At 73.1% G+C, this 55886-nt stretch carries 51 protein-coding genes and 4 pseudogenes; 18 read left to right on the top strand and 37 right to left on the bottom strand.

Features of this window, described 5'->3' with window-relative positions:
- Positions 1 to 10 precede the first annotated feature (10 nt).
- Entirely contained in the window at positions 11 to 613 is a 603-nt protein-coding gene (locus BIV25_RS32545; RefSeq protein ID WP_071376078.1) for a hypothetical protein, read from the top strand.
- Positions 614 to 917: 304 nt separating this feature from the next.
- Positions 918 to 1658 carry a family 16 glycosylhydrolase gene (locus BIV25_RS32540; protein WP_071376077.1) on the top strand — a complete coding sequence of 247 codons (741 nt, stop codon included), beginning with the start codon at positions 918 to 920 and terminating at the stop codon, positions 1656 to 1658.
- A gap of 35 nt (positions 1659 to 1693) precedes the next feature.
- Here BIV25_RS32540 and BIV25_RS32535 read toward each other — a convergent pair whose 3' ends face one another.
- The 3 genes from BIV25_RS32535 to BIV25_RS32525 form a co-directional block, all read right to left on the bottom strand.
- Positions 1694 to 2626, bottom strand: a complete 933-nt coding sequence (locus BIV25_RS32535; protein ID WP_071376076.1) for a M56 family metallopeptidase — start codon at positions 2624 to 2626, stop codon at positions 1694 to 1696.
- Positions 2627 to 2666: 40 nt separating this feature from the next.
- Positions 2667 to 3050, bottom strand: coding sequence for a BlaI/MecI/CopY family transcriptional regulator (locus BIV25_RS32530; protein WP_071376075.1), 384 nt, complete (start codon positions 3048 to 3050; stop codon positions 2667 to 2669).
- A 170-nt stretch (positions 3051 to 3220) separates the two neighbouring features.
- The gene (locus BIV25_RS32525; protein ID WP_071376074.1) at positions 3221 to 3487 is read right to left on the bottom strand and encodes a GlsB/YeaQ/YmgE family stress response membrane protein; all 267 of its coding nucleotides are present in this window, start codon (positions 3485 to 3487) and stop codon (positions 3221 to 3223) included.
- A 201-nt stretch (positions 3488 to 3688) separates the two neighbouring features.
- Here BIV25_RS32525 and BIV25_RS54110 point away from each other — a divergent pair, with 201 nt between their 5' ends.
- The 4 genes from BIV25_RS54110 (at position 3689) to tatA (ending at position 7677) form a co-directional block, all read left to right on the top strand.
- The gene (locus BIV25_RS54110; protein ID WP_071376073.1) at positions 3689 to 4843 is read left to right on the top strand and encodes a TerD family protein; all 1155 of its coding nucleotides are present in this window, start codon (positions 3689 to 3691) and stop codon (positions 4841 to 4843) included.
- Between the two features lie 92 nt (positions 4844 to 4935).
- On the top strand, positions 4936 to 5328 hold the full coding sequence (locus tag BIV25_RS32515; protein WP_071376072.1) for a metalloregulator ArsR/SmtB family transcription factor: 393 nt from the start codon (positions 4936 to 4938) through the stop codon (positions 5326 to 5328).
- A gap of 358 nt (positions 5329 to 5686) precedes the next feature.
- On the top strand, positions 5687 to 7393 hold the full coding sequence (locus BIV25_RS32510; RefSeq protein WP_177235492.1) for an LCP family protein: 1707 nt from the start codon (positions 5687 to 5689) through the stop codon (positions 7391 to 7393).
- A gap of 83 nt (positions 7394 to 7476) precedes the next feature.
- Positions 7477 to 7677, top strand: coding sequence for a Sec-independent protein translocase subunit TatA (tatA, locus tag BIV25_RS32505; RefSeq protein ID WP_071376071.1), 201 nt, complete (start codon positions 7477 to 7479; stop codon positions 7675 to 7677).
- 19 nt (positions 7678 to 7696) lie between these two features.
- On the opposite strand, the gene BIV25_RS32500 is transcribed toward tatA, so the two are convergent.
- The gene (locus BIV25_RS32500; RefSeq protein WP_256256408.1) at positions 7697 to 7930 is read right to left on the bottom strand and encodes a hypothetical protein; all 234 of its coding nucleotides are present in this window, start codon (positions 7928 to 7930) and stop codon (positions 7697 to 7699) included.
- Between the two features lie 60 nt (positions 7931 to 7990).
- On the bottom strand, positions 7991 to 8158 hold the full coding sequence (locus tag BIV25_RS32495) for a twin-arginine translocase TatA/TatE family subunit (RefSeq protein WP_071376069.1): 168 nt from the start codon (positions 8156 to 8158) through the stop codon (positions 7991 to 7993).
- 215 nt (positions 8159 to 8373) lie between these two features.
- Between BIV25_RS32495 and BIV25_RS32490 the strand changes: the two genes are divergently transcribed.
- Entirely contained in the window at positions 8374 to 8739 is a 366-nt protein-coding gene (locus tag BIV25_RS32490; RefSeq protein ID WP_071376068.1) for a hypothetical protein, read from the top strand.
- 26 nt (positions 8740 to 8765) lie between these two features.
- On the opposite strand, the gene BIV25_RS32485 is transcribed toward BIV25_RS32490, so the two are convergent.
- The 4 genes from BIV25_RS32485 to BIV25_RS32470 form a co-directional block, all read right to left on the bottom strand.
- Positions 8766 to 9371, bottom strand: coding sequence for a GNAT family N-acetyltransferase (locus BIV25_RS32485; protein ID WP_071376067.1), 606 nt, complete (start codon positions 9369 to 9371; stop codon positions 8766 to 8768).
- A gap of 45 nt (positions 9372 to 9416) precedes the next feature.
- The gene (locus tag BIV25_RS32480) at positions 9417 to 10286 is read right to left on the bottom strand and encodes a class II glutamine amidotransferase (protein WP_071376166.1); all 870 of its coding nucleotides are present in this window, start codon (positions 10284 to 10286) and stop codon (positions 9417 to 9419) included.
- Between the two features lie 164 nt (positions 10287 to 10450).
- Complete coding sequence (locus BIV25_RS32475; protein WP_071376066.1) at positions 10451 to 11365, bottom strand: TIGR01777 family oxidoreductase; 915 nt, start codon at positions 11363 to 11365, stop codon at positions 10451 to 10453.
- Between the two features lie 110 nt (positions 11366 to 11475).
- Positions 11476 to 12423: a TIGR01777 family oxidoreductase gene (locus tag BIV25_RS32470; protein ID WP_071376065.1), complete on the bottom strand. Its 948-nt coding sequence runs from the start codon at positions 12421 to 12423 to the stop codon at positions 11476 to 11478.
- Positions 12424 to 12581: 158 nt separating this feature from the next.
- Between BIV25_RS32470 and BIV25_RS32465 the strand changes: the two are divergent.
- Positions 12582 to 13136 (top strand): annotated as a pseudogene (locus BIV25_RS32465) (XRE family transcriptional regulator).
- Between the two features lie 250 nt (positions 13137 to 13386).
- Here BIV25_RS32465 and BIV25_RS32460 read toward each other — a convergent pair.
- A complete protein-coding gene (locus BIV25_RS32460) occupies positions 13387 to 13737 on the bottom strand; it encodes a hypothetical protein (protein WP_071376064.1) in 351 nt (116 codons plus the stop codon).
- A gap of 229 nt (positions 13738 to 13966) precedes the next feature.
- Positions 13967 to 16501 (bottom strand): beta-L-arabinofuranosidase domain-containing protein, encoded by a 2535-nt coding sequence (locus BIV25_RS32455; RefSeq protein WP_071376063.1) that lies wholly within the window; start codon positions 16499 to 16501, stop codon positions 13967 to 13969.
- Positions 16502 to 16682: 181 nt separating this feature from the next.
- Here BIV25_RS32455 and BIV25_RS32450 point away from each other — a divergent pair, with 181 nt between their 5' ends.
- Positions 16683 to 17426 carry a bifunctional 2-polyprenyl-6-hydroxyphenol methylase/3-demethylubiquinol 3-O-methyltransferase UbiG gene (locus BIV25_RS32450; RefSeq protein WP_071376062.1) on the top strand — a complete coding sequence of 248 codons (744 nt, stop codon included), beginning with the start codon at positions 16683 to 16685 and terminating at the stop codon, positions 17424 to 17426.
- Positions 17427 to 17501: 75 nt separating this feature from the next.
- Here the strand turns inward: BIV25_RS32450 and BIV25_RS32445 are convergent, their stop codons facing one another.
- Complete coding sequence (locus tag BIV25_RS32445) at positions 17502 to 18668, bottom strand: CdaR family transcriptional regulator (RefSeq protein ID WP_256256406.1); 1167 nt, start codon at positions 18666 to 18668, stop codon at positions 17502 to 17504.
- Positions 18669 to 18826: 158 nt separating this feature from the next.
- On the opposite strand from BIV25_RS32445, the gene BIV25_RS32440 reads away from it, so the two are divergent.
- Entirely contained in the window at positions 18827 to 20314 is a 1488-nt protein-coding gene (locus tag BIV25_RS32440) for a long-chain fatty acid--CoA ligase (protein ID WP_071376060.1), read from the top strand.
- Positions 20315 to 20405: 91 nt separating this feature from the next.
- Positions 20406 to 20849 (top strand): DNA-binding protein, encoded by a 444-nt coding sequence (locus tag BIV25_RS32435; protein ID WP_071376059.1) that lies wholly within the window; start codon positions 20406 to 20408, stop codon positions 20847 to 20849.
- A gap of 40 nt (positions 20850 to 20889) precedes the next feature.
- On the opposite strand, the gene BIV25_RS32430 is transcribed toward BIV25_RS32435, so the two are convergent.
- Positions 20890 to 24045 carry an amidohydrolase family protein gene (locus BIV25_RS32430; protein WP_071376058.1) on the bottom strand — a complete coding sequence of 1052 codons (3156 nt, stop codon included), beginning with the start codon at positions 24043 to 24045 and terminating at the stop codon, positions 20890 to 20892.
- Between the two features lie 167 nt (positions 24046 to 24212).
- On the bottom strand, positions 24213 to 25604 hold the full coding sequence (locus tag BIV25_RS32425) for a hypothetical protein (RefSeq protein ID WP_371273091.1): 1392 nt from the start codon (positions 25602 to 25604) through the stop codon (positions 24213 to 24215).
- Positions 25605 to 25720: 116 nt separating this feature from the next.
- On the opposite strand from BIV25_RS32425, the pseudogene BIV25_RS32420 reads away from it, so the two are divergent.
- Both BIV25_RS32420 and BIV25_RS32415 read left to right on the top strand, forming a co-directional pair.
- Positions 25721 to 26953, top strand: a pseudogene (locus BIV25_RS32420) (molybdopterin-dependent oxidoreductase).
- Positions 26953 to 27261, top strand: coding sequence for a hypothetical protein (locus BIV25_RS32415; RefSeq protein WP_071376057.1), 309 nt, complete (start codon positions 26953 to 26955; stop codon positions 27259 to 27261). The pseudogene BIV25_RS32420 and the gene BIV25_RS32415 overlap by 1 nt, the downstream one beginning before the upstream one ends.
- 22 nt (positions 27262 to 27283) lie before the next feature.
- Here the strand turns inward: BIV25_RS32415 and BIV25_RS32410 are convergent, their stop codons facing one another.
- From BIV25_RS32410 to BIV25_RS32400, 3 genes are all read right to left on the bottom strand, one after another.
- Positions 27284 to 28048 carry a bifunctional 2-polyprenyl-6-hydroxyphenol methylase/3-demethylubiquinol 3-O-methyltransferase UbiG gene (locus tag BIV25_RS32410; protein WP_071376056.1) on the bottom strand — a complete coding sequence of 255 codons (765 nt, stop codon included), beginning with the start codon at positions 28046 to 28048 and terminating at the stop codon, positions 27284 to 27286.
- A 232-nt stretch (positions 28049 to 28280) separates the two neighbouring features.
- Entirely contained in the window at positions 28281 to 28898 is a 618-nt protein-coding gene (locus BIV25_RS32405; RefSeq protein WP_071376055.1) for a DUF2064 domain-containing protein, read from the bottom strand.
- A complete protein-coding gene (locus tag BIV25_RS32400; RefSeq protein ID WP_071376054.1) occupies positions 28895 to 29596 on the bottom strand; it encodes a glycosyltransferase family 2 protein in 702 nt (233 codons plus the stop codon). The genes BIV25_RS32405 and BIV25_RS32400 overlap by 4 nt, the downstream gene beginning before the upstream one ends.
- A gap of 104 nt (positions 29597 to 29700) precedes the next feature.
- Between BIV25_RS32400 and BIV25_RS32395 the strand changes: the two genes are divergently transcribed.
- The 3 genes from BIV25_RS32395 to BIV25_RS32385 all read left to right on the top strand — a co-directional run bounded on the left by BIV25_RS32395 (position 29701) and on the right by BIV25_RS32385 (position 32910).
- Positions 29701 to 30432: a response regulator transcription factor gene (locus BIV25_RS32395; RefSeq protein WP_071376053.1), complete on the top strand. Its 732-nt coding sequence runs from the start codon at positions 29701 to 29703 to the stop codon at positions 30430 to 30432.
- A 2-nt stretch (positions 30433 to 30434) separates the two neighbouring features.
- The gene (locus BIV25_RS32390; RefSeq protein ID WP_071376052.1) at positions 30435 to 31547 is read left to right on the top strand and encodes a sensor histidine kinase KdpD; all 1113 of its coding nucleotides are present in this window, start codon (positions 30435 to 30437) and stop codon (positions 31545 to 31547) included.
- Between the two features lie 112 nt (positions 31548 to 31659).
- Positions 31660 to 32910: an MFS transporter gene (locus BIV25_RS32385; protein ID WP_071376051.1), complete on the top strand. Its 1251-nt coding sequence runs from the start codon at positions 31660 to 31662 to the stop codon at positions 32908 to 32910.
- A gap of 58 nt (positions 32911 to 32968) precedes the next feature.
- Here BIV25_RS32385 and BIV25_RS32380 read toward each other — a convergent pair whose 3' ends face one another.
- Positions 32969 to 33970, bottom strand: coding sequence for an NAD(P)-dependent oxidoreductase (locus BIV25_RS32380; RefSeq protein ID WP_071376050.1), 1002 nt, complete (start codon positions 33968 to 33970; stop codon positions 32969 to 32971).
- 94 nt (positions 33971 to 34064) lie between these two features.
- On the bottom strand, positions 34065 to 35897 hold the full coding sequence (locus BIV25_RS32375; RefSeq protein ID WP_071376049.1) for a hypothetical protein: 1833 nt from the start codon (positions 35895 to 35897) through the stop codon (positions 34065 to 34067).
- Between the two features lie 307 nt (positions 35898 to 36204).
- Here BIV25_RS32375 and BIV25_RS32370 point away from each other — a divergent pair, with 307 nt between their 5' ends.
- Positions 36205 to 37077 carry an SGNH/GDSL hydrolase family protein gene (locus BIV25_RS32370; protein ID WP_071376048.1) on the top strand — a complete coding sequence of 291 codons (873 nt, stop codon included), beginning with the start codon at positions 36205 to 36207 and terminating at the stop codon, positions 37075 to 37077.
- Between the two features lie 18 nt (positions 37078 to 37095).
- Here the strand turns inward: BIV25_RS32370 and BIV25_RS32365 are convergent, their stop codons facing one another.
- A complete protein-coding gene (locus BIV25_RS32365) occupies positions 37096 to 37899 on the bottom strand; it encodes an SDR family NAD(P)-dependent oxidoreductase (RefSeq protein ID WP_071376047.1) in 804 nt (267 codons plus the stop codon).
- 87 nt (positions 37900 to 37986) lie between these two features.
- Here BIV25_RS32365 and BIV25_RS32360 point away from each other — a divergent pair, with 87 nt between their 5' ends.
- Positions 37987 to 38838 carry a helix-turn-helix transcriptional regulator gene (locus tag BIV25_RS32360; protein WP_071376046.1) on the top strand — a complete coding sequence of 284 codons (852 nt, stop codon included), beginning with the start codon at positions 37987 to 37989 and terminating at the stop codon, positions 38836 to 38838.
- Positions 38839 to 38866: 28 nt separating this feature from the next.
- Here BIV25_RS32360 and BIV25_RS32355 read toward each other — a convergent pair whose 3' ends face one another.
- The 17 genes and pseudogenes from BIV25_RS32355 to BIV25_RS32280 all read right to left on the bottom strand — a co-directional run.
- Positions 38867 to 39631 (bottom strand): zinc-ribbon domain-containing protein, encoded by a 765-nt coding sequence (locus BIV25_RS32355; RefSeq protein WP_071376045.1) that lies wholly within the window; start codon positions 39629 to 39631, stop codon positions 38867 to 38869.
- A gap of 621 nt (positions 39632 to 40252) precedes the next feature.
- Positions 40253 to 40378: pseudogene (locus BIV25_RS54645) on the bottom strand (zinc-ribbon domain-containing protein); the annotation flags it as partial.
- The gene (locus BIV25_RS32345) at positions 40323 to 40886 is read right to left on the bottom strand and encodes a phage tail protein (RefSeq protein WP_071376043.1); all 564 of its coding nucleotides are present in this window, start codon (positions 40884 to 40886) and stop codon (positions 40323 to 40325) included. The gene BIV25_RS32345 and the pseudogene BIV25_RS54645, both read right to left, overlap by 56 nt.
- Positions 40883 to 42844, bottom strand: a complete 1962-nt coding sequence (locus BIV25_RS32340) for a putative baseplate assembly protein (protein ID WP_071376042.1) — start codon at positions 42842 to 42844, stop codon at positions 40883 to 40885. The genes BIV25_RS32345 and BIV25_RS32340 overlap by 4 nt, the downstream gene beginning before the upstream one ends.
- On the bottom strand, positions 42844 to 43266 hold the full coding sequence (locus BIV25_RS32335; protein ID WP_071376041.1) for a GPW/gp25 family protein: 423 nt from the start codon (positions 43264 to 43266) through the stop codon (positions 42844 to 42846). Before BIV25_RS32335 ends, BIV25_RS32340 begins: the two co-directional genes overlap by 1 nt.
- A complete protein-coding gene (locus tag BIV25_RS32330; RefSeq protein WP_071376164.1) occupies positions 43266 to 43583 on the bottom strand; it encodes a PAAR domain-containing protein in 318 nt (105 codons plus the stop codon). Before BIV25_RS32330 ends, BIV25_RS32335 begins: the two co-directional genes overlap by 1 nt.
- Positions 43584 to 43663: 80 nt before the next feature.
- Entirely contained in the window at positions 43664 to 45487 is a 1824-nt protein-coding gene (locus BIV25_RS32325; RefSeq protein ID WP_071376040.1) for a VgrG-related protein, read from the bottom strand.
- A complete protein-coding gene (locus tag BIV25_RS32320) occupies positions 45484 to 46206 on the bottom strand; it encodes a LysM peptidoglycan-binding domain-containing protein (protein ID WP_107486438.1) in 723 nt (240 codons plus the stop codon). The genes BIV25_RS32325 and BIV25_RS32320 overlap by 4 nt, the downstream gene beginning before the upstream one ends.
- Positions 46203 to 46628 carry a phage tail protein gene (locus tag BIV25_RS32315; protein WP_071376038.1) on the bottom strand — a complete coding sequence of 142 codons (426 nt, stop codon included), beginning with the start codon at positions 46626 to 46628 and terminating at the stop codon, positions 46203 to 46205. Before BIV25_RS32315 ends, BIV25_RS32320 begins: the two co-directional genes overlap by 4 nt.
- Positions 46629 to 46652: 24 nt before the next feature.
- Positions 46653 to 49508, bottom strand: coding sequence for a hypothetical protein (locus tag BIV25_RS49705; protein WP_143076733.1), 2856 nt, complete (start codon positions 49506 to 49508; stop codon positions 46653 to 46655).
- A gap of 118 nt (positions 49509 to 49626) precedes the next feature.
- On the bottom strand, positions 49627 to 49785 hold the full coding sequence (locus BIV25_RS51490; RefSeq protein WP_177235491.1) for a DUF6760 family protein: 159 nt from the start codon (positions 49783 to 49785) through the stop codon (positions 49627 to 49629).
- Complete coding sequence (locus BIV25_RS32305; RefSeq protein ID WP_071376036.1) at positions 49782 to 50285, bottom strand: hypothetical protein; 504 nt, start codon at positions 50283 to 50285, stop codon at positions 49782 to 49784. Before BIV25_RS32305 ends, BIV25_RS51490 begins: the two co-directional genes overlap by 4 nt.
- Complete coding sequence (locus BIV25_RS32300; protein WP_071376035.1) at positions 50282 to 50722, bottom strand: phage tail protein; 441 nt, start codon at positions 50720 to 50722, stop codon at positions 50282 to 50284. The genes BIV25_RS32305 and BIV25_RS32300 overlap by 4 nt, the downstream gene beginning before the upstream one ends.
- A gap of 35 nt (positions 50723 to 50757) precedes the next feature.
- A complete protein-coding gene (locus BIV25_RS32295; protein ID WP_071376034.1) occupies positions 50758 to 52317 on the bottom strand; it encodes a phage tail sheath family protein in 1560 nt (519 codons plus the stop codon).
- A 116-nt stretch (positions 52318 to 52433) separates the two neighbouring features.
- Positions 52434 to 54512 (bottom strand): ATP-binding protein, encoded by a 2079-nt coding sequence (locus BIV25_RS32290; RefSeq protein ID WP_071376033.1) that lies wholly within the window; start codon positions 54510 to 54512, stop codon positions 52434 to 52436.
- Positions 54509 to 55216 (bottom strand): DUF4255 domain-containing protein, encoded by a 708-nt coding sequence (locus BIV25_RS32285; RefSeq protein ID WP_071376032.1) that lies wholly within the window; start codon positions 55214 to 55216, stop codon positions 54509 to 54511. The genes BIV25_RS32290 and BIV25_RS32285 overlap by 4 nt, the downstream gene beginning before the upstream one ends.
- Positions 55213 to 55886: pseudogene (locus tag BIV25_RS32280) on the bottom strand (hypothetical protein); the annotation flags it as partial. The pseudogene BIV25_RS32280 and the gene BIV25_RS32285, both read right to left, overlap by 4 nt.

Raw genomic sequence — 55886 nt, 5'->3', positions numbered from 1 at the left:
GGCGGTGACGATGGCCCGGACACCTCCCACGACGGTCACACCGGTACGGCTGTGGCGGTGGCGGAGCAACCCGCTGCGGCGGCACAGTGACGTCATCGAGGCCTGGATCATCCTCGCCACCTGGGTGTTCGCCCTCCTCTGCGGGGCCGTCGCCGGCCTCGCGGCGGCGCACAACGCCGACGCGGCGTTCTCCGCCCGGCGGGCCCACGTGCACGCGGTGCACGCCGTGATCACCGATGACGCGGCACGGACCACCGCCTCCGGTACCGGCTACGACGACGGACGGGTCTGGGCCACCGTGCGCTGGACGGACGCGCACGGCGCGGTGCACACCGACCGCGCGAAGGTCGACCCCGGCGCCCCCGCCGGCTCCCGGATCACGGTCTGGACGAACAGTGCGAACCGGGTCGCCTCCCCACCGGTGACCGGCGCCGCGGCCGACCTCCAGTCGGCTCTCACCGGCGCCCTCGTCGCCCCGACGGTCGGCGCGGCGGTCTGGGTCGTGGGGTGGGGCGTTCGCACCCGGCTCATCCGGCGCCGCATGGCCGAGTGGGACGAGGAGTGGAAGCAGATAGGGCCGCGGTGGGGCAACTTCAGCGGCGGCCGGGGCTGACGGTACGCCCCGTACGCCCGTCGGTGCGGCCTCGCCGGTGTTCCGGCAGCCAGGCACGACAGGGCGGGAAGGGCCACCCGCTTCTCGTGGGTCCGGATTGCGCGGTGCACGGTTCCCGACCGCTTCTCCGCGTCTGTCTCGGTCCTTCCCGCCACTACCAGCACACCACGGAAACCGCTCGCCCACCAGGGGTGCCCTGCTCCGTCCGACGGCCCGACCCGACCCGTGTCACCCACACGGGTCGTTCCACCGTCTCCCGGTCGCCCCGGCGCATGACCGGAGCGGGGCCGGTGAGACCTCTGGCATGGAGAATCCGGCTCCGGGAGACCCGTTCCCGGCCCAGCGCACCCCGTACGGCCCCGACACCGTGTTCACGGCCGACTTCACCTCCGAACGCCAGTGGGTGGCGGGCCGCACCTGGGCGTATCCGGGCGGGGGCCCGGGGAACCCGGGCGACGACAAACTGGACCACCTGGTCTCCGACCCCGCTTACTCCCGCTCCGGCCTCTTCAAGGCCACCCGGCGCCCGGACGGCGACTGGGACACGGGCCTGCTGACGACCGAGGGCAGCGCGGAGGCCTTCATGCTCCGCGCGGGAGACGTCCTGGAAGCCCGGGTACGGCTGCCCCGCGCGGTCGGCGCCTGGCCGGCGATCTGGACCTGGCGCGACGGCGACCAGGAGATCGACGTGTTCGAGTACCACCCGGACCATCCCGACCTCCTGGAGTTCGGCAACCACGTCCGCGGCACCGGCCACCACGTCCGCGATCCCGGCGTCGGCCCCGGCGCCTGGGTCGACCTGCGTACCGAGTTCGGCGCCCGCTCCGTCGTCTGGTCGGTGAACGGCATCCGGGCCTGCGCCGACGGCCGGGGGGTGGGCCACGACTGGCGGGCGTACCTCATCGTCAACCTCTCGGTGTGCGCCGGGCGTTACCACCCCGCCCCCGCCCCGGACAGCACGGAGCTGGCCTTCGAGGTGAGCGGTCTCGTCGTGCACCGCCCGCAGCCGGCCGGCCCCGGGCCCGCCCCGATGATCATCGGCTGATCACCGGCCGAAGAACACCGGCAGTCGGTCCGTGCTCACAGGGGCGTCGCCGCGCGCAGCAGGAGCAGGAGCGTCACCGCCGAGTTGGCCGAGAACATCGCGGAGAGTGCGGCTCCGGCCGCCGCTGTCCACAGGGCGAGGCCCACCGCCGTGAAGAGGGACGGCCAGGCACGGCCGCTCGGTGCCGGAGCGAGCAGCGCGGCGACCCGGCGGGGGAGCGGGCCGGGGGCGGCCAGCGCGGCGAGGGCCGGTGCGGGGGCCGGGCGGGACACGAGCGCGGCGGTGCCGATCGCGCGGGCCACGGCCTTGCGGCTGCCGACCGCCCGAGCCGCCTCCTCGTCCGCCCAGCGCTCGGCCGTGTAGGCGACCGCCGTCCGCAGCGGGCGCAGGAACGGATTGGCGCAGGCGGCGAGTTGGACGAGCAGCAGATGCCGGTGGTGCCGGGCGAGCAGATGACTGCGCTCATGGGCGAACAGGGCGCGGCGTTCACGCGAGGAGAGACAGCCGAGCATCGCCGTGGACACCACGATCCGGTCGCGCGGGCCGCCGGGCAGCGCGTAGGCGTACGGCCGGGCGTCCGGCAGCACGGCGACCTGGGTGGGCGGCAGCCCCCGGAGCGCCGCGTGGGCCCGTCGCCGTACCCGGCGATGGCGCAGCAGGGCGCGGCCACAGCCGGTGACGACCGCGAGCAGCGCGGGGATCGCGGCCTTGCCCGCGACCTCGTGCCGGGGCACGCTCTCGCGCACCTCGGGGTCCGACCAGCCGTCGGGCAGGGGATTGCCGGGCAGCTGGGCCGTGCCGACCACCATCAGCAGCGCCAGGCACACCGTGCTGCACAGCACCATGACGGTGGACACCCAGGTCAGCAGCACGGTCGCGGTGCGCGGATGGAGGCGCTGCTCGGCCAGGCGCGCGATCGGCCAGGCCGTGAGGGGTAGCACCAGGGGGAGGAAGACGAAGATTCCCATCGTCGCTCGACTCTTGACTCTTGACTCTCGGCTTTCGTCCTCAGTCCTCGTCGGTGGCCTGGTCCAGCAGCTCGCGCAGCACCTGTTCGTCACCCTCGGGCAGCGCGGTGATGAAACTGGCCAGCACCGCACGCCGGTCCTGCTCGCCGTCGAGGACCTTGCGCATCTTCAGCGCGGCCAGCCCGGCCTCGTCCGCGGTGGGCAGCCACACGAACGACCGGCCCTCGCGCCGGCGCGTCACCGCGTGCTTGGCCAGCAGCCGGGCCAGGACCGTCATCACGGTCGTGTAGGCGAGGTCGGCGGCCAGCCGGTCCTGCACCCAGCCGGCGGTCACCGGGCCCCCGGCCTCGTGCAGTGCCGCGAGCACCTGTGTCTCCAGCGCGCCCTGCGCCCTGCGCGGCCGGCGCGGATCCGGGTGCGTCACCCGCTGTCTCCCTTCTGCCGGAGGTCTGCCGGAGGAACGTCACATCGTACCGAGCCGCCGGTCATGGCCGGTTTCCGCTCCTGATGGCAGTGTCCCTCGCGCCGCGCCCACCCGTTGCTTCTACAGTGTTGTAGATTCAGGCGGGCAGGCGGCGGTGTGCAACGGCCGGGTCAGTCGCGGGAGTTGCCGAACAGGAGGCGGTAGCCGATGAGCAGCACCAGAGAACCGCCGATCGCCGCACCCCAGGTGTAGAGGTCGAAGAAGTGCTTCTCCACCGGGCGGTGGAGGAAGCGGGCGGAGAGCCAGCCGCCGATGAACGAGCCGGCGATGCCGATGAGGGTGGTGCCGATGAAGCCGCCCGGGTCGCGGCCCGGCAGCAGCAGTTTGGCGATGGCTCCGGCGGCCAGGCCCAGGATGATCCAGCCGATGATGCCCACGGTGTTGCCTTCCGGTCGATTGCGTGTTCGGGCAAGCCTAGGGGCGGTTGACGTGGGCACACAGTCGTCGTAGGCCTCTGGTGATGTCCCGTCGAGGTTCTGCTACATGATTAAGACATTGCGCAACTGGGGAACCGGAAGACTCCCGGTTGCGTTGATCGTGATGGACGCGAGAAGCGTGAGCGGCTGCGGAGGGTGTGGATGAGTGTCTCCCTGACCAAGGGCGGCAATGTGTCGCTGGGCAAACAGGCGCCCGGTCTGACTGCTGTGACGGTCGGGCTGGGCTGGCAGGCGAACACGGAGTACGAGCTGGATGCCGGCGCGTTGCTCTGTGACGCCTCGGGCCGGGTGCTGTCCGACGAGCACTTCGTCTTCTTCAACAACCTGACCAGCCCCGACGGTTCGGTCCGCCACGGCGGCGGAGGCGGTCCGGCCGTCGGCGACGACCAGCGGATCCGGATCGATCTGACCCGGGTCCCGGCGCAGGCCGAGAAGATCGTCTTCCTCGTGTCCCTCTACGACGCCGCGAGCCGGGGCCAGGCCTTCGGGCAGGTGCTCCGCGCGCACATCCGCGTCCTGGACGAGGACGGCGGCGCCGAACTCGTCCGCTACGACCTCGCGTCCGGCAGCCTGTCGGCCGAGACCGCCCTGGTCTTCGGCGAGTTGTACCGGCACGGCGCGGACTGGAAGTTCCGCGCGGTCGGCCAGGGGTACGCCTCGGGCCTCGCCGGTATCGCGTCCGACTACGGCGTGACGGTGCTCCAGGAGACATCACCGGGCCCCGCGCCGACGCCGCGTCCCGCACCGGCGCCGAGCCCGGCACCGGTCGCCGTGCAACAGCCGGGTGCTGCCGCGCCCGTGCCGTCCGCCCCCTCCAAGCCCCCGGTCGCCGCTGCGTCGGCCCCGGCGTTCACCGCATCCCCGCAACCCATCGGGAGTTCCACCGTGACCTGCTTCTTCGACCCCAACCACGGCCCGGGTACGACGACCGTGACCTGGTCCCCGCAGTGGGGTGTGCCCCGCCCTGTCCAGACTTGCGGCGGCTGCGCACAGCGCGTGCAGACCACGGTCCCGCCGTTCTACACCCCGCCCCAGCAGGGCTACCCGCAGCCGGTGCCGCAGGGCTATCCGCAGCAGGGCTACCCGCAGGGGGGCTATCCCCAGCAGGGTTACCCGCAGCAGGGATACGCGGAGCCGTACGACCGCCATGACCACCAGCAGGGCGGCGGCCGCCGCTTCGGCACCGGTGCGCTGATCGGCGCCGGTGCGGCCGGCCTCATCGGCGGCGCGCTGCTCAACGAGGCGTTCGACGACGACGAACCGGACGTCGAGGTCAACAACTACTACGAGGACTGATCCCGAGGGCCGGGCCCCGTTCCGTTCTCCGGTGGCGCACGGCCGCCGGAGCCGGACGCCTACACTGGGTGGGCGCATGTGCATCGGCTGTGATGAGCCAGGGACGGGGACGGGAGAGGACAGTGACGGAGAACGCCGCCGGCTTCGAGGACCCGCCCGCAGAGGTGCTGGCCGAGGCCGCCGCGGCGTTCGGGCTGCTCGCCTCCTCGGCCCGGCTGCATCTGATGTGGGCCCTGTCCCAGGGCGAGAGCGACGTCACGCATCTCGCCGACCGCGTGGGCGGCGCGCTGCCCGCGGTCAGTCAGCACCTGGCGAAGCTGAAGCTCGCCGGCCTCGTCCGCTCCCGCCGTGAGGGCAGACGGCAGGTCTACTACATCGACGATCCCGACGTGGTCACTCTGGTCCGGGTGATGGTGGGTCAGCTCACCGCGCGCACCCAGCATGCCTCCGCCCCCGTTCACCACCTGCGCGGAATCGGCGGCTGAGGCGAGATGTCCGCGAAGTCCCTCTGTAAGAAGAAGGTTTGAGTGACGCGAGCGGGTAATTCGTCCGGTTTAAGGCCACTGTGGCCCGCATGGTGGATCACAGCTGACACCTTTCTTAACCCGGGGGCGTACACTCCGGCTCCCGTACCGGCGCAGGTCCGCACGGCGATTCCAAAAGGTGCCCCACCTGTGAATTGAGTGTGTATCCGCGCTGTTCGGACCACAGATTTGTTAGATTGCGCAACCACGCAAGCAAGGTGGAGCGGCAGTCTGCCGCCCGCCTCCACACCGCCGCGCAGGTCTGGCCGTACACCCCTCGGCCGGGACTGACGGGCCCGACCGTTCATGGGAGTGGGAGATGAGCGACCCGTGGGACGGCCCCGCCGGCCAGGCCACGCGGAGCCGTGACGCACGGGTTCCCGGACAGCGCGCAGCCGAGGCCGACGGGGGAGGTCAGCAGGGCGGCAGGGCCGCGGCCCGTGCGGCCGCCCGCTCACGCTCCGGCAAGCGCGGACACCGGGCCCGTCAGGCGGGGCGCGGCAAACGGGCGCTGAAGATCATCGGCATCGGCATGTCGACCCTCATCGTGGTCACGGCCGGTGCGGGCTGGTGGTTCTACGAGCACCTGAACGGCAACATCCACAGCCTCGCGCTCGACGGCAAGGGCGGCACGGAGAAGGCCGACGCGTTCGGCCGCACCCCGATCAACATCCTGGTCATGGGCTCCGACGGCCGCACCAGCGCGACCGACTGCAAGCTGGGCGGCGGCTGTTCGCAGACCGGCGTGCAGACCGGCAGCAACGCGGACGTGGAGATGGTGCTGCACATATCCGCAGACCGCTCCAACGCCACGGTGATGAGCATCCCCCGCGACACCATGACCAAGGTGCCGGCCTGTACGGACAGTGAGACCAAGCAGTCCACCAACGGCTACTACGGCCAGATCAACAGCGCGCTGCAGTACGGCCCCGCCTGTCAGGTGGCCACCGTCCACCAGCTCACCGGCATCCCGATCGACCACTTCGTGAAGCTCGACTTCTCCGGTGTGGTGAAGATGTCGGACGCCATCGGCGGCGTCTCCGTCTGCGTGAGCGACAACGTCTACGACACGTACTCGCACCTGAAGCTGGCCAAGGGCGACCACACCCTCAAGGGCGTCGCGGCGCTGGAGTTCGTGCGTTCCCGGCACGGTTTCGGTGACGGCAGCGACCTGGGCCGCACGACGACCCAGCACCTGTTCCTCAGCGCGATGATGCGCAACTTCAAGAGCGCGGGCACGCTCACCGATCCCACGGCCGTCTACGGCCTGGCCGACGCGGCCACCAAGGCGCTGACCGTGGACGACGGTCTGGGCACGGTGAAGAAGCTGATCTCGCTCGCGTCGGACGTGAACAAGGTGCCCACGAAGCGGATGACGTTCACGACCATGCAGACCGCCCCCGACCCCAACAACAAGGACCGCCTCGTCGTGGGGCCGGGTGCGCGGACCCTGTTCTCCACGATCGCCAACGACCAGTCCCTGACGACCGGTTCGGGCAAGAAGTCGTCGGCGGCCTCGGCGACGGCGAAGCCCACCGCCTCGGCGGTGCCGGCGGCGCAGATCGCGGTCACGGTGGAGAACGGCACCCCGGTCACCGGCCGCGCCTCGGACATCGCGACCGCCCTGACCGACCAGGGCTTCAGCTCCGCCACCACCACCGCCAACGCCCCCAGCCCCGCGGCGACGACCACGCTGACCTACGGCAGCGGTCAGAAAGGGGAGGCACAGACGGTCGCCAAGGCGCTCGGCCTGTCCTCCTCGAATCTGAGGCAGGGCACCGGCACGGGCCTGACCCTGGTGATCGGATCGGACTGGCCCAGCGGCACCGCATTCCCCGGCGGCAGCTCCTCGCCCGCACCCGCGGACACCCACGCCGCCGTCTCCAACGCCCACGCCTCCACCGCCGACCAGTCCAAGACCTGTGCCCAGGTCAGCCAGTACAGGACGGTCAGCCTCAATGGCGTCTCGATGACACCGGCACAGGCGTACGCGGCGGCACGGAACGTTCCCGACTCCGACTCCTGAGCGGTGTCGGGGGGACTTGCGCACGGTCGTATAGTTGCGCAAAACGGCAATCTGGAAAAAGTATCTGGAGAGGGGCGGGCGTCATGCTGCGCAACGGACTGGAACCCTGGCACCTGCTGATCGTTGCGATCATCATCATCCTGCTGTTCGGCTCGAAGAAGCTGCCGGAGGCCGCGCGTGGGCTGGGCAAGTCCATGCGCATCCTCAAGAGCGAGGCCAAGGCCATGAAGGACGACGGCGCGACTCAGTCGACCCCCGTCTCCGAGACCCGACCGGTCGACTGAGCCGCGCCCGCCTCGCCGGTCAGGGGCTGGCGATGTCGAAGCCGTACCGCAGGGGCTCGTCGGCCACGCCGTAGTCGCGGCGGTACAGGTACACGGCTTCCGCCCGTACGCCGTCGGGGGACGCGGCCTCCAGCTTGCAGGGGAGCGTCACCTGGATCACGCGCGGCCGGTCGGAGACCTTCATCCGCAGCCCGTCCGCCGGCCCGCCTTCGAGCACGGCGGTCTCCCAACACGTCACTTCGGTAGTGTCCACGGCGCACAGTTTAGAGGTTGCGCAAGTCTTGATCTGGTGAGTCGGGTCACTCCGGTCAGGTCACCGAGGGGTGCGGGGCTCCGCTGCGTCGTCCCTCAGCGCCCTGGCCTCGCTCTTGAAGATCCGCGTCGCCTTGCCCGCCGACCGGGTCAGCTCCGGCAGCTTGCGTATCCCGACGATCACGGCCACGACCACCAGGATCACGGTCAGCTCGCTCAAGCCGAACATCAGGACTGCCTTTACGTTCGATCTACAGGTCTGTAGAAGTATCGCGTGCTGGTGATCATCCGGCAACCCCGCCGCCCGCCCGCCCCCGAGCCGCATGGTGTGACCTGGGCGAACGCGTCTATTCTTGGCGCGATGCCCCGGCGCCCGGATGCCGGGAGCCGGGGGCGGCACGCGCTCTGACGCACGTCAGAGCGCACCGGGGGAAAGGGTGACCGATGGGCTGGGTCTGGTGGGTACTGATCCTCTTCTGGACGGGCGGCTTCGCGTGGCTCGCCGACACGGCGCGCACCGCGCTGCGCAACCGGCACGAACGGAAACTGGAGCTGTTGGACGCGGCCAAGCAGGAGCGGCTCGCCGTCGAGGCGGCGCACAAGGCGCCGGAGCCCGTCTGCGGGTGCACCCATCACCTGGCCAAGCACGACAAGCAGGGCCGTTGCCATGAGCGCGTCGAGGTTCCGACCGCGTGGGACGAGAACAAGAAGCCGTTGCGCTTCGAGGCCGGCGTGTGCAACTGCCAGCAGTACGTCGGCCCGCAACCTCTGTCCCAGGTGTATGCCGAGGACCTGACGGACCGGGCCTGAGGGTATGTCCCCGGGGGTGGGCCGGGTCAGAGCCCCGGTGCCGGTCGGTCCACCCGGCGGGACATGAAGAGGGCCACCTCGCCGGCCGACTCCGTGCCGTCGTAGAGCGAGGTGTCGAGCCCGCAGAAGGTGAAGCCCATGCGCAGGTAGGCGCCGATGGCCGGCGCGTTGACGTTGCTGACCTCCAGCCACATGTGTGCCGCCCCGCACTCCCGGGCGAAGCCGAGGGCGAGCCGCATCAGGTCGCGTCCGATCCCCTTGCCCCGCCAGGCCGGTGCCACCTCGATGTCACGGATGGTCAGACGCGCGTTCCAGGGTGCGAACGAGGCCGTGACGAAGCCGCACACCTCGGCACCGGCGACGGCGACCGTCGTGCGGGTCGAACCCGTGTGGCCGTCCTCGGCGGCGGGCTCGTCGGTGTCGTCGTCCGGGAAGGTCTTGTGCAGGGGAGGGGCCACGGGGATCCGCCGGAGCCCGAACCCGGCTTCCCTGACGGTGACTTCGTACACCCAGTCCGTGGTGAAGGAGCTGTCGAAGCCCGTCAGGGCATCGCGGTCCCCGGGCCGGGCCGGCCGGTAGGCGACGGTTCCGGCCGTACCGGGAACCGTCGTGCCGTCTCCAGTCGTATGCATGGCCCGACCGTACGGGAGAGCGTGCGACGCCGGTGTGTGCCTGTGCTACGCGGGACGCTGTGAGGCGGCCGCGGTGGGCCGCAGGTCGGCCAGGGCGAGGGGGTGGGCCGGTGCGTCGGGCAGCGCGATCCGGCTCGTGGTGTGCAGGTCGGGGCCGACGTGCAGCAGTTCACCGGGATCCATCAGGCGCCACAGCGGGCTCTCGTCCATCGGCTCGCTGGCCGCGACGACGGAGGGGAGCGCGGCCAGCCGGGCCGAGCGCACCCGCAGGTGGCCGTTCCGGCCCGCGTGGTCCAGGTGTCGCGCGCCATGGTGACCGCCGGCCGGGCGGCGCAGCACGTACAGCTCGTGCGTGGCGGGATAGCGCAGGGCCCACAACTCGTCGGCGGTGGTGAGGACGACGTTGAGGGCGAACAGGGGAAGGTGCTCGGCGACCCAGCGCGCCGCGGCGGCGAGGCCCGCGGACACATCGCCGCCATGCGCCGCGGTCTCCCGGGTGACCAGGGCGAAGAAGCGCTCGGAGTCGGTGTCGCCGCGCACCAGGGACCGGTCCTCGCCCAGGTGGCGGTCGAGTTCGTCGAGTCCCTCGATCACCCCGTTGTGCGCGAACAGCCGCCCGTCCTGCTCGAAGGGGTGGGTGTTGTGCAGGTCCAGGCCGCCGGTGGAGGCGTAGCGGATGTGCGCGAGGAAGGTGGCCGACTCGATCTCCCGGGCCTCCCGGGCGAAGGCGCGGTCCTCATAGGCGGCGATCGGGGCCTTGTGCACCTCCGGCGTCCCGTCGGCTTCGAAGTAGCCCAGTCCGGTGCCGTCGGGCTCGCGGTGGCTCTGCGCGCTGAGGCTGTCGGGGGCGTCCAGCAGCCAGAACGTGGCATGTGTGCGGTGGGGGGAGCTGATCAGTCCGAACAGTCGGCACACGACGTCCTCCTTGTCGCCCTTGCCACCGGTCCTCCGCCGGGACCCGGCGCCGTACGGCGGGACGACCATGGTCCCGCGCGCCGGGCGTTCCCGCACGCGGCACCGGTGAGGACATACCCGGCCGCGGACGGTGACCAGCGTCGGGGTTCGGCCGATCCCGGGCCTCAACCGGCCGTGCGCAGCACCGAGTCGAGCGCCTCGCCGACCGTCGGGTGGGTGAAGGAGAAGCCCGCCTTCTCCAGGGCGCCGGGGACGACGCGGGCGCTGCAGGTGATGCTGCCGGCGAACTCGCCCAGCGTCGCGCGCAGGGCGACGGCGGGGACCGGCGCGAACGCCGGGCGGCGCAGGGCGCGGCTCAGGGCCCGGGTCACCTCCCGGTTCGTGGGCGGCTCGGGGGCCGTGAGGTTGACGGGGCCGGACAGCTCTTCGGTGTCGAGGGCGAAGCGGAGCGCCGCGATGTGGTCGGTCAGCGAGATGACCGGCCAGTACTGGTCGCCGGAGCCGAGCCGGCCGCCGAGGCCGAGCCGGAAGAGCGGGAGGAGCCGGCCGAACGCGCCGCCCTCGGCGGCGACCACCAGCCCGGTGCGCGGGTGCACCACGCGGACACCGGCCTGCCGCGCGAGGTCGGCGGCCGTCTCCCACTCGACGCAGACGGCGGCCAGGAAGCCGTTCCCGGCCGGTCCGCTCTCGTCGGTGACACGCTCGCCGGTGTCGCCGTAGTAGCCGGTCGCGGACGCGGACACCAGGACGCGCGGCGGGGCGGCCGCCGCGGCCACGGCGCGCGCGAGGGCCGCGGTGCCCCGGACCCGGCTGTCGAGGATCTCCCGCTTGTAGCCCGGGGTCCAGCGCCTGTCGCCGACGCCCGCGCCGGCCAGGTGCACGACGGCGTCGGCTCCGTCCAGGGCGCCGGGCTGGACGTGTTCCGCGACCGGGTCCCAGTGGGCGGACTCGCTGCCGTCCCGGGGGGTGGAGGCGGACCGGTCGCGGACGAGACGGACGACCTGGTGGCCGTCCGCGAGCAGTGAGCGGGTGAGAGCGGAGCCGATGAGTCCGGTGGACCCGGTGATCGCGACGCGCATGGCGTCCTCCCGAGCAGGCGTGGGTGGTTCGCGTGATTCAAATTTGAATCATGGGGGACGATACACGGGGTGCTTGTAAGTTCAAGTAAAGACGGCTGTGGCGCGCGGGCTCACCTGGGTCGTCCCGGCACCCGCTGGACGAGGTCCATGGCGGCCGAGTCCCAGGTGGGATGCGTGAAGGTGAAACCGGCCTCGCACAGCCGCCCCGGAGTCACGCGGCGGCTCTTGAGGAGCAGCTCGGTGTCCGAGCGGAACGCGAACGCGCCCAGCTCCGCCATCCAGCGCGTCGCGGGCAGCCCGAAGGGGACGCCCCAGGCGGCGCGCAGGGTGCGCATGAACTCCCGGTGGGGGAGCGGTCCGGGGGAGGCGAGGTTCACCGGGCCGTCGATGTCCTCCCGGTCGACCAGGAACTCCACCGCGCGGACGAAGTCCTCGTCGTGGATCCACGAGACGTACTGCGCACCGCCCGCGACCGGTCCGCCCAGCCCCAGCCGGGCCAGGCCCAGCAGGACGTCGAAGACCCCGCCGTGGTCCGGGCTCATCACCATCGCCGCACGCAGCGCCACCTTCCGGGTCGCCGGTGTCGGTGCCTCGCGCTGTGCCCGCTCCCAGTTCTCGGCGATCCGCACGCTGTAGGCCCAGTACTCCGGCACGCCCGGTTCGGAGCCGCCGGTCACCCCGGTCGCCTCGTCGTGCGCCGCCTCGAACCGGTGGGCGTAGATCGTCGCCGTGCTCATCTGCAACCACACCCGCGGTGGTCGCGCGGCTGCCGCGATCGCCTCGCCCACCACCCGCGCGGAGTCCACCCGGGAGTCCATCATGGCCCGCAGGTTCGCGGGGGTGTAGCGGCACGAGACGCTGCGCCCGGCCAGGTTGACGACGACGTCGCAGCCGTCGATCGCCTCGGCCCACGGGCCGAGCGTGACCCCGTCCCAGCCGATCTGGCGCGCCCGCCGCGGACGTCTCGTCAGTACGGTGACCTCATGGCCGGCCGCCGTCAGCGCACGGTCGAGAATCGTGCCCACCTGTCCGGTACCCCCGGGCAGAACCACCTTCATCGCGCCCCCTCCGCTCGTGTGGGGCACAGCGTAACCGTCTAATTGAACGCGTTCAAAACAGGGGTGGACGCGCATGCCCCGCAGTGTCCGCGCCGTCGCATAGGCTGACCTGCGAGACGACCGACGCCAGGTCGCTTCGAGGTGGAGAGGAGAAGCCCGTGGACACGGTCGGGGAGAGCCTGGACCGGGCGCTGGAAGGGGCGTTCACCCGCCCCGTCCCCAAGTCCGCGCAGGCTCAGATGAAGCACCTGGTCAAACAGCTCAAGGGCACACGGCCGGCGGCCGAGCTGCTGGGCGTCTCGCAGCGCACCGTCGAGCGGTACGTCGTCGGCACGCTCCGGCATCCCCGCAAGGAGCTCGCCGCGCGACTGGAGCGCGAGGTCAGGCAGCGCTGGCAGCCGCAGGTGCGGGCGCGGGCCAGGGACCGGGCCGCCACGGCGGAGGGCGTCGTCGTCTCGGCGCGCGCCCGGTTCGGGTTCACCGCGGCGCCGGGCACCACGGACGACGCCCGGCTCCGCCACATCACCCAGGCCCTGCCGCCCCGTTGGGCCGAGCGCCTGTTCGCCGCCCGCGACCGGGGCGCCACCGAGGCCCAGTTGCAGGTCATCGCGGCCCAGGGTCTGGGCGAGATGTAGTTCCGCGACGCCGGACGCCGCGCCCAGGGCCTGCTGGTGGAGTTCACCGACGTCGAGGGCATCGACATCTCCCTGTGAACCAGGGTGCGCTCGGCCGCGCGTCGGTGAGGGCCCTGAGCCGAAGCGCGACAGCTGTCACCGAGGCGGGCGTGTTGTCACCGGGTTTTGTTCCGGCGGCGGCAGGCTCGCCTCGCATGCAAACCCGGAGTACAAGCGAAAGGCGCGCACCCGGCGGGCCCTGATCCGTCAAATACGCGCCTATGTGACGCCCTGTCAATTCGGTATCGGCTTCTCAGCAGGGTGGCCGCGGGTGCTGAGAACGTTCAACTCAGTTGCCGGTGAAATGAATCAAATTCAGCGTCTCCCCCTGAGTGGCTGTGCACCAGTTTCGGCTGAAGGGGTACGTGGTTCCCGAAGTGCCCCGCACCCAGCCCGTGTAACTGTTCGAGCACACCCTGGTGGAGCCCTGGATGTTCATCCAGCCTTCGTTGGCGGGCCCGCCGTCCCAGACATAGCAGTAGGTATGGTCAGTGGGGCTGCCGTAATGGACCGTGACGACGGACGACAGGTTGCACGTGGAGTTCACGACCGTGGCGCTGGCCGGGGTCGCAGCGAGGACGCCGACGGTGGTGAGGCCGGCCGCGATGGCTCCGGCTGCCAGCTTTCGGGTGAGATTCATGTAGTTTCCCCTGAGGATGCGTGCTTGGTGAGTTGTCTCCCATGCGAGCAGTGCAAGATCGAGGCTAAGAGCTGCTGTCCTAGGTCCGTCCTGGATCCGTCCTTGCGCACTCCGTTCACATGAGCACGTGTGACAAGTCGAATGCCTTGTTGGCGACAACCAGAATGCTTCGACCGGTCCGGATCGCCAGCTCATCCCTCTCCACTGGTGACAACTACGGTGCTCTGGCTCAGGTCCGCGCGGCGGCGAGGGCCGCGACCTCCGCCGCGGTCAGCGTCCGTCCGTAGACCCGGAAGTCGTCGACCGCCGCCTTCAGGTACGGGTCCGGGTACTGCGACCTGCCGATGTACGCGGCCCGGATGTGGTTGCCGAAGTCGCGGGGCTCGACGGCGACCGCCGTGTTCCGGCCCACCTCGCGGCCGTCGGCGTAGAGCACGGCCGTGCCGGATCCGTAGGTGACGGCCACATGCACCCAGCGGTCCGTCGGCAGTGGGCCTGCGTCGATGCGCTGCTCGGCGCCGCCGCCGCTCGTGGTGATCGCGTAGCGCAGGGTGCCCGCGTCGCTCAGCGGGGTGAGGAACATGTTGGCGCCGACCCCGGTGCCGAAGTCGAAGACGCGGCTCCATGTGGCGGGCTGCCCGGCGAGGTTCACCCAGGTGGCCACCGAGTAGGCGGAGGCGCCCGCCAGCAGGTCGTCGGCGACGGCGACATGGCCGTCCGTGCCGTCGAGCGCGACGGCGCCCGCGAGATGCCCCTGGGTCCAGGCGGCGCCGCCGGTCAGGGTCGCCGCCCTCCCGTTGCCCGTGGCGTCCGCGGCCCTCGTGCCGGAGGTCTCGTCGAAGCGGTACCAGGCGGCGAACTCCGGGGGCGGGGAGGGGGGTCGGCCGGCGAGCCAGTAGACGTTGTAGTACTGGTGGTGGACGCGGGCGATGGGCAGCAGGGTCACGGTCTCCTGGTCGGCCGTCGCGGTGAACCGCAGCGGGTCGGCCGATGTCTGCCGGATCGTGCCCGTGTCCAGCCGGGGCATCGAGTGGCTCTGGGTGGTGCCGTAGGCCCCGGCGAGCACCACCGGACCGTGCAGCACGGCCTGGACGTCCGGGTCGTCTGGGGTGGCTTCGAGGGTCGTGCGCATCGGCAGGGCGACCTCGACCTGGTCGCCGGTCTTCCACGCGCGGTCGAGGCTCAGCCAACTGCCCGTGTTCAAACGGCCTTTGAGCGAACGGCCGTTCAGCTTGACGCTCGCGCCGGAGACCCAGGACGGGATGCGCACCAGCAGCTCGTGCTGTGCGCTCCCGGCGGTGACCGTGAGGACGGTGGAGCCGGTGTCGGGCAGTCGGGTGGTCTGCCGCCAGGTGATCCCCTGCTCCTGCCAGTGCACCTCGGACGGGATGAACAGGTTGACCAGCAGGCGCTGTTCGTCGTGCGTGTAGATCGTGTCCGCGAACTTCGCCTGCGTCTCCATGCCGGTGCCGTGGTCGCAGGAGAAGTTGTCGTAGTCGGTGGAGTACGCGTTCGGGTCGGTGCCCATGAAGGACGGCTGCTGCTTGAAGGAGCCGGGGCCGAGGCCCGTGTAGTAGATGTTGAAGCCGTGTGCCGAGTCCGGATCCTGCTCGCCGAGCATCTGGTTGAACAGGGTGCGCTCGTAGTGGTCGAGCAGGTCGATGCGGTCCGGGGCCTCGAAGTGCAGCAGCCGGGTCAGTTTGAGCATGTTGTAGCTGTTGCAGTTCTCGCAGGTGCCGTTGGACAACTGGGCGGCGACGGCGTCGGGTTCGTGGAAGGCTTCGCCGTTGCTGTTGCCGCCGATGACGTACGAGTGGTGGGCGGTGACGATCTGCCAGAAGTTCCGCGCGACGGTGCGGTAGCGGTCGGTGAGACCCTCCTGCCACAGTCGCATCGCGCCGACCATCTTCGGGATCTGGGTGTTGGCGTGCAGCCCGGCCAGCCGGTCCTCCCCGGCGGCCAGCGGGTCGAAGACCCGGGCGTGGGTGAAACGCTGGGCGACGTCCAGCCAGGCCGCGTCCCCGGTGATCGCGTGCAGATCGGCGAGGACGTCGTTCATCCCGCCGAACTCGGTCTCCAGTACCTGTTGCATCTGGGCGTAACTCAGCTTCCCCGTACGGGTGTCGACCCACTCGCCAAGTTGGAGCACGACATCGCGGGCCTGGGTGTTGGCGGCCAGTCGGTACTGGTCGACCAGCCCCGCCATGATCTTGTGGATCGTGTAGTACGGCGCCCAGACGCCGGTCCCGGCCTCCAGCCGGTCGAAGAAGCTCTCCGGGAACGCCGACAGGTATCCCTTGCCGTAACCGGCCGACGGTGACGTGGCCTGGCAGGCGGCCAGGGCGGCGACGAGGCTGCGGCCCTTGTCGCGCAGCGCGGTGTCGCCGGTGTTGGCGTAGGTGAGCGCGAGACCGGAGAGCAGATGCCCGGTGGAGTGCCCGCGCAGCTCCACGCCCGGTGCCTCCCAGCCGCCGCAGGGCTGGGCGGTGCTGGGCAGGCCGACGTTCAGCCGGAAGGTGTGCAGCAGTCGGTCGATGTCGACGAAGCGCAGATAGGCGGTGTTGCGGTGCTGGTTGTCCTGGAACGGTCCGGCCTGCAGGGTCACCGCGGTCAGCGGGAACGGCTGGACGCGGGTGGCCTGTCGGCGCCGGGCTTCGGTCCGGTGCGGCGCTGCCTGGACGGCACCGGCGTCGGTCACCGTCCGGGCCGCCGCGGTCGCGCCGGCCGCCGTGAGGAAGGACCGTCTGCCGAGGGGTGGGGTCACGAAGTCCTCCGCATGTCGATGGCATGAGTGATGCGTTCGAAATGTCGAAAGCTGTGCGACATGCTGTGCGGGGATCTACCGTAGAGGACTGGCTCCCGGTGTCAATGGCGTGCGAGAGGTACGTGCGCCGGGGCCGATGTCGACTCGACAACTCATAGGCGGGCGGCCAGAATTGGGTGGCATGGAACAGTGCGACCTCTGGGGCGCAGCCGCCGCACGACGCTACGACACCCCCGGTACCGGCATGTTCGCGCCGGAGGTCCTGGAGCCCACGGTGGCGCGCCTCGCCGAGCTGGCGGACGGCGGTGCGGCACTGGAGTTCGCGATCGGGACCGGTCGGGTCGCCGTCCCGCTCGCCCGGCGCGGCGTGCCCGTCACCGGCATCGAACTGTCCGAGCCGATGGTGGAGCAGCTGCGCACCAAGGCCGACGAAGCGACGATCCCCGTGGTCATGGGCGACATGGCGACGACGGTCGCCCCGGGGGCGTACCGTCTCGTCTACCTCGTCTACAACACGATCTCCAACCTGCTCACCCAGGCCGAGCAGGTCCGGTGCTTCCACAACGCCGCCCGCCATCTCGGCCCCGGCGGCCGGTTCGTGATCGAGCTGTGGGTGCCCGAGCTGCGCACGCTGCCGCCGGGCACCGCTGCCACCGTCTGGCACTCCGAGCCCGGATACCTCGGCCTGGACACCTACGACGTGCTCGACCAGCGTGTCGTGTCCCACCACTTCCACTTCGACGACACCGAACACGCGGAGCTGTACCGCAGCCCGCACCGCTACATCTGGCCCGCCGAACTCGACCTCATGGCCCGACTGGCCGGATTCGAGCGGGAGTTCCGGCATGCGGACTGGACGGGGACGCCGTTCACGGCCGAGTCCCGCTCGCATGTGTCGGTGTACCGGATCCCGGCGGAGCGCTGACCGGGCGGCGCGTCCCCGGGCTCGCGCGGCGTACGGGCAGCCGGTCCGACGGCTCCCGGCCGAGGCCCGCGGCGCTCAGGCCGGCAGCAGGCGCAGGGCGTACAGTGCGGCGCCCAGGTCGGCCAGTGCGGCCGGATCCGAGAGGGAGCGGCCCGTCAACTCCTCGATGCGGCGCAGCCGGTAGCGCACCGTGTTGGGGTGGACGAAGAGGAGGTCCGCGGCTTCCGCCGCCGCGCCGCCCGCGGTGAACCAGTGGCCCAGGGTGCGCAGGAGCCGGGCCCGCTCCACCTCGGGGAGTCGCAGTACCGGTCCGAGGGCGACCTCGACCAGCCGGCTCGCCTCCGCCGGGGCCGCGGCGACCAGCATGGCCAGCGGGCTGTCGTCGAAGCGCGTGACCCCCGGCCCGTCCCCGGGCAGTCCGGCCAGGGCCAGCCGGGCGAACCGCAGCGCCTGCGGGGTCTCGCGCAGCGAGTCGAAGCTAGGGCTGACCCCGACCCGGGCGCGCCGTCGGCGCAGTGCACGCAGACTCACCGTCTCCGTGTCCCGGTGCGCGAGCGAGACCAGCCCGATCTGCTGGTCCGGCAGCAGCCGCCAGACCGACGACACCCCGGACCGGCGCAGCGCCGCCTCGATGCCGGGCAGCGGCTCCTGGCCGGGATCCGGCACGGCGGCGGCCACGACCGCGTACGGGCCCCGCTCCGGCAGGCCGAGCTGCCGGGCCGCCTCCCACGGCGTCGTACGGTCCGTGAGCGCGCCCGTGAACAGGGCCTCCGCCAGCGCCGAGCGCCGCGCCTCGCGTTGCAGCGCCAGCTCCGCGCTGGCCTCCCGGTAGGCGGCCGCGACCGCCTCCGCGTACCGGCCGAACAAGGCCCAGATCTCCGACGAACCGGCGACCAGCTCGGCGTCCGTGACCTCTGGATGCCGACGTGCCTCGTCCACCATCTCCGACCAGAGCAGCTCGAACCCGACCCGGTAGGCGTGCAGCGTGTCCGCGAGGGGCACCCCCTGCTCCGCGCGCAGCCGCCCGGTCTGCCGCGCGGCCGCCACGTCCGGCTCGGCGCCGAAGGCGAACCGGCCGAGCAGCAGATCGGCGTTGTCCGCGCAGGACACGCGCAGCGACTCGAACGGGATGAGCGCGTCGTCCGCGTACGACTCGACGTCCGCCCGGATCCGCTCCGTCATCCGCACGCCCAGCTCCGGAAGCCGCCCGCGCAACGCCGCGCCCACATTCTCCAGCCCCATACCCGCAGCGTACGGCGGTCTCTTTGGTTCTGCGAACAACTGCGGCAGGCGTGGACTGTGGGTGCGGCCATGGACGGCCGCCACCCCCCGGGTGATCATGCCGTGAGCGTCGGCGGCGGGACCCGTGGGCGCCGGAAGCAGGGGTGCGAGGAGGCATCATGGCCAATCTGGCGGACTTTCTGGTGGACACGGCACGGCGCCTGCCCGACCGACCGGCGCTGCGTCTGGGAACGACCACCACCACCTACGCCGAGCTGGACCGGCTGAGCGCCCGGGCCGCGGCCCTGCTGCGCACCGAGGGCCTGCGCACCGGCGACCGGGTCGCGCTGATGCTCCCCAACGTGCCCGAGTTCGTGATCCTCTACTACGCCGTCCTGCGCGCCGGCGGCATCGTCGTACCGATGAATCCACTGCTCAAGGAGCGCGAGACCGCCTACCACCTGCGGGACTCCGGCGCCGTGCTGCTCTTCGAGTGGCATGCGGCGCCGGGCGAGGGCGGCGCGGGCGCGGCCGCCGCCGGAGTACGGCACCTGGCGGTCGAGCCCGCCGCGTTCGCCGCCGAACTGGCGTGCCTGGAGCCGCAGTTCGACGTCACACCCGCCGCCGGTGACGACATCGCCGTCCTGCTCTACACCTCCGGCACCACCGGACGCCCGAAGGGCGCCGCGCTCACCCACGCCGGACTGCGTCACAACACCGAGGTCAATGTCACCGAGGTCCAGCGGCTGACCTCCGAGGACGTGATCGTCGGCTGTCTGCCGCTGTTCCACATCTTCGGGCAGACCTGCACGATGAACGTCGCCGTCCGCAGCGGTGCCTCGCTCACCCTCGTGCCCCGTTTCGAGCCGGGAGCGGTCCTCGACGCCATCGCCCGCGACCGGGCCACCGTCTTCGAGGGCGTGCCCACCATGTACGCCGCGCTGCTCCAGCACCCCGCGGACGCCGACGTGTCCAGCCTGCGCATGTGCGTCTCGGGCGGCGCCTCCCTGCCGGTGGAGGTGCTGCACGGCTTCGAGCGGCGCTTCGGCTGCATGGTGCTGGAGGGCTTCGGCATGTCCGAGACCAGCCCGGTCGTCTCGTTCAACCACCCCGACCGGCCGCGCAAGCCCGGCTCCGTCGGCACCCCGATCCGCGACGTCGAGGTCCGGCTGCTCGACGCGAGCGGAGCGGACGTCGCACCGGGCGAGGTCGGTGAACTGGCCGTGCGCGGACCGAACGTGATGAAGGAGTACTGGAACCGCCCCGAGGACACGGCGGCCACCGTGCCCGACGGCTGGCTGCGCACCGGCGACCTGGCCCGGCAGGACGAGGACGGCTACCTCTTCATCGTGGACCGGAAGAAGGACCTGATCATCCGCGGTGGCTACAACGTCTACCCGCGCGAGATCGAGGAGGTCCTGCACGAGCACCCCGCCGTCGCTCTCGCCGCGGTGCTCGGCGTGCCCGATGAGCGGCTCGGCGAGGAGGTGGCGGCCGCGGTGGTGCTGCGCCCGGGCTTCCAGGCGGGCGCCGAGGAGTTGCAGCAGTTCGTTCGCGACCGCGTCGCCGCCTACAAGTACCCGCGCCGGGTGTGGCTGGCGGACGCCCTGCCGATGGGCCCGAGCGGCAAGATACTCAAGCGCGAGATCGTCGCTCCGGCGTCGTGACTCACGTGCCGGGGGGAGCCGGCAGGCGGATGAACAATGTGTTCACAATAATCAGTTGACGCATTGTCGTGCGGAAGTTGATGCTTGCTCCATGGCATCGACCACTGATCCCGTCGACCCCTTCCTCCCCCCGCACCCGGAGCAGGCACGCGCCCGACGGGTCCCCGCCTCCCTCTTCCGTATCGCCGAGCGGCACGCGGCGACGGACGAGCAACGACGGCGCCAGACACACCCGTTGGTCCTCGCACCGCACGAGGCCATGCGGCTCGTGGCGTTCCTGCTCAGCGGGGCCGCGCTGCTGGAGGACGGGGAGCCGGAGGTGGACCACGCCGACATCACGGCCGCGCTGAGCCTCGTACCCACGGTGCGGGCGGAGCTGGACGAACTGGAGGCCGGGCTCCTGGAGATGGCCCGCGGCCGGGGTCTGACCTGGCCCGAGATCGCCTTCGGACTCGGCCTCGGCACCCCGCAGGCCGCCCGGCAGCGCTACGAACGGCTGGCCAGCCGCACCGCCACCGACGACGCAGACGCCTGACCGCCGTACCCCGCCGCGTGCCGCCCTCGCCGCCCGCGTCCTATCCGTTCGCGCCGGGGTGACAGCACGACCCCTCGCGAAGCCGGTGCGCCACCTCCAGCCAGGACCTGCCCCGCGGCGGCTCGGGCACCGACGCGGCACGGTGGGCCGACGTCAACTCACCCTGGGCATACGGGACTCCCTCGCGCACCACGACCGGGATGTCGACGAGCGTGGCGAAGTCGGCGAACGGATCGCCGTCGACGATCGTCAGGTCGGCGATCTTGCCCTCCTCCACCGTCCCGAGGTCGGCGTCGAGGCCGAAGAGACGGGCCGGTTCGGCGGTCGCGGTGTGCAGGGCCTCGGCCGCCGAGAACCCGTGCGCGCGCAGGGCGCGCAGGCCGAGGTGCAGCGACAGCCCGACCGGGACCAGGGGCGCGTCGGTACCCAGGGAGATACGGGTGCCGTGCGACACGAGCCTGCGGTAGTCGGCCATCTCCCGCTCCAGGGCCCGCCGATCGTGATCCGTCGGTGCGGCGCCCGCCTCCTTGCGCACGGCAGCGACGTCCCACGGCGGCATGAGCGCGGTCACGCGCGGGTCGTCCGCCAGACCGGGGTCGTCCGCGAGCAGGATCTGGGCATGGAACGGCGTGATGATCATCGCGAAGGAGCCGTCCGCGTACAGCTGCGCCAGGTCCTTGTTCACCCGGCCGAGCGGTGTCGTGGCATGTCCGTAGTCCAGGCGCTGGGTGGCCTGGAGGTGGGTGGTCAGGTCCTGTCCCGCCGAACGGCCGGGCGAGCACAGATGGCTGCCGCTCGGCACACCCAGCGCATGTGCCGTCTCGGCCGCCATGGCCATCGTCTCGCCCGGCGCACGCACATACGTCTTGACGAAGTCGACCTCCAGGGCGGCGGCCCGCCGCAGCGAGCGCCGCACGCCGTCCCGGGTGCGGTGGGCGCGGCCCATGGCGTACGCGGTGCGCGCACCGTCGAGCAGTTCGGCGCAGGCGAGTTGGCGCGGCCCGAGCAGGGCGCCGGACCCGGCCGCCTCGCGCAGCCGGACCGCGTCGTACAGCGGACTGCCGAGACAGAACGTGGTCGTGATGCCGTAGGCGAGCGTGGTCAGGCTCTGGCGGGCGCCGTATGTGGCCGAATAGGGATGGGTGTGGCTGTCGAACAGCCCGGGGACGACGGTCCGTTCGGACGCGTCGAGGGTGCGGTGCCGCGGGCGGCGGGAGCGATGGGGCTCGATCGTGGTGATCCGCTTGCCGTCGACCAGGATGTCGACGTCGTGGCGCGGCGGCGCTCCGGTGGCGTCCCACAGCTGCCCGGCGTGGATGCGCAGCGGCTCCGGCCGCGCTCCGCCGCCCGTGGTCAGCCGGAGCGGGAGGGTGCGGGTCCGGGCGGTGCCGACGGCGAGGCTGCGCAGCCGGCCCTCGGAGAGGTACAGGATCGTGCCGGAGTCCGCCGACCAGCTGGGGTGGTCGGCCGGTTCGTCGGTGAGCCGCCGGGCGGGTCCGGACGGGGTGCCGTCGGCCGTCACCGGCAGCAGCCACAGTGCCGACTCGGCGACCAGCGCCATCCTGCGGCCGTCGGGTGACCACACCGGTCCGGAGGCGACGCGGTCGGACAAGGACTGGTGCTCCGCGGGCAGATGGCGGCGCTCCCGGCCGGTGCGGGTGTCGATCACCCGGATGAGGTTGTAGCCCTCACGGAAACGCTGGTTGAGCCGGTTGCGGTCGCAGAACGCGACGTACCGCCCGTCGGGCGACCAGGTGGGTGCACCGGGCGGACCGTCGACCGCCAGCGGCTTGGCCAGCGTCTGCTCCTCGGCCGTGGCCAGGGTGCGCAGCAGCAGGTTCCCGGTCACGTCCTGGCAGGCCAGCCGGGTGCCGTCCGGCGACAGCGCGGGGTACAGCCGTCCGCCGCCGGTCACGGCCTCGTCGGTGCCGTCGTGCAGGTGGTACCGGTGTACGGCCGTCAGCCCGTCCCGGTCGGTGCAGTACAGCAGGCTGCGCCCGTCCGGCGCCCACGCGGGCATCTGCACCCAGTGGACGTCGGCCTCCCGTACGAGTTCGCGGGGCGTGCCGTCCACCGGCATCAGCCACAGGGCGCCCAGTGCGGCGAACGCCACGCTGCGGCCGTCGGGGGACAGGACCGGCCGGTGCAGGCCCAGCGCCCGGTCCGGCTCGTCCGGGGCGAGCGGGCGCCGGCGCGCGCGCCGGGACGGGTCCGGCACCGGCATCCGTGCGGTGAACGCAACCTCCCGCACGGAGGAGTCGGCCAGGGAGCGGATACGGATGCGGCCGTCACCGACGTACAGCAGCTCGTCCTCGCTCAGCCAGCACAGCGGTGCGGCGGCCAGGTCCTCACCGGTCGTGACGACCTCGCCGTCCGCCATCAGGGCCGCCGTGTCGGCCGAATCCCCGGCGGTGGACGGCCCGTTGAGGTGCACATAGGCGATCCGGCCGGCCGGTGAGACGGACGGACACAGCAGCCGGCCGCCGGTCACCGTGCGCACCACCTGCGCCTCGCCTCCGGCGGCGGGGACGCGGACCAGCGACAGACCGCCGTCGTTGCCGCCGCCGGCGACGTGTGCGGCGCGCACGCACACGAGCGAGTGCCCGTCCGGCGACCAGGCCGGATCGTAGTCCTCGAAGTCCCCGCCGCTGAGCCGCCGGGGCTGTCCGCCGGCCGCGTCCACCACCCACAGGCCGTAGGAGCCGCCCGCGGTCGCGTCGCCGCCGCGCTCGGAGGAGAAGGCCAGCCGGGTCCCGTCGGGCGACCAGGCCGCCCCCCGGTCGTCCCACGGCCCGTCGGTCAGCTGCCGCAGTCCGCCGCCGTCCGGCCGCAGCGTCCACAGGTGGAAGCCGCCACCGCGGTAGCCGCACACGGCCAGCGTCCTGCCGTCCGGGGACAGCGCGGGGCGCGTCGCCTCCAGCGTCCAGTCCGTCACCTGCTCCGCCACGCCACCGGCGCGCGGGATCCGCCACAGGACGCCCTGCACCTCGGCGATCAGCTCACCGTCCGCCCCGGCGCCGGTGACCGAACCCCCGGTCAGCTCCGTGAAGGTGACGTGCCGCCCCGCCGGGCCCGTCGGCGCGGCGGCCGCGGCCGGCGGTTCGGCCGCCGTCGCCGTGCGCGCGGACGTGGCGGTGACCAGCCCGGCCGCCGCCGTCCCGAGGAACCCGCGCCGATTGAACCTGCCGACGTCCATCCCCTGTCCTTCCTGCCGATCTCGGTCATCGCCCAGCGAAGTCGCACCGGTGCCTCTCGCACCAGTGGGCCATTTCAGCCACTGCGGCCCCGTCCCACGCCCAGCGCAACGTCCGCTCGCGTCCGACGGTCACGCGCAGTCACCCCGGTGACGGACCTGACGTGACGTCACCACCCAGTGAACAGAAGGTGGTTGATCAGCAGGGCGAGTCCCGCTTGGGCGGCGAGCCAGGCGCGGGGCCGGGAGAGCAGGGCGCAGGCCGGGAGCAGCCACAGGGCGAAGGGCAGCCAGATCCGTTCCGTCTCCGCCTTGCTCATGCCGGACAGGTCGGCGATCAGCAGGGCGAGCAGGGCCGCCGACACGAGGAACGCGAGGCGGAGGTGTCCGGGGTCGGGCCGCGTGGTGCGGGAGCCGCGGCCGCGGAGCAGTACGGCGCTCGTGCGGCGCAGGCCCGCCGCCGTGGCCGGGCCGGTGATGATCGCGGTGCAGGCCAGGTTGGCCCACACCCAGTACCCATAGGGACGGGTGCCACCCACGCCCTGGTAGTAGCGCGTGACGAGCAGGTGGTAGCCCTCCCACCAGTCGAACCCGGCGAGCGCGAACACCGCCGGGAACACGGCCAGTCCGGCGAGCAGACACAGCAGCAGGGCGGGACGCTCACGCAGTCCGGCCCGGCCGAGCACGAGCACCGCCGCGCCGATCAGGGCGAACAGCGTGAGACCGTAGGAGAGATAGCAGGTCAGCCCGGACAACAGACCGGCGGCCGCCGCGCACCACAGGGACCGGCGGGTCAGGGCCAGGGCGAACAGGGCCAGTGTCCAGGCGGCGACGGCGGCGAAGTAGCCGTCCGCCGAGACACCCTGCCACACCGCCGCCGGAGCCAGCACCAGGAACGGCGCGGCCCGCCGCGCGAGCGTCTCGCCGGTCAGCGCGCGGAGCGCGACCAGCACGGCCACGCACCCCGTCGCCCCGACCACGATCACGAACATCCCGGCCCAGCCGCCGCCGCGCAGCCCGATCCGGTCCAGCAGGACGAAGGTCAGCGTCGCGGCCGGCGGATGACCGGCGATGTGCGCGGGCCAGGGGTGGGGGGTGCCGTCGACGATGTGGTGGGTGAAGTCGCGGAGCGTCGCCGGGATGTCCTGGAAGCGGTCGATGACCCGCAGATACTCGTTGGTCGTGGTCAGCCGGCCGGCGATGCCCCGCTGCCAGCCGTCGATCCACGCGAGGGAGAAGATCCAGGCCAGCGCGGTCGCCCAGGCCGCCGCGAGCAGTCCGCGCCAGGGCAGCCGGGCGGCGAGCGCGGGGCCGTACGCCACCGTGGCCACCGCCGCCGCGAGGGCCGCCGGGGTGCCGGGGCCGACGTGCGGGTCCCAGTCCGCGAAGACGGGCGGCCAGTGCACGAACAGGGTGTGGCGGGTGTCCTGGATGTGCCGCCCGACCAGGACGGCCACCGTGACCAGGAGCACGGCGGCGAGCACGGCGTACAGATCGCGGCGTGCGGACCGGGACACATCGTGGTGGACGGGGCGGGGCTCGGCGGGGAGGAGTTCGCGGATCACACCGGAACGCTAGGCCGGGGGAGCCGCACGTGGCCGCCTGCCAGGCCGGACGGCAGCGTTTTGTCATGGGCCGTGTCCCCTTTTCCGGGTGCTCTCCGGCCTGCGGTCGGGACATGCGCGACCGATCCCGGCTTCCCACCTCCCCAGGTTTCTGGCGCAGCCCGCTGCGCGGTACCTGGTTCACCTCCGTGCTCGGCCTCGTCCTGCTCGTCGGCGTCACCGTGCTGTTCGTGACCGGCCTGGTGTCGTACGCCGCCTACAACCCGGACCTGTCCCGGGTGAACGACATGACACCGGACAAGGGCGTCCTGGGCTTCTACCTCTTCGACTGGCCCTCCGGCCCGGTGCGGCTGTACCGCTTCACCCAGGGCCTGCACGTCACCCTGGGCGTCACCCTGATCCCGGTGCTGCTGGCCAAGCTCTGGTCGGTGGTGCCCAAGCTGTTCACCCTGCCCCCGGCCCGCTCCGTCGCCCACGCGCTGGAGCGGATCTCGCTGCTGTTGCTGGTCGGCGGCGGGCTGTTCGAGTTCACGACCGGCGTGCTCAACGCCCAGCTGGACTACGTGTTCCCCGGCTCCTTCTACCCGCTGCACTTCTACGGCGCCTGGGTCTTCTTCGCCGCCTTCCTGGCGCACACCGCGCTGAAGACCCGGCCGCGCTGCGCGCCGTACGGCACCGGGTGCGCGACGAGAGCGAGCTGGCCGCCCCGCGTCCGGACGCGCCCACCGTGTCCCGGCGCGGCGCGCTGGGGCTGGTCGGCGGCGGCTCCCTGCTGCTGTTCCTGACCACGGTCGGGCAGAGCCTCGGCGGCCCCTTCCGGCGTACGGCGCTGCTCGCGCCGCACGGCACGGCCGACCCCGGCGGCGGCCCGAACGGCTTCCAGATCAACAAGACCGCCGCCTACGCCGGTGTCACCGCGGCCGACACCCACGAGGACAACTGGCGCCGCGTCGTCACCGGCCGCACCGCAACCGTCTGCCTCAGCCGCGCCCAGGCCTCTCCAACTGCCCTTGCACAGCGCGACGTTGCCCATTGCCTGCGTCGAGGGATGGTCCACCGCAGACCAGTGGTGGCGCGGGGTACGGCTGCGCGACCTCGCGGCGCTCGTCGGGTACGACGGCGACCCGCCGGACGTGCTCGTGGAGTCCCTGCAGAGCCACGGCGCCTTCCGCCGCGCGGCCCTGCGCGCCAATCAGGTGACCGACGGCCGCTCCCTGCTCGCCCTCTACGTCAACGGCGAGGAACTGTCCCCCGACCACGGCCACCCCGCGCGGATCATCGTGCCCGCGGCCCCCGGTGTGCTCAACACCAAGTGGGTGGCCCGGCTGGCCTTCGGAGACCTGTGATGCCCCGCCTGACGCTGCCGCGCACCGTGCTGCCGCGCCGCCTTCCGCTCGGCAGCCCCTTCCAACTCCTGCTGCTCGCCTGCTCGTTCGCGCTGGCCGCCTGCGCCGGTATCCGGCTGTTCGCCGACGACTGGTTCGGGGTGGCGCTGTGGATCGTCGGCGCGGCCCTGCTGCACGACCTCGTCCCGGTGCCGCTCTACGGGCTCGCGGACCGCATGGTCGTGCGCGGGCTCGGGGCGGCCGGACCCCGTACGTACGGGTACCGGCCGCGCTGTCCCTGCTGCTTCTGCTCGTCTGGTTCCCGCTGATCAGCGGGATGACCGCCCAGCGCTACCAGCTGGCCACCGGGCTCTGTCCGGACGGCTTCCTCACCCGCTGGCTGCTGATCACGGCCGTCCTGTTCGGCGGCTCGGCGCTGCTCCTGGCGTTCCGCGTGCGCAGGGCCGCGAAGCAGCGCCCGCCCGCCTCCCACTGAGCCACCGGCCGCCAGCTGCTGCGGCGCGCGTGCCGCAGCAGGGCGGGGGTGCCGAGGCGCGCCCAGGGAAAGGCGTCGGTGTCGCCCGGAGTCGAGGTGGTCGTACCGACGACCTCGACCTGGGCGCGCTCGTCGACGTCGGCCGGCACGGTCTCGGCGATCAGCAGACCGCCCGGGCGCAGCAGTTCGGCCACCCGCGCCAGCAGGGCGGCCGGGTCGCCGCCGATGCCGAGGTTGCCGTCCATGAGCAGGACGGTGCCCCAGCGGCCCGCACCGGGCAGCGGCTCGAAGACCGAGCGGCGCAGCACGGGGCCGCCGAGCCGTTCCGCGTGCTCGACGGCGGCCGCGCTGACGTCGACGCCGAGGGCGGTACGGCCCCGGGCGGCGAGTTCCGCGACCAGCCGGCCCGGCCCGCAGCCGACGTCCAGGACGGCGCCCTCGCAGCGGTCGAGCACCGCCAGGTCGACGCGATCGGCTCGGGCACACCAGCGCTCCACCTCCAGCGGCAGCAGCCAGCCGTCGCTGCGGCGCAGGAACAACGGACCCCGGCCGGAGCGCAGCGCGGCGTCGTACGGATCGGCGACGGCCCAGGCGGCCGGGGCGGTGTGCGTGCCGGTCATCGTGGGTCTTCCGGGGTGTGGTGTGGGGTGAGTCGGCCGTGTGCGGTAGGCGTGGTGGGGGCGGGGGTGCCGGCGGCGGCCGAGGCGTGTCGGACTGTCCGGGCGGCCGGGGCGGTGTGCGTGCCGGTCATCGGGGGTCTTCCGGGGTGTGGTGGGTGTGGTGGGAGCGGGGTGCCGGCGGCGGCCGAGGTGTGCCGGACCGGCCTGGCGGCGCGGGCGCCGGACGCGCCGCTCATGGCGAGCCGACCCGGGTGCAGCGGGCCAGCCGCGCCGCGAACCGGCCGTGCGGGGCCAGCGCGGCGACGGCACGGGCGTCGGCGGCGGTGTCGACGTCCCGCAGCCGGGGCAGATCGCGCACCCGCAGCCCGGCCGCCAGCAGCCGCTCCCGCTGGACCGCCCCGGTCTGCGGAGTCGACATCGGCACGCCCCGCAGCAGCGCGGGATCGGGCGCCGCGAGCCCGAGGGCCCAGAAGCCGCCGTCCTGCGCCGGACCGAACCAGGCGTCGCACCCCGTGAAGTCCACGGTGAGCAGCTCCGGCGTGACCTGCGGCGTGTCCATGCCGATGAGCAGCGCCGGGCCCGCGCAGTGCGCGAAGGCGTCCGCCAGCCGCTCGTCCAGCCCGCCCGCGCACTGCGGCAGCACCTCGAAGCCGGACGGCAGCCAGTCGCCGGGCGTGCCGTCCAGGACCAGGATCCGCCGGGTCGCCGGGGTGGCCGCCACGGCGTGCAGGGTGTCGGCGAGCGCCGCCTCCGCGAGCCGTGCCGCCTCCTGCGGCGTGAACGGCGGGGTGAGCCGGGTCTTGACCCGCCCCGGCAGCGGTTCCTTGGCGATGACGAGGAGTGTGGTCATCGGACGGCCCCCCGGTCCGCCGGGACCTCGGCCAGCACGCGGCTCATGTCCCGCACCGCCTGCCAGGTGCCCCGCCAGGTGCCCGTCACCTTGGACTCGCCGGTGCGCGGCCGGTAGGGCACGTCGTGCTCGCGGACGCGCCAGCCGGCGTCGGCGGCGCGGACGACCATCTGGAGCGGGTAGCCGCTGCGCCGGTCCGTGAGGTCCAGCGCGAGCAGCGCTTCGCGGCGGGCGGCGCGCAGCGGGCCCAGGTCGTGCAGGCGCAGCCCGGTGCGCCGGCGCAGCATCCGGGCCAGCGCGAGGTTGCCCGCCCGGGCGTGGGCGGGCCAGGCGCCCCGGCCCTGCGGCCGGCGACGGCCGAGGACCAGGTCGGCCGCGCCGTCTCGGACCTCCCGTACGAAGGGTTCGAGCAGGGCGGGATCGAGCGAGGCGTCGCAGTCGCAGAAGCACACGATGTCGGCGGTGGCCGCGGTCAGCCCGGCGTGGCAGGCGGCGCCGAAGCCGCGCCGAGGCTCGTGCACCACCGTGGCGCCGAGAGCGCGGGCGAGGTCGGGGGAGCCGTCGGTGGAACCGTTGTCGACGACGAGAGCGCGCCAGCCGGCCGGAATCCGGCCGAGCACCCAGGGCAGGGCCTCGGCCTCGTCCAGGCAGGGCAGCACCACGTCGACGTCCGTGGAAGTGGTCGTCACGGGTTTCACCCTACGAACGCCAATCGGGCATTTGGGACTTCGGGACCTTACGAAACGCGGACGCCGGCACCTCTGCCCCGTCGGCGCCGACCCGCAGGTGGGAGGCTGGAGGCATGCACTCGCCGTACCCGCCCCTCGGGGCCGAAGCCACCGGTGCGGCGGCCCGGGTCCTCGTCGTCGACGACGACCCGACCGTCGCCGAGGTCGTCACCGGATACCTGCACCGCGCCGGCTACGTGGTCGACCGCGCCGACGACGGCCCCACGGCCCTGACCCGTGCCGCCGCCCACCGGCCCGACCTCGTGGTGCTCGACCTCATGCTGCCCGGCATGGACGGCCTGGAGGTGTGCCGGCGGATGCGGCACGACGGCCCGGTGCCGGTCATCATGCTCACCGCCCGCGGCGACGAGGACGACCGCATCCTCGGCCTGGAGGTCGGCGCCGACGACTACGTCACCAAGCCCTTCAGCCCCCGGGAACTGGTGCTGCGCGTGGAGTCCGTCCTGCGCCGCAGCCGCCCCGCCGCCACGGGGCACCGGCTCGCCGCGGCCGGACTCACCGTCGACCCGCACGCCCGCCGGGCCACCAAGAACGGCACCGAACTCGCCCTGACCCTGCGGGAGTTCGACCTGCTGGTCTTCTTCCTGCGGCACCCGGGCCGGGCCTACAGCCGCGAGGACCTGATGCGGGAGGTCTGGGGCTGGGACTTCGGCGACCTGTCGACGGTCACGGTCCATGTGCGCCGGCTGCGCGGCAAGGTGGAGGACGACCCGGCCCGTCCCCGGCTGATCCAGACGGTCTGGGGCGTCGGCTACCGCTTCGAGCCGGCCGGGGCGGTGGACTGACCATGCGCGCCACCCTCCTCATCGCCCTCTACGCCTTCGCAGGCGCCGCCGCCGCGGGCGTCGCGGGAGCGGCCGTGCTGCGCCTGATCCGGCGGCGCTCGCTGACCGCCTCCGTCGCCGTGGTCGCCGCGGTCGGCGTCGGCGCCATGCTGGCCGGCACGCTCGCCGTCGCCTGGGCGATGTTCCTCTCCTCGCACGACCTGACCGTGGTCACCACCGTCGTCGCGATGGCGGCCGTGGTCTCCCTCGCCACCGCGCTGCTCCTGGGCCGCTGGGTCGTCGCCCGCAGCCGCGAACTCGCCGACGCCGCCCGCTCGTTCGGCGACGCCGGTGCCTTCGCCGCCCCGCACGGACCGGCCACCGCCGAACTGGACGCGCTCAGCCGCGAGCTGGCCGCCACCAGCGCACGGCTCGCCGAATCCCGGGAGCGGGAGCGGGCGTTGGAGAAGTCCCGGCGCGAGCTGGTGGCGTGGATCTCCCACGACCTGCGCACCCCGCTGGCCGGACTGCGCGCCATGTCGGAGGCGCTGGAGGACGGCGTGGCCGCGGAGCCCGACCGGTACCTCAAGCAGATCCGCACCGAGGTGGAACGCCTCAACGACATGGTCGGCGACCTCTTCGAACTCTCCCGCATCCACGCGGGCACCCTCCCGCTGCACCCCTCCCGGATCTCCCTGTACGACCTCGTCGGCGACGCGCTGGCGGGAGCCGATCCGCTCGCCCGGGAACACGGCGTACGGCTCGTGGGCGACGGGGTCGCGCCCGTTCCCGTCGAGGTCGACGCCAAGGAGATGACCCGCGTCCTGGGCAACCTCCTGATCAACGCCATCCGCCGCACCCCGCCGGACGGCACGGTGGCGATCGCCACCGAACGTACGCAGGACGGTGTGGTGCTGTCCGTCAGCGACGGCTGCGGAGGCATTCCCGAGGAGGATCTGCCCCGCGTCTTCGACACCGGCTGGCGCGGCACCGACGCCCGCACGCCCCCGGCGGGCGCGGGGCTCGGCCTCGCCATCGTCCGCGGCATCGTGGAGGCCCACCAGGGCCGGGCGAGTGTCCACAACATCCCCGGCGGTTGCCGTTTCGAAGTGACTCTGCCCATTCCAACGCCATGAGCCGCCGCGATCGTTCCCGAATCCGGTGTGACTCTTCCCTTGCAGGTCAGGCCTGTTCCGAGCACCGCTGAGCGCCGCATACTCCCTCGTCGACCAAGTGATGGGGGAATCCATGTCAGTCGAGCACGGAAGCTCTTGGCTCGTCGCACGCGGCGTGCTGCTCGAACCGGGCCCACGGCGCACCCTCGCGACGGCGAGCTTCGTCAACATGCTCGGCAGCGGGGTGTTCATGCTGAGCGCCGCTGTCTTCTTCACCCGCTCCGTGGGGCTCTCCGCGGCGCACGTCGGGCTGGGCATGGGTGTGGGTGCCGTCGTGGGGCTGCTGTCCGGAGTGCCCGTCGGGCGGATCGCCGACCGGCGCGGGCCCCGCGAGGTCTACATGGCCACCCTCACCGTGCAGGCGGCGGCCATGGCGATGCTCGTCCTCGTCCACTCCTTCTGGCTGTTCACGGCGGTGGTCTGCCTCACCGAACTCGCCGGCTCCGCCGGCCAGGCGGCCCGTGGGCCCCTCGTGCGCGGCCTCGCGGGCGAGCGGCCCGCCCGGTTCCGCGCGTATCTTCGCGCCACGGCGAATCTGGCGAGCAGCATCGGTGCCCTGCTCGCCGCGCTCGTCATCCAGGCGGACTCGCGCGCCGGATACCTCTGCCTCGTCCTCGGCAACGCCCTGAGCTTCGTGGCGACCGCCGTCGTCGTCAGCCGGCTGCCGTCCCTGCCACCGGTGCCGGCACCGCGGACCGGTGGACGAGGGCCGGCGCTGAAGGACCTGCGCTACCTGGTGGTCACGGCGCTCGACGGCGTGCTGTCGGTCCACGGTTCCGTCCTGGTCTTCGCCCTGCCGCTGTGGATCCTCGGACACACGCACGCCCCGCGCTGGTTCGCCGGGACCAGTGTGCTCGTCAACACCGTCATGGTGATCTTCCTGCAGGTCAGGACGGGACGGGGCATCGACACCGACCCCGCCGCCGCACGCGCCTGGCGCCGGGCGGGCTGCGCCTTCCTGGGCGGTACGACCCTGATCGGCCTCGCCTCCGGCACCCCCGCCTGGGGTGCCGTCCTGCTGATCCTGCTCGGGGTGGCGGTGATCACTCTCGGTGAACTCCTCTACGCCGCCGGGTCGTTCGAGCTGCGGTACAGCCTCGCCCCCGCACACGCGCAGGGCGAGTACTCGGGTGTCTTCCGCTTCGGCAACGGCCTGGCGAGCGTGGTGGCGCCGTCCGTGCTGGCGTTGCTCTGCCTGAACGGCGGCACGCGCGGCTGGATGCTGATGGGCGCGGTCTTCCTGGGCGCTGGCTGTGTGGCACCGCCGGCGGTGCGCTGGGCGGCACGCGGGCCCCGGGAGCAGGAAGTGGTGGCACCGGGCTGACACACCCCGAGTGGCTCGGTGCCGGGTTCGGTTCGCCCGGTGCGGTCGCCGGGTGTGGTCATTTCTCGCGTAGTTCCGCCCGCGCGAATTCCCGCATTCCCTCCGTGAACCCGATCTGTGGCTTCCAGCCGAGTTCTGCGCGTAGTCGGGAGGAGTCCGCGGTGATGTGCCGTACGTCGCCGAGCCGGTATTCGCCGGTGACCACGGGCTCCGGCCCGCCGTGGGCGTCGGCGAGGGCGCGGGCCATTTCGCCGACGGTACGCGGCTCGCCGCTGCCGGTGTTGTACGCGCAGAGGATGCCCGGGGCCGAATCCGCTTCCAGCGCGGCCACGTTCGCCTCCGCCACGTCGCGGACGTGGACGAAGTCCCGCCGCTGGCGCCCGTCCTCGAACACCCGGGGGGCCAGCCCGCGAGCCAGCGCCGAGCGGAAGAAGGAGGCGACCCCGGCGTACGGGGTGTCCCGCGGCATCCGGGGGCCGTACACGTTGTGGTACCGCAGGGACACCGCCGAACCGCCCGTGCTGCGGGCCCACGCGGCGGCCAGGTGCTCCTGCGCCAGCTTGGTCGCCGCGTACACGTTCCGGGGATCGGCCGGGGCGTCCTCGCCGACCAGCTCCGGGCTCAACTCCGCACCGCAGTGCGGGCACGCGGGCTCGAACCGGCCCGCGGCGAGGTCGGCGACGCCGCGGGGACCGGGCCGTACGACGCCGTGCCGCGGACACGCGTAACGGCCCTCCCCGTACACCGCCATGGAGCCGGCCAGCACGAGGCGCCGGACGCCCGCCTCCGCCATGGCCGCGACCAGCACGGCGGTGCCGAGATCGTTGCGTGAGACATACTCCGCCGCGTCGGCGACACCGTTGCCGAGCCCGACCATCGCCGCCTGGTGGCAGACGGCGTCCACGCCCGCCAGCGCGCGGGCGACCGCAGCCGGATTGCGCACATCGGCGCCGGGATCCTCCCGGACGTCGTACACGACCGGCTCGTGCCCGCTCGCCCGCAGCGCCTCGACGACATGGGACCCGATGAACCCGGCACCGCCGGTGACCAGTACACGCATACGGCCACGCTAGCCGCGCCCCGGCCCGGGACCCGGTGACGCGGCCCGTACGTCACGACTCCGTAAGAGGTGGGCGGCGCGACGAGGAAGGCGGTCAGGTGCGCCTGCCGCGCGCCCGGCGCCGCCGTTCCCGACGGGACCGCCGTTCCGCCTTGTCCTCCGCCCGCCCGGCCTGCTGGTACATGCGCGCGAGCACGGCATGGGAACGCGGCAGGGACGCGGGCGGGGCCTGTTCCAGCAGGGTGTGGAGGTCGCGGGAGGCGAGGGCGGGGGCGACTTCCGGTGCCGGTGTGCGCAGGCCCTCGGCGATCCAGGGGTCCGCCCGCTCGGGACGCGCGAGCACCCCGGCGCTGCGCAGGGCGGCGTAACCGTGCGCCGACGGGGAGCGCGCGACGTACCGGCGCAGGTTCTCGCCCGCCTCGGGAAAGTCCTCGCAGGCCCGGCACAGCAGGCCCGCCAGATGTTCGGACCGGCGCGCGTCCAGGCCCGACTGAAGCCGGTCGAACAGCTCCGGGTCGGCGCGCAGGCGCGTGGTCAGGAACCAGTGGGCGAAGGACTCCGGGCCGATCCAGGGCTCCGCCGTGCGTACGGCGTCCGGTGTGCCGCCGTGCAGGGCGAGGGCCCAGTTCACCCAGGCGAAGGTCTCGCCCCGGTCCCGGTCCCGCTCCGGCCCGGCGAACGCGGGGAGCCGTTCGATGACGTGTGCGGCGGCGACGTATTCCCGATGGCTGGTCAACAGCAGGGCCAGCACGACGAGTTCGGGCAGGTCGGGCTGGTCGGACAGGCGGGGGAGCGCGGGGGTGCCGGGGGAGGAGAAGGACGCGGCGTGGTGTCGCCAGCGCCGGACCTCCCGTGCGAAGAGGATCTCGGCGACGTCCTCGGAGCGGCGGGCGGCGCCGGGGGCGGGCTCGTCGGTCAGCGCGGTGACGAGGGCCGCGGCGTGCAGGTCCAGCGGCGCCGGGCCGGTCCCGGTGAGGGCGAGGTCCGTCCGGCCGGCGGCGGGAGCCCGGCCGAGAGCGGCCGTGAAGGCGGTGACGGCCTCAGCGTGGCGCTCGGCCAGGGCGGCGCGGTCGAGCACGGGCGGTGCCAGGTCCAGTACGGGGGCCAAGTCGACGAGGCGGCGGGCTTCGGGGCTGCCGCGACAGGAGAGTTCCTCGCCGACCACCGCGCGGAAGCGCTCCGCGTGCCGCACGACGAACAGCAGCCGCACCGGCGGCCCGTCGTGCGCACCGCTCGGGAACGCCCGGAGCAGCGGGACCACGTCCGTGCGCACCCGGGAATGCAGGTGGCTGTCCGTGTCGGCGCGGATGTCCGCCTCGTCCACGACGACCAGCGCGGGCCTGCCCCGGTCGCGCAGCGCCGGGAACAGCGCCGGACCGGTGCCGTGCAGCAGCCGCCCGGCGGTCCACCCCTCGCCGAGTGTCCGGGCCAGCTCCAGCGCCAGCCGCGAGGTGCCGACCCCGCGGTCACCGGCGAGCAGCAGCACCGGGTGCGGGTCCGTCCCGTCCGTGCACCAGCGCCGCAGCCGGGCCAGTTCGTCCTCGCGATCACGGAAGGGCACGGGGCTGTGCAACGGGGACAGGAGCCGGAACACACCGGGCTCCGAACCCGGTTCCACGGCCACGGGATTCGGGTTCTCCAGCACCTTCCGGTACGCGAGGAAGCGCGCGGCCCTGCGCAGGCGCGCCTCGATCAGGTGGTCGACCACGTAACCGGCGAGCCCCACGACGATCAGCGTGCCGATCTGCCACCACGGCACGTGCCACAGCCGGGGCCGGGCCACCCGCACGACGATCCCGGCGAAGCCGGCGAGCACCAGGACCGAACCGCCCCATCCGGCCGCGTCCGCCGCGATCCGCAGCCCTCGGCCCGGCCCCGGAGCGTCCCGGCCGCCCCGCCCCGCACCCCGGCGCACCACCGCACCCATGGCACCCTCCCGTCCGCGCCCGAGCTCCCATGATCACGCGGCAAGTCCCGTCCGGCAACGCCCCGTTGATCAGCGGCGCCGGGGGAAGGGCGCGTTTCCTCGAGCGTTTCAAGAATCTCCGTCAACAGCGTTGACTCCCGAGTGCGGCGCCCTCACATTACTTTTCAGTAGTACCTAGCGGTAACCCCCACGCTTCACGGCACTCCCCATGCTCTGAGCCGCCATTTTCTCGCGCACCAGCACCCGTGCGGGCCCTCTCATGCCCGCCGGCTCCGTGTCCCCCACCCGAGAAGAGGGAGCACCTGCCATGCCCACGCCTGCCCTGCGCCGCGTCGTCGCCGCGGCCTCCGCTCTCGCCGGAACCCTGGCCCTCGGTCTCGCCGTCACGCCCGCCCAGGCCGCCACGCCCCTGAACTACTCGGCCCTCGGCGACAGTTACAGCGCCGCCTCCGGCGTCCTGCCCATCGACCTCAGCAACCTGCTGTGCCTGCGCTCCACGGCCAACTACCCCCACGTCCTCGCCGCCCGCACCGGCGCCCGGCTGACCGACGTCACCTGCGGAGCCGCCCAGACCAAGGACTTCACCGGGTCGCAGTACCCCGGCGTCGCCCCGCAGGCGGACGCCGTCACCGCGGGCACCGACCTGGTGACGATGACCATCGGCGGCAACGACAACGGCACCTTCATCAACGCCGTCCTGGACTGCGGCACCGAGGGGATCCTCAGCGGCGGCAAGGGCAGCCCCTGCAAGGACAAGTACGGCACGTCCTTCGACGACTCCATCGACGCCAACACCTACCCCGCGCTGAAGAGCGCGCTGGGCGCCGTACGGGCCAAGGCGCCGCACGCCCGCGTCGCCGTGCTCGGCTACCCGTGGATCACGCCCGCCACCGCCGACCCGTCCTGCTTCGCCCAGCTTCCCCTCGCCGAGGGCGACGTGTCGTACATCCACGCCCTCCAGGCCCACCTCAACGCCGTAGTGGAGCGCGCCGCCGAGGAGAGCGGGGCCACGTTCGTCGACCTTTCCCAGGCCTCCGCGGGGCACGACGCCTGCCGGCCGATCGGCACCCGGTGGATCGAACCGCTGCTCTTCGGGACGAACATCGTGCCCGTCCACCCCAACGCGCTCGGCGAACAGCGCATGGCCGAGCAGACCATGAACGTCCTCGGCCTCGACTGACCGGGGCACCGGGGGAGTTCAGGCCCCCGCTCCACCGTCGACCTTCAGCACCGCGCCGCTCACGTAGGAGGCACGGTCGCTCAGCAGCCACGCGGCGGCCTCGGCGATCTCCCCGGGGTCGGCCGCGCGGCCCAGCGGCGTGAGCGCCTTGAGCCGGTCCCGGAGACCGGGGGACCGCTCCTCCCAGGTCCGGATCATCTCCGTCAGCGTGCCGCCCGGCGCCACGGCGTTGACCCGGATCCCCTCCGGGCCGTACGTCACGGCGGCCGACTCGGTCAGGCTGTTCACCGCCCGCTTCATCGCGGCGTACGCGGGCAGTTCGGGATTGCCCCGATGGCTGCCGACGGACGAGTTGTTGACGATGGCGCCGGTCCCCGCCGTCGCCCGGATCGCGGCGACCTCGGCGACCATGGCCAGCCAGACGCCCTTCAGGTTCACCGCGTAGACACGGTCGAAGTCGGCCTCCAGCAGCCCGTCCATGGGGCCGGGCAGCTGGATCGTCGCACCGTTGTTGAAGGCGACGTCGAGCCGGCCGTACACCTCGACCGTACGGGCCACACCCGCCCGCACGCTCTCCGCGTCGGCCAGGTCGCACACCACGTGGTCCGCGGTGCCGCCCGCCGCCCTGATCTCCTCGGCCACGGCCGTCAGCTGCTCCTCCGTACGGGCCGCCAGCATCACCCGGGCCCCCTCCCGGGCGAAGAGCCGGGCCGCCGCGGCGCCGATCCCGCGCCCGGCACCGGTGACGAAGGCGACCTTGCCGGCCAGGAGGCCGGCAGCCGTGGTGGCCGGGACAGGTATGTCGGTGTGTGTGTTCTCCATGGCACCGAGCCTGCGGCGGTGTGCGGGGCTCATCCAGGCACCGGGAGTACCTGGATCGGCCGCGCGGCACCCGCGCACACTGGAGAGGTGAACAGAGCGGAACTGGCGGCCTTCCTGCGCAGCCGGCGCGAGCGGATCGGCCCCGCGGACGTGGGCCTGCCCGCCGGGCCGCGGCGCCGCACACCGGGACTGCGGCGCGAGGAGGTGGCGCAGCTGGCGTACATCTCGACCGAGTACTACACCCGGCTGGAGCAGGCCCGCGGCCCGCGCCCGTCGCGCGAGGTGCTGAGCGGGCTGGCCCGGGCCCTGCGCCTGACGGACGCCGAGCGCGACCACCTCCACCTCCTCGCCGGCGCCCCGCCGGGCCCGCCGCCCGGACCCTCCCGCGAGGTGCCGCGGAGCATCCTCGACCTGGTGCACCGGCTGCCGCACTCCGCCGCCTTCGTCACGTCGGCCCTGCTGGAGGTGCTCGCCTGGAACGACCTGGCGGCCGCCCTCATGGAGGACTTCTCGGCCCTGCCCCGGCGCGAGCGCAACCTGGCCCGCCGCGCCTTCCTCGGCCCGCGACCCGAGGGACGGCGGCTGTACGGCGTCTCCGACGCCGACGCCTTCGCCCGGCACGCGGCCCGGCGCCTGCGCACCACCGCCGCCCGCTACCCCGACGACCCCGAGGTGACCGCGCTGATCCGCGAACTCCTCGACGGCAGCGAGGAGTTCGCCCGGCTCTGGGCGTCCCACGACGTGGCGCCGACACCCACCCTGCGCAAGACGTTCCGGCATCCGGCCGTCGGGCCGGTGACCGTCAACTGCGACGCGCTCGACCTCACCGACCGGGACCAGCAGGTCGTGATCTACACCGCCGTCCCGGGCTCGTCCTCCGAGGAGGCGCTGCGGCTGCTGTCGGTCATCGGCACCCAGCGCATGGACGCGCCCCGCTGAAGCCGACGGCCCCGGACGACGGCACGGATCAGCTCCGCTGGAAGAACTCGACCTCGGCGAGGGCCACATGTCGGCGACCGGTGAGCCCGGTGACCGAGCCCAGCGTCAGCCGCACCTTCACCACGTCGTCGATCCCGGTCGTGACGGTTGTGTCGCCCGCCTTGTCGGCGAGGTCGATCTCCTTGTGGTGCACCGAGCCGTCCGCCGACGTGACCTCCATGTCCATCCGGAGCGCCCGCGCCTCACGGTCGTACTCCTGGGGCTCCTTCGACGCACCGTTGGTGATGATGAGATCCACCATCCGGAACGGCTTGCCGAAGGTGTACGTGATCGAGGCTCCCGCGCCGGGCGCCGCCCAATAGCGGTTGCTGAGCCCGTCCGTGGTGCTCTTCGCCGGATGCCCGGGCTCCTCGGCGCTCGCGTGCACGGCCACCGGGCTGACGGCCTTGACGCCGCTGAGCTTGTCCCGGGTGTCCTCGAACAGGGCACGCCCGGCGGGCAGCAGGAAGAAGCCGCCCACGCACAGCGCCAGGACCACGGCCAGGATCACCAGGAACCGGATCCACCGCCCGGACCCCGCCCGCACCCGGCGCCGCAGCGGCCAGATCGTCCGCCACCAGGGCAGCGGAGCCCGCTGCGCGGCCGGATCCAGCGGACTGGCGCAGCGGCGGCAGAATCGGCGGCCGGGCGGATTGGGCGTGCCGCACACCGGGCACGGCACCCCGGACACCTCCTCCTGCGCCGCCACGGGCCGTACGACCGGCCGCGGCGCGACCGGCTTCGCGGGCGCCACGGGCCCGATGGCCTCGGGCTCGGGAGTGGGTGCGGGAGTGGGTTCTCGGCGCGCCGGGGGAACGGCGGGAACAGATGGGGCAGGTGGGGTGGGTGAGGCAGGTAGGGCGGAGGGTACGGGTGCGGACGGTGGGGCATCGGCTGCCGGGCCTGCCGTCTCACCTGCCGTGCCGTCGGGCGTACGGGGCGTACGGCCGACGGCCTCCCGAGCCGGGCGCTCCGTGTCACCGGTTCCGGCGTCGGCGGCCGAACTCTCGTCCGTGCGAGGCCGGTTGACCACCGCCGGCGAAGCGCCCTCGGGCGACGTACCGCCCGGGCGCTCCGCTTCCCGTCGGGTCCGGCCCGTCAGCCTGGACCGCAGGGACGACGACGGGCGGGCCGCCGATGCGGAGGGTTCCCCGTCGGCTGAGGCCGTGGGGGCCGGAGAGGCCGGAGGGGTCGTAGAGGTCGTGGACGCCGGAGAGGGCGCCGGGGCGGGCGGTGCCGCGGGCTCCGGCGCGGCGGCCGGCGCAGGGGCGGACGCGGACCCAGGCTCGGACCTGGACGAGGACGCGGACCCGGAGGTGTTCCCGGACCCGGACGAGCCCTGCGGTGCAGCCTCCTCGGACCACCCCAGATACGAACCGCAGTTGGAGCAGAAGTCGTCATCGGGCTCGTTGGACGCTCCGCACACGGGACAGGCGCGCACGGCGTCACCTCCCTTCGTCGGAGGGCGGGCCGGGCAGGATCTCCACCCGGCAGGAGACATGCACGGGGCACAGGGCCCGGACGGCCTCGCGGACCCGGGCCTCGTCCACGTCCGGGTCGCGGCCCGGCCACACCCGGACCAGCACCTCGCCGGCCGGCGCCGGCGGCGGCTCGCTGCCCGGCGTACGGGACCACACCGCGGCGCCGTCGCCGCTGACCTCGGCGTTCACCCCGAGGGTGAGCCGGAGCCGCTCCACCAGGCCGCGCCGGGTGCCGCGCCAGCGGTGCAGCTCCACCGCCCGCACCACCGCCTCGCGGCGCAGTTCCGCGGACCACTCCGGGTCGTCGGCGGCGCCCACCCACGACGCCAGCCAGGCCACGAAGTCGAGCGGCGCGACACGCGGGTCGAGGTAGGCGGGCAGGCTGTCGAGGGTCGTGAACACCGGGGCGAGGACGCTGTCCAGACCGGCGGTGAACCGCTGGGCGAAGTCGTCGTCGGCGTAGAGCGCGGGCAGCAGCCCGCCGATCGGGTGCCGGCTCGGCAGGCCGGGGACGGCGGCGCGGCTCATGCCGGGCCTCCCGGCTGCTGCATCGGCTGCACGACGACCTGGTGCTGGTACGAGAACACCAGCGCGCCCGTGCCCACGTCGATACGGTCCGCCGGGGTGCCCCGCCGGCCCGTGACCGGGTCGGCGGCGAACAGCCGGATCTCCTCCACCAGCGCGTTCCCGGTCGCGCGTTGCAGCAGGCCGAAGATCTCGCCGTACTGCACGGGCCGCCCGAACGGCCAGCCGGTGCCGTCCGGTCCGCCGTGCAGCGGGTTGAGGTAGCGGAACAGCGCGGCGAGGGCCGAATCCCGCACCCGGTCGGTGTCCTCAGGGGCCGCCACCAGCCGGGCGACGACCGTGATGCCCTGGTAGACCGGCGGCTCCACCACGAGCCGGGTTCCGATCAGCCGCCGCTCGTCCAGGCTCTCGGTGATCGCGGTGAGCACCTGGTCCGAGGGGATCAGCTGCTCGAAGCGGAGCCGGTCGCCGTCGTCGGCCACCGCGTCCGGCACCACCAACACCCGTACGGCGCCCGCTCCTTCGGCCGCGGGCAGACAGCGCACCCGGTGCACCGAGGGCGCCGCCTGCCGGGCGATGATCTCGTAGTCCTCGGCCGTCACCGCCCGCTCCTGCATCCGCAGCGCGTCCGGCGCCCGCAGCTTGGCGTTGGCGACGGTCTCGCCGTCGACCCCGCCGCGCGCCGCCTCCCGGTTGACGACCCGGGCGATGTACGGCACGGAGCTGCGCAGCACCGAGATCGCGCCCCGGGCGACGTTGCCGGCCGGGCCGCCGCCGGTGCGGTAGCGGGACACCCGGATCTGGGCGCCCTTCTCCGGCACCGCCCCGCACAGCCGCAGGGTCCCGTTCGGCTCGCGCAGCGCGGGCGGGAAGACGAACTCGCCGGTGGTCGCGTCGATTTGGACATGCCGGTCGGCGGGGCCGGAGCGGCCGAAGTGCTCCACGACGTCCCAGCGGAGCCACCCGTCGGCCGAGGAGACCTCCACCACCGGGGGCTCGCCGTCCAGCAGCACCGGCGGCCGGCCGAGCCGGAACGTCTGGCCGGGCACCCCCTCCGACGTGCCGAGCGGCACGTCCGTGACCGTCTCCGCGTGCTCGACGGTGCTCGTGCCGCCGACGGTGAAGACCGACGCCTCGCGCACCGTCGGGGACTCCGAGTAGAACGGCTGGCCCGGCTGCGCCTCGGTGACCCGGCAGCGCAGCCAGCCCGCGCGGGTCCCGCCGATCACCGACGCCGAGTGCCCGGCCGGGACGTACACGATCACCTCGCCGGGCCGGTTCAGGCCGCCCGTGGAGTCCGAGCCGGTCTCGCACACCTGCCAGCGGGCGCCGTCCCACGCCTCCCACACCAGCGGCGGCTGGCGCGGGTCGACGCCGACGCCCTCCACCCGGCTGTCCAGCCGTACGGCGACGATGCACCGCGGCACGGCCGCGGGCAGCCCGAACAGCAGTGAGTCCCCCGGCTCGGGCGCGGGCTGGAAGCACCGCACGTCGTGGCCCTCGCCCAGCTCCCGGGTCCGGTCGGTCTGCTCACCGGTGCGCGGAGCGGTCACCAACCGGGTCAACTCGCTGGGTACGATGCGCAGTTCGTCCGTGGTCGCGAACACCACGGGCTCCTCCGCCTCGCCGTCCGCCGTGGTCACCTCGGTCCCGGCGTGCAGCGTCACCGCGTCGGGCTGCGGCGCCGACAGCCAGAAGTCGACCTCGGCGCTCGCCGCCGCGGGCGGGAACAACCGGATCCCCAACAGGTCCAGGAACGCGGTGTAGTTCTTGTCCGGCACCCGGTTCAGCCGGTACAGCAGCTGGTCGACGATGTAGGCGAACGTCTCGATCAGGGTGACGCCCGGATCGGAGACGTTGTGGTCGGTCCACTCCGGCGCGCGCTGCTGCACGTACCGTTTCGCCTCGTCGACGAGTTGCTGGAACCGCCGGTCGTCCAGGTTGGGGGAGGGCAGGGCCATCAGTCCGCGACCGCTTCCTCGGCCCCCTCCTCGGAGGGGATCGTGTAGAAGGGAAACACCAGGTTGCGCCGGTCGTTGGTGGAACGCACCGTGTAGCGCACGTCGATGTAGAGGGTTCCGTCGTCCACCGCGTCGAACGCCACGACCACGTCGTCCACCGTGATCCGCGGCTCCCACCGCTCCAGCGCCGTGCGCACCTCCTGCGCGATCCGGCCCGCGGTGGCACCGTCGCCGGGTGCGAAGACGTACTCGTGGATGCCGCAGCCGAACTCCGGCCGCATCGGGCGCTCGCCGGGTGCGGTCCCGAGGACCAGCCGGATCGCCTCCTCGATCTCCCGCTCCCGCTCGACCATGGCGATCCCGCCGGTCGGCCCGACCCGCAGCGGGAACGCCCAGCCGCGGCCGATGAACCGCTCGCTCATCACACCCCTCCGATCTGCACGTTCAGGGCGCCGAGCTGCACCGTCGCGCCACACGTGGTGGAATCGCCCATCCGGGCCGCCGGCAACCCGCCGATGAGCACCGGGCCCGAGACGAGCGCGGCCGGATTTGGCATGATCACATTGCCCGGGCCGAGGGCCGCGTGCGGGGGCACGACACAGGTGTGCAGACTGCCCACGACGGCAGCGGGTCTGCCGCCGATCAGCACGCGCGCCACCGCCGCGGCGGCGCCGGGCGGCGGGGTGGCGATCACACCCCCGTGGCTGGTGGGGTCGCCGGTACGGGCTGCGGCGGGCATGCCGGGCTCCTCGAAGTCCAGGGTGGTCATGGCCTCAACGGCCGGGGAAACAGAGTGGGTTGTCGTGTCGATGATGAACGTCAGTTGATTCGCACGAGTTCCGCCTTCAGTACGCCGAGCAGCCCGCCGTCGAGCGTGAGGTCCGTCTGCCCGGAGACCGTCACCGAACGGCCGCCGACCTTGACCGAGTTGGTGCCGTCGATCTCCACGCTGCCGCCCTTCACACTGACCTTCCCGGTCTTCGCGTCGAGCGTGATGCCCTGGCCGTCCATCACCACCGAGGTCAGCGCCCGCCGGCCGCCGGCCGCGTACACCGTCAGCTCCAGCCGGTTGTTGCGGTCGTCGAGCAGCACCTCCAGCCGCTCGTCCGCGGTGCGCAGCCGCACCCCGGACGGTCCCGTCGGAGGATCCAGCAGTTCGAGCCGGTGCCCCGAACGCGACACCACCGAGCGGCGGTTGACCCTGCCGCTGGTCCCGTCGATCAGCGGCACGTCGTGTTTCGAGGGCCGGTCCACGCCGTTGTAGAGGCCGCCGATGACGTACGGGCTGTCCAGCAGGCCCTGTTCGAAACCGACCAGCACCTCGTCGTTGACCTCGGGGCTCACGACGCCCCCGCCGCCCTTGCCGCCCCACTGCACCGAACGGACCCAGTCGGTGACGTACGTGTCGTCCAGCCAGGGGAACTTGAGCCGGACACCGCCGCTCTGCGCACCGCCCGGTTCCCGTACGTCCGTCACCACGCCGATCGCCAGCCCCGGCATGCGCGGGCCACGCCCGGGCGCGTTCGCGCCGGTCACCAGACCCGCCAGGGACCGGTCCGGACTGGCGCTCACCCACACCGTCGTCCGGTAGCCGCCGTGCGGGTCCAGACTGTGCTGCACCGCCGTCGCGGTGTACCGGCCGGAGAACGCCGGCCCCACGTTGCCGAGCGCCACCGGAAGGCCCGCCCGCAACCGCGGACTGCCCTCGACCAGGGCCTCCACCTCACCGAAACCGGAACCGACCTGAGCGGCCAGCGCACCCGCGACGGCCGTCGTCTCGGCCTGCGTCCGGTACGGCGTGTCCGTAACCGTCAGCTTCGCCGACTTCCCGAACCCGGCGCCCGACGCCGGCGCCAGACCGGGCAGTACGGTGTCGCTGGTCACCGACTGCTGCCGGGCCACGAGCGCCGTCTTGGTGGTCACGTCCCAGCCGCGCACCTCGACCTGCGACGCCCCGTCCGCACCCGACAGGGCGGCCCGCAGCGCCAGCAGATTGCGCCCGTACTCCAGCACCATCGGACTCTGCGTGGCCGGCGTCGACGGCGCGGGCGCCCCGGCCGCCTTCTCGGGCTTGGTGAACTGCAGCACGCCCTTGTCGTCCACCCGTACCTGCGCACCGCTCTCGCCCGCCAGGTACTGGAGGAAGTCCCAGTCGGAGACGTTGGCCTGCGACAGCTGCTTGTACGTGACCGGCGCGGCCTCGACCTTCCCGACCGGCAGCCCCGCCCCGGCGGCCACCTTGCGGACGATCGCGGCGGCCGTCATGTTCCGGTACGCCACCACCTTCCGGCCCCGCTGGAGCCGGTGCGCGACGGAATAGGCGCGCACGACGGTGAACGACCCGGTCGAGTCCCGGTCGATCTCCACGGCCGTGACCTCGCCGTTGAACAGCCGCTCGCGCGCCTGCCCGGAGACCGTCACCACCGACACCCGCAGCGGCGTGCCGAGGGTGATGCCGGTCGACCTCAGGAACTCGTGGTCCGGATCACGGTAGGTGAGCACGGCGGTGTCCGGCAGGCCCACGTTCTCGTCCACGACACAGCTCACCAGCTGCGCCGCCCAGATCCGCGGCAGCTCACCGGGCGCCTCCACGACGGGGTCCGCCGCGAACGACCGGCCGCCGCGCGCCTCGGGTGTGCTCACCGTTCCTCCTCACCGCTGACGTCCCCGAGCGCCGGCACCACCAGTTCGGCACCGGGCGCCAGGGCCATCGGGTCGTCGATCCCGTTCGCCTCCGCGATGACCCGCCAGGCCGTCGCGTCGCCGTACTCCCGCCACGCCAGCAGCGGCAGGCTGTCCCCGGCCACCACGGTGTGCGTGCTGCGGGCCGTGCGCGCGCCGGACGTCGGGTTCTGCCCCGGCGGGTCGACGCTCGCCTCCTCGATCGACAGGGAGCAGGTCGCCCGCAGCGGCTTGCCGTCCACGTCGAACAGCGAGTACGTCACCGACAGGCTGGACAGCACCCCGTCGAACGACGTCGTACGGGCCGAACCCCACTCGAACCGCACCCACGGACTGGCGGGCTTCTTCCGCGCGAGGCTCGCCGGGGTCGGCACGCACCCCTTCATCAGCTTCTCGACCGCCTGCTCGACCGAGTTGTCATGCTTCGAGGTGGCGTCGAGGAAGACCTCCAGGCTCAGCTCGCGCGGCCCGCTGCCCACGAACTCCGGCAGCGCCGACTCCCCGGCCATCCGGGACGGGGTGCGACGCCACTCGGTGCTCTTGCGCAGCTGAAGGCTGTTGGGATTGAACTGGAGGTTCAGCTGCGCGATCGTCCCGCCGGGCTTGGCGCCCACCGCCGCCGGGGGTTCCTTCAGGGTCAGCTGGGCCCTCGCCACACTGGCGCGAACGGCGGCCATCAGGAAGGCCTCAGTCCTTCGTGGGCGATCTCCAGCGTCTCCACCGCCGCCTGCGAGGAGGCGGGATCGAACGACGGCCCCTGCCATCGCACCGGTACGATACCCAGCACCTGCCAGCTGATGATCTTGCTCAGATCCGGTCGCAGCGCCACGATCTCACCGTCCTTCGGCTCCACCCGCCGCAGCGTCTCGTCGAGCCAGCGCGCGATCTTCGCCGTGTCGGCGGTGACCGGCCGGGTGAGCGTGATGTTCGACCAGGTCACCCGGCCGGGCAATTGCCAGGTGAAGCCGTTGTTGCCGCCCTCGGCGTACGTCTCCATCTCCACCTCCGCGCCCATGCCGGAGCAGGTGTGGAAGGCCCCCAGGTCATTTCCGCCGATCGCGAGCCGGAAGAACACGCTCGTCGCGAAGATGTTGTCGGTCATCCGTAGGTCATCCGTTCCCTGTCCTCAGCGCCGTCCGTCATACGGCCGGCCCGCACGTTCCCGCCCCCGCCGCAGATCGGCCCGCAACAGCCGCGCCATCGGCTCCAACAGCCGCCGCGCCAGCTCGTCCAGATCGATCCCGGGGTCCTGCGCGGCCTCGGCCGACCGGGGCGGGTGCGTGCCCGTGACCCTCCCGGCCACCGGCCCCGCGGCCGGCGTCCGCTGCACGGCCCGGGCGGGTACGGAGGTCACTGGCACACCGGGGGGCACGGGACCGGCGCCGGTGGGGGTGCCGGTGGGCACCCCGTTCGTCGTACGGGTGGCGCGGACCACGGGTACCGGTGGGCCGGGTCGCGGCTCGGGGCTCGCAGGGCGGTCCCGCACGGGTGCCGCCTGCGGATCGGTGACGGGCAGCGCCTGTGGGTGCAGCGGTGCGGTCCGCTGGACGGGCGGAACCGGCCGTACGACGGGGACGGCGCGACGAGGCCTCGCTGAACCCGACTCGTGGGAAGGCGTGTTGTACGACGCGGTCGGCCCTGTACTGCTGCCGACGCTGCGCTGTAGTTGCGGTGTTGGTGTTGGTGTTGGTGTTGGTGTTGGTGCTGGTGCCTGTGCCCGGCTCGGTTCGCGGCGCCAGGACGCGGCGACGACCGGGCGTCGGGAGGCGCCGGTGCTCGCGGCGGGCGGCGCGACGCCGTCCGGGACACGGGTGTTGACCGTGAGTGGGCGAGCGGCAAGCAGCGAAAGGCTGCGCTGCGCCGGCCCGTGCGGGGTCGTGGAGGTGCGTGCCGTGAGGGGGGCGGAGGACGCGACAGCGCGGGCGACGACGACCGGCGTGATTCCACCGGATCGTGACCGGGACGATGTGACCGCCCTGCTCGCGGACGCCGTCCCGGTCTCCGGCGCGGGCACGCGCTGCACGGTGCCGGTACCGGTGACGGGCTCGGGTGTGGCGGAAGGTGCGGACCGAGGCCCGCCCGGAATGACGAGGGGGGTGGCGGGAGTCGGCGCGGAGTTCGCAAGTGACGGTGCACTCACAGGGGAGTCGACCTCGCGATTCACGCTGTCCGTGGTGCCCAGCAGGGCTGCGGTGCCCGCGTGGGGGCCGGAGGCGGGCCGCTCCGCGTGCGCGGGGGTGCGCTGGACGTGCGGAGTGCCCGGGCCGGCCGAGGTGCGCGGCTGACGCGCGGGGTAGGCGGAACGCGGCACGTCCGCTGTCGCCGGCATCGACGGCAGCGGTGCCCCCAGGCCGCCACGGGCCCGAACCCCGGACGAGCCGGTGGCGTCCTGGCGCGCGTCGGACGGGCGGGGCGGGGTGCTCTGGCGGGACGGCTCGGGAGCGGGGGCGTCCGTCTGGCGTTGGATGATCGGCAGTGCCGGTCCGGCCGTCGGGTGTGTGTCGCCGACCGGTCGAGTCGTGCTCGTGACGCCATCGCTCAACGGCCGTGCCGTGGAAGGGAGTTCCGCCATGGGTTCGCCCAGCGGCGCCCTACCGCCGGCTCGTGCGGGCGCGGCGGCGTGCTGCGTGGCGGGTGTGGGTCCGGGAGCGGGGGCGTCCGTCTGGCGCTGGATGATCGGCAGTGCCGGTCCGGTCGTCGGGTGTGCGTCGTTCGCCGGTCGAGTCGTGGGTTCGCCGAGCGGTGGCCTGCTGCCGGCTCGTGCGGGCGCGGCGGTGTGCTGCGTGGCGGGTGTGGGTCCGGGAGCGGGGGCGTCCGTCTGGCGCTGGATGATCGGCAGCGCCGGTCCGGTCGTCGGGTGTGCGTCGTCAACCGGCCGAGTCGTGCCCGTGGCGTCCGCCGCCAACGGACCTGCCGAGGAAGGGAGTTCGCGCATGGGCTCGCCCAGCGGCGGCCTGCTGCCGGGGCGTGCGGGGGTGACGGCGCGTTGCACAGCGGATGTCGGGCCTGCGGGTGTGGACGCGGGAGACTCGCCCGGGGCGGATGCGGGTGTCGCGTCCGTGCGGGCGGCAGGGGGAGTGCTCGCCTCTGCCGGCCGGGCGGTGGGTCGCAGCCCGGTGATCCGTCGTACCGGCGCGGCCACGCGCCGGGCGACGGTCAGCGGGGGGCCGGGAACCGTCGGGCGCACGGGGGTGTTCGCCGCCCGTTCCCGCGATGCGGGGTGTGCGGCCTCCGGTGCGGTACGGCGGACGGCAGGAGCCCCGGAGGCGTCCGGCACCACGGCGATGCGCCGCACCACCGGAATCTCCGGTACCGGCGCCGGCCGGGCGGGATCGTCGGGCCGGACCACACCCGCGTCCGAAGCGGCCCCCGGCCGCTCGGTCCGCTGAACCTGCGCCGTCGGCGCGGCTGTCGGGACGAGCGGGTCCGAGGCCACGAGCGCGCGGCCCGGCGCGGGCGCGGCCACCGAGCGCTGAACGGAGGGGGCATCGCCTGCAGGCGTCTGTCCGGTCCGGTCCGGCCCGGCTGTGCCTGACGGCACCGAAGTCCGCGGACGGTCAGCGGTGCCGCTGCCCTTGTCGTCCCCGCGGTTCGGCGCCGCCGCGGGCGCCGTACGGGCGCGCAGCGTCGGGGTACGCACGGCAGCCGCGGCGCCGGGCTCGGCGACACTGCTGCTGCCCTCGCCCTCCCCGGCGTCCGTCCGCAGCGCGCGCAGGAGCAGTGGTCCGCCGTCGGCGTACGTCGCACCGGTGGCCGGCGGGCCGGTGACCCCGTGGACCAGGCCGACCGGTGCGGACGGCAGGACGGCGTGGCCGAGGCCGGCATCGAAGGACGGGTTCTGCCAGGAGGCGAGGCCCGCGCGGAAGGTGAGGCCGTCGCTGACGCCGAGCGGGGCGCGGGCCACGGTCAGCGTCGGCGGCGAGGTGCGGCGCCAGCCGCCGTCCCAGTCACCGGGCAGGGACGTACCCCGCGCACCCGGCACGGACGCACCCGGCACCGACGGTTCCGCCGCACCGGAAGCGGACTCGCGCACGGCTGAGCCCGGCGCGGCAGTCCGCGCCGCGGCCCGGCGACGCAGTCTGTCCCGCCATGCCATGTGTTCAACCGCCTTCGTTCACGCGGGTGTTGATACGGGCGATCTCGGTCACCCACTGGCGCCGCTCGGCGTGGGTGAGGTCGAGGATCTCCTCGCGCTGCCAGTGGAAGTGGTAGGCGATGTACGCGATCTCCTCCCGCAGCCGGGGGAGTGCGTACGTCACGATTCCCCCAGGCGCCCACCCGAGAGGTCGACCTCGAAGGCGCCCTCGCAGTGCGGGCAGGTCACCGCCGCGCGGGTGTGACCCTCGCTGTTGACGCGGCGGTAGAAGTCCTGGAGGAACGCGACGTCGGTGGCGTACATCCGCTCCACGATCCCCGCGTGCACGTCGGTGATCGTGCCGAGCCGGGTGATGACCTGGCCCAGCAGCACCACGCTCAGATAGGCCGGGTTCTCCTTGACCCGCAGGTCGATCTGCGGACGCAGTTCGTCGCGGGCGGTGGCCAGGCGCATCGCGCCGTGCCGGTGGAGTGTGCCCGCCTCGTCCACGTACCCGCGCGGCAGCTCGAACTCGAACTCCGTGCGCAGCCCGTGGTCCTGAGCCGGTGCGGGGCGGGCGGCGGCCGGAGCCTGGGGCTCCTCGGCCGCCGCTGCCTCGGCGGCGGGCGCCGTCGCCTCCAGGAACTCCTCCAGGCTGCCCGCCGTGACGGTACGGCGCCTCATTCGACGACGATCTCCTCGAACACGATCGTGACGCTCTCGGTGGCCGCGGCGGACTCACCGGCCTTGAGGGAGGGGCCCTCCCACTTGGAGGCCCAGCCGTTCATCAGCTGGATGCGCCGTACCGTCTCGCCCTTGGTGTCCTTGATCTCGATGGTCAGGTTCTGCCGGGCGGTGTCGACGGCACCGTTGTTGAGAGTCTCCTTGATCCACTTGGTGAACTCGCTGCTCTTGTCGAGTCCCCGGGTGATCGTGATCTCACCGGCCTGCCGCGCGCCGGGCTGCTTGCGGATGATCTGCTTGCCCGTCGAGGTCACCTGCCGGACCTCGACGACCTCTTCCTCGACGGAGAACCCGCTGATCTCCTGGATCGACTCGACCATGTAGCCGCCGAGCTGCACGCCGAAGACGTGAGTGGAAAGAGCATCGCCCTCTGCCATGACTGTCTGTCACCTTTCCTTGGCCGACCCGCGGGTCACTCGTCGATGAGGCTGGTGCTGTCGGAGAACTGGGCCAGCCGGAACACCACGAACTCGGCGGGCTTGACCGGGGAGACACCGATCTCGCAGACGACGCGACCCTGGTCGATCGAGGTCTGCGGGTTGTTGTCGCGGTCGCACTTGACGTAGAACGCCTCCTCGGCGGTGCGGCCGAAGAGCGCGCCCCGACGCCATTCCTCGGTGAGGAACGCGGTGACGTTGCGCCGGATGCTCGACCACAGCCGGTCGTCGTTCGGCTCGAAGACCACCCACTGGGTGCCCAACAGGATGGACTCTTCGAGGTAGTTGAACAGGCGGCGCACGTTCAGGTAGCGCCAGGCCGGGTCGGAGGACAGCGTGCGGGCGCCCCAGATCCGGATGCCACGCCCGGGGAAGGCGCGTACGCAGTTCACGCCGATCGGGTTGAGCAGGTCCTGCTCGCCCTTGCTGAGCCGGATGTCCAGGTCCACCGCGCCGCGGATCACCTCGTTGGCGGGGGCCTTGTGCACCCCGCGCTCGGCGTCGCTGCGCGCCCACACACCGGCGATGTGACCGCTCGGCGGGACCGTGGTGTTGCGCCCGGCCGCCGGGTCGAAGACGCGCACCCACGGGTAGTAGAGGGTGGCGTACCGGGAGTCGTAGCCCGCCTCCTCGTTGCGCCAGTGGCGCACCTGCTGGGCGTTGAGACCCGGCGGGGTGTCCAGGACCGCGACCCGGTCGCCCATCTGCTCGCAGTGCGAGATGACCGCGAGCTGCACGGTGCGCACGCCCTCGGCGTCGATGTCGCCCCGCTGGAAGGCGCCCATCAGGTCGGGGACGGCGACCATGGTGATCTCGTCGATGGACTCCAGACCGGCGAACCCGGTGCGGGCGGCCGCGTCACCGACGTACTCGGCCGGGTCGAGCCGGGACACCGTGCCGGAACCGGGCGCCGCGGGGGCGGCCGGCGCGTCGGGCACGGCCACCGTCTGACTGGCGGGCCGGGTCTGGCCGGCGTCGGGCTGCTCGGTGACCTCGATCAGCTTCGAGGCACGCAGCTGGGTGACGACGTAGCCCTTGACGTTCTTGCGGGTGGAGACGTCGTACGTCTCGACGACCCGGTCGCCCTGGCGGACCAGCAGCTTGAAGCGGTCCTCGGGCGGGTTCTCGCCGTCCGCGTCGGCGATCTCCACCGAGACCCCGGCGGCGCCCGGCCTGGCGGCCATCTGGAATCCGCCGAGCGCGACCGGCTCGGCGGCCCGGGCCCGCAGGGAAGCCTGGCCCGCGCCGGCTCCGGCGGAGGCACCGTCGGCGGGGCCGCCGATGCGCACCACGTAGGCCGCGCCGCCGCCGTTCGAGAAGTAGCCGTACACGGCGTGCGCGAGGTAGGTGCCCTCGGTGAAGCCGCCGAACAGCTGGGTGTACTGGTCCCAGTTGGTGACCAGCGTCGGCTCGTGGAAGGGCCCGTTCTGGGCGAACCCGACGAACGCGGCGACGGCGGTGCCGACCCCTTCGATCGGGCGGGCACCGGACTGCACCTCCTCCACGTACACGCCCGGGGTGAGGTACGTCGGCATGCTCGCTCCTTCACGTTCCTGTCTGGTCACACCTGCGTCAATGCCGAGTCTCCGAGGTGGGGAAGGCTCGGCGACAGGGGCGTTGGTACCTTGCCGGGGGCAACTGCACTGCCTTTTCAGGCGCCGAGGGCGTCCGCCAGGTACGGCCCGAACTCGCTCTCCAGCACCAGCCGGCCGAGCTTGCGGTACTCCTGCACCACCGCCGACACCAACTGCCGCATGGTGAGAGGCTGTCCGGACTCAGCGGCGAGATAGGCGGCGGTCACCGCACACGCGCGGATGGAACCTCCGGCGAGTTCGAACCGGGCCGCGCAGAAGCCGAGATCCAGGTCGGCTGCGCGGGGCAACCGCTCGCCCAGACACCGCTCCCACAGGGCGAGGCGCTGGTCGGCGTCCGGCACCGGGAACTCCGCCACCACGTCCAGCCGGCGGGTGAACGCCTCGTCCAGATTGGCCCGGAGGTTCGTGGTCAGCACCGCGATCCCGTCGAAGGACTCCATGCGCTGGAGCAGATACGCCGACTCGATGTTGGCGTGCCGGTCGTGCGCGTCCTTGACCTCCGAGCGTTTGCCGAAGATCGCGTCGGCCTCGTCGAAGAGCAGCACCGCGTTGACGGCGGACGCCTCGGTGAAGATCCGCTCCAGGTTCTTCTCGGTCTCGCCCACGTACTTGTCGACGACCGTGGAGAGATCGACCACGTACAGGTCCATGCCGAGATCGGCGGCGATCACCTCGGCGGACATGGTCTTGCCGGTGCCCGACTCGCCCGCGAACAGCGCGATCACCCCACGCCCCCGGCCGCCGCCGGGCCGCATCCGCCACTGCCCGAGCACCTGCTCGCGATGCCTGGCGCGTACGGCCAGTTCGCGCAGTCCGCGCAGGGTCGGAGGGGGCAGCACCAGGTCGTCCCAGCCGACACCGGGCTGGACCCTGCGGGCCAGCCGGGCGAGTCCCGCGCCGTTCTGCGCCCGTACGGCCGTGCGCAGATCGTCGGGGGAGACCGGGCGGTCCGCGAGGCTCGCGGTGCGCACGGCGGCCTGCGCGGCGCGGCGCAGCTGTCCGCCGTCGAGGCGGTGCGCGGCGACGGCCCGGGCGAGCGTGTCGGCGGCGTCCACGGACGCGTCGGCGCCGGCCAGGGCGAGTGCGTGCCGCCAGCGTTCGGCCTGCCGCGCGGGGGAGGGCGCCGTCACCGGCAGGACCACCGGGGTGTCGGCCGCCCAGGCGGGGTCCCAGCCGTCCGTGCCATGGGCGAACACGGGGACGCCGCGCAGCGCGGAACACAACTCGCTCGTGGCGCGGGCCCGTTCGGCGGGTGCCAGGGGCAGCTCCTCCAGCGGGCCGAGGACGACGCCCGAGCCGGTCAGCCGCGCCTCCAGCGCCGCGACCCTGGCGAGCGCGGGCAGTTCGGCAAAGTGCCGGGCGAGGGCCGCCGCGTCGAGCACCAGCGTGCCGAGCCCGGCGGCGCTCAGGGCCGCGGCGGCAAGCCCCGGCGCGTCACCGCCCTGGGCGTGCAGATGCACCGGCCCGGGCCCGGACCGGGCCGCGCGCGCCGCTAGCAGGACGTCCTCCGCCGGTGCTGTCGGGTCCGGTGTGACCGTGCCGAGGACACCGGCGAGCCGGGCGTCGGGGGCCATGTCGCCCAGCAGGAACGCGGTGACCCGGTCCGGCACCGCCAACATCCGTGACAGGGGCGGACGTTGGGTCTCGGTGAGCTCCAGCAGTCCGCCCGCTACCAGGGGCGAGGACGCGGAGAGCCGGAACCGGGCGGGCGACGCCGGGGCGAGTCCGCACAGCTCCAGGGCCAGCCCGACCGTGGGCCTGCGGCGGGTCAGGTCGTCGTTGAGATAGCCGTAGAGCCGCTCGAAACGCGCGTCCAGATCGGGGGCCAGCGCGATCAGCAGCAGATCGGTGTCGAGCGGCGACAGGCCGAAGCGCCCGGCGAGCGTGCCGAGCACGGAGTCGGGCGGCGCGGGCTGCGGGTCGTACACGGGTACGTCGAGCCCGCCCGGCTCGTCCAGGATCCGCCGCACGGCCTCCGGGGTCAGGTACTGCCCCCGGTAGGGGTCGTCGGGGTCGGGATCGACGGCGCGGCGGGCGGCCACCGCGTACCGGATCCGCTCCTCGACCAGCCGCAGCCGGTCCCACAGGGGGTCCGCGCCGAGGCCCGTGACCGTCTCCTCCTCCACGTACGTCACGGCTGGCGTCCTCCCCGGCGGCGGCGCGCGGGAGCCGGACGCCGCTCGCGCGGACCGGCGAAGCCCTCGTCCGGCGCCGGTTCGCTCACCCCGTCGTAGCGCAGCCGACGGCCCGGCTGCGGGTCCTCGTCCACCTTCCGGTGCGCTGAACGCACCAGGAGTCCTTCGGTGACCGGCGGCGCGGCGGCCCTGCTCACCCCGGCGAGGGGTGCGCGCACGCGGACGCCCAGAGAGGCCTTCAGCTCGCCGCCGAGCGCCGACCACACATCGGAGGCGGCGGGCGCGTCCAGCCCGGTGCCGCCCGCGTCCAGGGAGACCGTCAGGCCCAGTTCGGCGAGCGAGCCCGTGAGATGCCGCCCCGGCAGCGCGTCGACGGACACCAGCGTGGCCAACACCTGTGACAGCAGCCGGTGTTCGTCCTGCGGGCGGCTGGTCCACGCGGTGACCAGGTACGTCAGCTCGAACCAGCGCGGCGGGGTGCGCCGCGCGACCACGAACCCGTCCGCGTCGTACACCTCCCCGGCGCCGCTGCCGCGCCGGGTCGCGTCTTCCCGGATGTCGTACAGGAACACGCAGACGGTGGGCGCGGTACGGCGGGCCGCCCAGTCGCGGGTCGGCGCGTCGAAGACGGTCTCGACCCCGGACGCCTCCAGCCCGGACTCGCCGAGCAGCCCGCGCAGCGCTTCGTCGACCTCGTGGATCACCGGCGGGTCACCTCGTCGGGCGGCTGCACGCTGCCGTTCACCACCAGGAAGTCGGTCTTCACCGGGGAGAACCCGGGCCCGCTCGCGGTGATGATGCGCGGGCCCGTCTGGTCCTTGGTGAGGATCAGCAACTGGCCGATGAAGGTGCCGTCCGGCTTCGGCACGGTCGGCGCGGCGGCCGCGGTGATGCCGGGCTTCCAGGTGAACCGCACCGGCACGCCCGGCGGGAAGTCCTTGCCCCGCACCGAGGTGACGAAGCCGGGCTTGCCGATCGGCGGCACGGCGACGATCTTCGGCTGGAGGATCCGGATCGTGGTCCGCGTCCTGTTGTCGTCGGGGTTGGCGTCCGTACCTGTGGTGGTCAGGACGCCGGTGGCGCGGCCCGTCGTGGCGTGGTCGGGGGAGAGGACCACCCGGACGACCGTGCTGTCGCCCGGCCCGAGGTCCGGCAGTGCGCAGGACCAGCTCTTGTCGCAGCCCGCGGGCGGCCCGCTGTCGGGGATACCGCCGGGCAGCCCGATGTGCAGCCGCAGTCCGGTGGCGAGCGCGTTACGGCCGTTGCGCACGGTGTACGTCACCACGACCCTGCCGCCTACGTAGCCCGGGTCGGGCTGCGCGGTCACCTTCACTCCGGGGCCGGCCTTCGGCGCGGGCGGTGTCGGGGTCGGCG

It is taken from the genome of Streptomyces sp. MUSC 14, assembly GCF_001866675.1.
GTDB lineage: Bacteria > Actinomycetota > Actinomycetes > Streptomycetales > Streptomycetaceae > Streptomyces.
This window is presented reverse-complemented; position numbering and strand designations above follow the sequence as displayed.

Bases quoted from the DNA above. Each gene is read 5' to 3' on its own strand.
- BIV25_RS32545 (WP_071376078.1), top strand. From the start codon at position 11: ATGGCCCGGACACCTCCCACGACGGTCACACCGGTACGGCTGTGGCGG.
- BIV25_RS32540 (WP_071376077.1), top strand. From the start codon at position 918: ATGGAGAATCCGGCTCCGGGAGACCCGTTCCCGGCCCAGCGCACCCCG.
- BIV25_RS32535 (WP_071376076.1), bottom strand. From the start codon at position 2,626: ATGGGAATCTTCGTCTTCCTCCCCCTGGTGCTACCCCTCACGGCCTGG.
- BIV25_RS54110 (WP_071376073.1), top strand. From the start codon at position 3,689: ATGAGTGTCTCCCTGACCAAGGGCGGCAATGTGTCGCTGGGCAAACAG.
- BIV25_RS32515 (WP_071376072.1), top strand. From the start codon at position 4,936: ATGAGCCAGGGACGGGGACGGGAGAGGACAGTGACGGAGAACGCCGCC.
- BIV25_RS32510 (WP_177235492.1), top strand. From the start codon at position 5,687: ATGAGCGACCCGTGGGACGGCCCCGCCGGCCAGGCCACGCGGAGCCGT.
- tatA (WP_071376071.1), top strand. From the start codon at position 7,477: ATGCTGCGCAACGGACTGGAACCCTGGCACCTGCTGATCGTTGCGATC.
- BIV25_RS32495 (WP_071376069.1), bottom strand. From the start codon at position 8,158: ATGTTCGGCTTGAGCGAGCTGACCGTGATCCTGGTGGTCGTGGCCGTG.
- BIV25_RS32490 (WP_071376068.1), top strand. From the start codon at position 8,374: ATGGGCTGGGTCTGGTGGGTACTGATCCTCTTCTGGACGGGCGGCTTC.
- BIV25_RS32485 (WP_071376067.1), bottom strand. From the start codon at position 9,371: ATGCATACGACTGGAGACGGCACGACGGTTCCCGGTACGGCCGGAACC.
- BIV25_RS32475 (WP_071376066.1), bottom strand. From the start codon at position 11,365: ATGCGCGTCGCGATCACCGGGTCCACCGGACTCATCGGCTCCGCTCTC.
- BIV25_RS32470 (WP_071376065.1), bottom strand. From the start codon at position 12,423: ATGAAGGTGGTTCTGCCCGGGGGTACCGGACAGGTGGGCACGATTCTC.
- BIV25_RS32460 (WP_071376064.1), bottom strand. From the start codon at position 13,737: ATGAATCTCACCCGAAAGCTGGCAGCCGGAGCCATCGCGGCCGGCCTC.
- BIV25_RS32450 (WP_071376062.1), top strand. From the start codon at position 16,683: ATGGAACAGTGCGACCTCTGGGGCGCAGCCGCCGCACGACGCTACGAC.
- BIV25_RS32445 (WP_256256406.1), bottom strand. From the start codon at position 18,668: ATGGGGCTGGAGAATGTGGGCGCGGCGTTGCGCGGGCGGCTTCCGGAG.
- BIV25_RS32440 (WP_071376060.1), top strand. From the start codon at position 18,827: ATGGCCAATCTGGCGGACTTTCTGGTGGACACGGCACGGCGCCTGCCC.
- BIV25_RS32435 (WP_071376059.1), top strand. From the start codon at position 20,406: ATGGCATCGACCACTGATCCCGTCGACCCCTTCCTCCCCCCGCACCCG.
- BIV25_RS32430 (WP_071376058.1), bottom strand. From the start codon at position 24,045: ATGGACGTCGGCAGGTTCAATCGGCGCGGGTTCCTCGGGACGGCGGCG.
- BIV25_RS32415 (WP_071376057.1), top strand. From the start codon at position 26,953: ATGCCCCGCCTGACGCTGCCGCGCACCGTGCTGCCGCGCCGCCTTCCG.
- BIV25_RS32410 (WP_071376056.1), bottom strand. From the start codon at position 28,048: ATGACCGGCACGCACACCGCCCCGGCCGCCTGGGCCGTCGCCGATCCG.
- BIV25_RS32405 (WP_071376055.1), bottom strand. From the start codon at position 28,898: ATGACCACACTCCTCGTCATCGCCAAGGAACCGCTGCCGGGGCGGGTC.
- BIV25_RS32395 (WP_071376053.1), top strand. From the start codon at position 29,701: ATGCACTCGCCGTACCCGCCCCTCGGGGCCGAAGCCACCGGTGCGGCG.
- BIV25_RS32390 (WP_071376052.1), top strand. From the start codon at position 30,435: ATGCGCGCCACCCTCCTCATCGCCCTCTACGCCTTCGCAGGCGCCGCC.
- BIV25_RS32385 (WP_071376051.1), top strand. From the start codon at position 31,660: ATGTCAGTCGAGCACGGAAGCTCTTGGCTCGTCGCACGCGGCGTGCTG.
- BIV25_RS32380 (WP_071376050.1), bottom strand. From the start codon at position 33,970: ATGCGTGTACTGGTCACCGGCGGTGCCGGGTTCATCGGGTCCCATGTC.
- BIV25_RS32375 (WP_071376049.1), bottom strand. From the start codon at position 35,897: ATGGGTGCGGTGGTGCGCCGGGGTGCGGGGCGGGGCGGCCGGGACGCT.
- BIV25_RS32370 (WP_071376048.1), top strand. From the start codon at position 36,205: ATGCCCACGCCTGCCCTGCGCCGCGTCGTCGCCGCGGCCTCCGCTCTC.
- BIV25_RS32365 (WP_071376047.1), bottom strand. From the start codon at position 37,899: ATGGAGAACACACACACCGACATACCTGTCCCGGCCACCACGGCTGCC.
- BIV25_RS32345 (WP_071376043.1), bottom strand. From the start codon at position 40,886: ATGAGCCGCGCCGCCGTCCCCGGCCTGCCGAGCCGGCACCCGATCGGC.
- BIV25_RS32340 (WP_071376042.1), bottom strand. From the start codon at position 42,844: ATGGCCCTGCCCTCCCCCAACCTGGACGACCGGCGGTTCCAGCAACTC.
- BIV25_RS32335 (WP_071376041.1), bottom strand. From the start codon at position 43,266: ATGAGCGAGCGGTTCATCGGCCGCGGCTGGGCGTTCCCGCTGCGGGTC.
- BIV25_RS32330 (WP_071376164.1), bottom strand. From the start codon at position 43,583: ATGCCCGCCGCAGCCCGTACCGGCGACCCCACCAGCCACGGGGGTGTG.
- BIV25_RS32315 (WP_071376038.1), bottom strand. From the start codon at position 46,628: ATGACCGACAACATCTTCGCGACGAGCGTGTTCTTCCGGCTCGCGATC.
- BIV25_RS32305 (WP_071376036.1), bottom strand. From the start codon at position 50,285: ATGAGGCGCCGTACCGTCACGGCGGGCAGCCTGGAGGAGTTCCTGGAG.
- BIV25_RS32300 (WP_071376035.1), bottom strand. From the start codon at position 50,722: ATGGCAGAGGGCGATGCTCTTTCCACTCACGTCTTCGGCGTGCAGCTC.
- BIV25_RS32295 (WP_071376034.1), bottom strand. From the start codon at position 52,317: ATGCCGACGTACCTCACCCCGGGCGTGTACGTGGAGGAGGTGCAGTCC.